Origin of the sequence: Pseudarthrobacter sp. AB1 (genome assembly GCF_014926485.1) — a bacterium.
GTDB lineage: Bacteria > Actinomycetota > Actinomycetes > Actinomycetales > Micrococcaceae > Arthrobacter.
Map to the genome: position 1 here is coordinate 1 of NZ_PZKO01000070.1, position 56361 is coordinate 56361.

The following is a 56361-nucleotide window of genomic DNA, read 5'->3' on the forward strand; positions in this document are numbered from 1 at the left end:
TGCCCGGCGGACACGGCTGCTGATCCCTGACAAAGCACCGGAAACCGAAACGATCACCACGCTCCTGGCCGCTATAACCGAGCTGAAAAACAGCCTCCGACAACAGGACCGGCTTCTGGCCTGAGAACCACTCGGCCAGCCCTTCAACCACCAGCACGACCCATCGGAGACGTGGAACCCGACGCCCAACCAGCGACACCAGGCCCTGCCAGCACACCCAAAACCAGAAAATCAGCCCGAACCAGAATCAAACCGGAACCCGACGGCCAACCCGAGCATCATGAAAAATCCGGGCTAGTGGACGACACAGCCATCGTCTCCGCCCGCTCCCAGTTGTGGAGCGACTATCGGATCCCCGCCGAGTACGGTGCAGCGGCGGCATTCGCTGCGGTCACCTCCGGAGCCTACGTCCCCCGCGACGGCGAACGCATAGCGGTGATCGTCTGCGGAGCGAACACCGACGCCTCCACGCTGGAAAGCCCTCCGGAAGGAGTCACCAACAAAGAACCGCGATGACCAAGCTGCCCCAATGGGTGACCGTGAATGGCCTGAGACGGCGCAGGGCTAGGGAGGAGAGCAGCGGCATCGCTGAACCCCGTGGCGCTGCCGGCCGGGCAGCTTTTCAGGGCCGAGTGTCAACGCCGAGTGAAAATTGACACCTCCGACTGCCATCGCCACCGCATCACGCAGGCGGAGCATACCCCGTCCCTTGTCGCGGTGCTCGGCGGTCCTGGGATGGAACGCCGCCTTCGGCATCGGAGGTCCGGAATTCATATCATGCACCCAATCTCTCCGGCAGTGTCGAGCGGCTGTAGTGCCTGCGCCGACCGTCGCACTTCCGATTCTGAACGGTGCGGGCACGTTGGGGCTAGGATGCACTTTGTGGCTAGGGAAAGGAAGACAAATGAGCAGTGACAGCGCGTTCACGATTGTGGTGGGGTTTGACGGTTCCGAACATTCTCAGACAGCGCTGAGCTGGGCGGTGGACGAGGCCCGGCAGCGCGACGGTCAGCTCCGCCTGGTCACGGCATGGAACAGGGCGCCGATGGCCTGGTATCCGGCTGTGCTGGAAACGGCGGCGGGTGGAATCGCCGATGAAGAGTCCCCGGAGCAGATCGCAGGGACGCTTCAGGCTGAGGCGCTGAAGTCTGCTGCAGATGAGGGGGTGACCGCCACCGGGCAGGTCGTTAACAGTGATTCACCGGCATCGGCAATACTCGACGCGGCCCAGGACGCGGATCTTGTGGTCGTTGGCTCCCGAGGGCATGGGGGATTTCCCGGGTTGCACCTGGGCTCGGTCAGCACCCAGGTCATCGACCACGCGCCATGTCCTGTCCTGGTCGTCCGGCCCAAGACCTCCTAAGGAAAGAACACGGGGCGGTCTTCCGGTGTACGAATAGACCGGTAGCCGGACGCCTTGTCCGAGGCTCCTCGAACGATAGGCGCCATGTTGCGGGCATCATCGGCTGGGTCGCCGATGGGCCGGAGCCCGTCCGGCCGGCCAATAGCCAGAACATTCACGCCCGGCAATCGTACGCCAGGGAAACACCGCCTCGGCCAGCCCGAGCTGGGCCGCCCGCTCACGCGCCTGGGGCAGGATCGAGTGCCGCCACCCCAGTGCGTCGCGCGCAGCCTGGGGTGCGGTGTAGGTGAGCGCCTGCAGCACGTGTACGCCTCTGTGTCCCAGAACGCGTGCCCATAATAGCTGGGGCCGGTCAAGCCCTTGGCCGGAATCGCCAGCCCCTCCCACCCGCTCTGCCCCGCTGCCGTGAGGGCGACGGTGATATGGTCAGCGACTGCCGGTTGCGAGCGGACCTCCGACCAGCCCTAAGCGACGAACGTGACGAGCCTCGGCCGCTGCCCAGGCTGCAGGGTCGCGGTGAGGGTCACCCGCGCCAGGTCCGGAGGCTGCCAGTGGGTGGGTTGTGGGGTAGGCGTGCGTTTGGTGTGGTGGCGTCCGCGGCAGCTGGCGCTTTTGAGAGCGATGACGTCTGGCGTGGTGGATGAGTCTGTCGATTGTTGCCGAAGCGATGACGTCATCTCCGAGGGGTTCTTCCCAGCGTGCACACTCCTAATTTGAAGCGACCTGCCAACGGGAAGCATCACCCGCGACGGTCGTTAGCGGCGCTTGAGGCACCCTTTCCGCACAACCCAGTGATCTCAGCGAACACGACCCCTGCCCGGCTGGCATGGCGCAGGAAGTCCGCCCACCGGCCCCGTGCCTGTCAGGCCCGGGAAACAAAACAACAGTCGGACGCTGCCGGCTGCGTGAACGTCTGACGCCCCGACCGGGCTTGGAAAAGGGCCTGCTGGTCTTTTGAACGGCGCCACGGCCAGAAGACGCCATGACGGTTCGCCCAGTCTTCCCGTTAGGCTGGCCGGAAGCCGGTCTGAGAATCGGAACGTTCAGTGCTCTGGCCGCGTCCGGTGGTGTTCGGCCGCCACCCGAGGGCGGCTTGTAGGAGGTGATGATGTCGGCATCGCTTGTCCTGGTCTTTGCCGTGCTCCTGATGATCGCTGTGCTGGTCTCCGAGCGCGCGCACCGGACGGTGCTGTCCACGGCTGTCCTTTTCCTGCTCGGTGGTTTTGTCCTGGGCGACGGCGTGCTGGGCGTTCTTCACATTGGACCCGGCGACCCTATCGTGGGTGGCCTGGCAGAGCTCGCACTGTTTTCAGTCCTTTTCACCGACGGCATGAGGGCGGGGGTCTCCGACCTTCGGCGTGCGTGGCGGCTGCCCGGCAGGGCGCTGCTGCTCGGTCTGCCCATTACTCTGGTGCTCACGGCCCTCCTGGCCCATTTCGTGGCCGGGCTTCCCTGGCTGGAGTCCTTCCTCATAGGTGCCGTCCTCGCCCCTACCGATCCCGTTTTTGCCGCTGCGATCGTGGGACGTGAAGAAGTTCCAGCCCGGCTCCGTCACCTGCTGAACGTCGAATCAGGCCTCAATGACGGCCTTGCCCTTCCCATCGTCCTGGTGCTCCTGGCATTCACCGGGGGCACGGACGCTCACGGGTGGCAACTGGCTGAGGAACTCGGCCTGGGCATCGTTGTCGGAATCGTGGTCCCTTATGGTGTCCTGCTGCTGGAGCGGCTTCCCTTCCTGCAGGCCGCCAGGTCGCTTCAGCCTCTGCTCGCGGTTTCCATCGGCCTGCTGGTGCTGGCCATCTGCTATGCCACCCATGCCAACCTCTTCCTCGCGGCCTTCACCGCCGGTGTCACTGTCGCTACTGCGGGCAGGGGGCTCCGGCACGAATTTGAACAGTTCGGAGAACTGATCACGGAATTGATCAAGCTCGCCGCGATCATGGTCTTCGGCGCCCTGATCACGCCGGCGTTCCTGTTCGGGGAGATCCCGCTGGCCGGATGGATCTTCGCCGTCCTGGCCATTGTTGCTGCCCGCCCAGCAGCTCTTTTTGTCTCCTTCCTCGGGTCCGCTCTGGGCAGGAGAGAACAGCTGGCGGCCATGTGGTTCGGGCCCAAAGGTTTCGCTTCTGTCGTATACGGCCTCATTGTCCTCGAATCCGGTATTGGCCTGGCCGACCAGGTCTTCCACCTGATCGCCCTGGTCATCGTCCTGTCGATCCTTGCCCATTCCAGCACCGATGTCCTGATTGCCCGCCAATTCGACGAACAGCGCGCGCCCACCAAACAATGACTTGATCCGTGAGCCACAGTCACGGACCGATCACACCCGGACCCGCACGGTGGACGTGGCGTATGAGCAGCAGGAGGACGCGGGGGTAAGCGTCAGTGGGGGTGGTCCTGGGGCGAGGCTTCCTGTGAGGGTGCGCCGTCCCGACGCCGGTGGCGCACCACGATCCACTGGGCAAGAGTGATCACTGCGGCCACGACAACGGTGATCACGATGGTGAGCGGATCCGACTGGGCCTTGATGAGCACGAACGGCACGAGAACGGCGGTGTCGAGCACGATGGCCGTCCATGGGATCCAGACCTTGGCCTCGATGTCCCTTCTGAGGTGGCGGATTACACCGACGTGGATGGCGATGTCCATGGCGAGGTACAGAATCGCTCCGAGAGAGGCAATCTGGGACAGGTCGAAGAACGCGGCCATCACCATGGCCAGTCCCGCGGTGATGTACAGCGACTGGTGACCCTCCTGCCCGGGCAGCCCGGGGGCCTGCCCCATGTCTCGAAGCATGTCATAGAGCTTCGAGACCGAGAACAGACTGGCCACCAGTCCGGAGAGCGTGGCGACCACGGCGATCGCCACAGTCAGCGTCACGCCCCAGGAGCCGAAGGTCGGCAAAGCGGCCTCGGCCAGGGCATAGTCCCGGGCCCCGAGGATCTGCTCGACCGTGAGGCTGCCGGTGACCGCTACGGTGATCAGCAGGTAGAGCGCGGTGCACAGGCCGATGGCAATCATGATGGACCGGCCGATGTTGCGCTCAGGATTGCGCAGGTCAGCGCCCTGGTTGGTGATCGTTGTAAAGCCCTTGTACGCCAGGATGCACAGCGTGACCCCGGCCAGGAAGCCCAGCCACCCCTGATCCGGTGGCGTGCGGTCCGCCACGGTAAACAGCCGGCCCAGGGACGACACGCCGGCCGCGAGGATACCCGCGATGGCCAGCACGGCGATACCGATAATCTTGATCGCCGCCGTTACCGTGGCCGATCCCTCAACCCACCGGTTGCCCACCAGGTTCACCAAGGCAGCGACCGCGATCGCGGCCACCGCCAGGACCGGCACCCACAGGACCGAGCCCTGCAAACCAAAGGGCCGCAGCAGATAGGTGGCGAAGGTGCGGCCCAGCAAAGACTCAGCCAGGATCATGGACACATACATGAACAGCGAAAAAGACCCAGCGACCACTCCTGGCCCGTAGGCGGCCTTAAGCAGCATCGCAATCCCGCCCGAGGACGGGTTCGCTGCAGAATACCGGATGTACGAATAAGAGCTGAAAGCCACGACCACGGCCCCGGCGAAGAACGCCCAAGGCACCCAGCCCCCGGCCAGCTCGGCGACCTGCCCCACAAGAGCGAAAATCCCCGCGCCGATCATCACCCCCGTCCCAAGGGCCACGGATCCGGTCAGAGACAGCTTCTGTGGCGTGGAGCCCTTACCCATGAGAGGTTCCTTTCGCAGTCGTTGCGCAGTACCACTGTAACCGCCTATCTCAGGCGCCGTCCGCCGTCACCAAGGCTAGGTAGAGTGTCACCGATGGTATGCCGCGGGCTGCTCACCGGCCTTGTAGTGCGGTCAGCAGCCCGCAATGCAGAGTTTAAAGGGTGTTCAACAGCCGCTGCATTTCCTTAATCTCGGTTTCCTGGGCGTTCACGATGTCTTTAGTGTCCCCGGCTGGGATCCTGCCGGGTGATTTGCGGAGCCTTTAACGGCGGCCCGCTGGGCCAGGGTGGATGAGTCAACGCGATTCGGCAGCACGCGGAGCTAACCCGAGACTGGGCTATGAGCAGACGGGCCTCAACTGTCGACGCTCGAAACTAGACCACCGATACGCTCCCAGCCGAACACATCGTCATGCGGTAACCAACCCGCGAATATCAGCCTGACACTGCAGTCGAGAAAAAGACTCGCCAACACCGAAACCACAACCGGCCGGCACATAATGAGCGGCCCCTGGAACCAAAAAGCCAGGAGCCGCTCACCTCTGCCTCTTGACAACGGGGCCTACATATCAGCCCAACGCTGACAGGAGTTCCGTGCAGGCCGCCTCGCAGCAGCGGCACGCCTCTGCGCAGATCCTGCAATGCTCATGCATGCCGGCGTGCTGTTCGCATTCGCCGGCGCAGGCCTTGCACGCGGCCGCGCAGGCTGCCAGGACTGTCCGGGTCATACCCGGTGCGCCGGGACAGGATCTTGCCGGTCGCGGCGCAAATGTCAGCGCAGTCCAGGTTGGTCCGGATGCACTTGGTCAGTTCAGCGGCCATGTCCTCGCCGAGACAGGCATCCGCGCACGCCGTACAGGTCTGGGCGCATTCAAAGCACGCCCCGATGCACTCGGCAAGCTTCTCCAGGTCCACTCCTGGCAGATCCTTCGGGTAGGCCTCGAGCATGGACTTCACATGGTGGGTCATCAAATTTCTCCTCATCACAATTGGTGGCTGACCATCGTCAGCCACTGATACAAGATTGCTTTGTCAGCGCACCCCAGGCAGCGGGACCGCGGCGCCGCAGAAAGTCTCCACGCCAGCGGCCAGGGCCAGGGCCTCAGGCGAGGACAAAGAACGGCCGAAAGCGGTCACCGCAGGTGGACTATCCTCTTGATAACAGCAGGCTATCGGCGGGGCCTGCACAGCAGACGCCGTGACGACCAGGTCTGATGCGCCGTCCCGTCCGGGGCCCATCAGGGTGCTTCTGGAATGACTGGCGCTTGCCGGCCCCTGCTGGTGGGGCTGCAGACACAACGCAACATCGGCGACACCCGCCTCTACACCCCCACCAACGATCCAGGACTCCCGGCCCTGGCGCCGCTGATCGGCGGGACCATCAACACAAGAACAATTGCTCTGCATTGGGATGAAATCCTCCGCCTCGCGGCGTCCATCAAAACCGGCACCGTGACCGTGTCCCTGATGATGCGCAAACTCGGCGCCTACCGCCGCCAAAACGGGCTCGCCCTCGCACTACGGGAACTGGGCAGAATGGAGCGGACCCTCTTCCTGCTCGACTGGCTCCAAGACCCCGGCCTGCGCCGCAAAGTCACCGCCGGCCTGAACAAGGGCGAAGCCCGGACACCCTCGCCCGCGCCGTCTTCTTCAACCGGCTCGGCGAAATCCGCGACCGCTCCTTCGAACGGCAGCGCTACCGCGCCAGCGGACTGAACCTTCTCACCGCCGCCATCGTCCTCTGGAACACCGTCTACCTCGACCGCACCATCACCACCCTGACCGGCAACGGCGGCCACGTCGATCCTGACCTCCTGCGGTTCCTCTCACCCCTGGGCTGGGAACACATCAACCTCACCGGCGACTACACCTGGCCCCGCGCCAACCACATCAAACCCGGCAAATACAGGCCACTACGACGCCCGAAAAAACCTTAGCGTCGGATATTTCACTTTTTCACAAGCCTGTGAGTCTTGGCGGGACGGTGACCACTTCGAAGTCCCGGGCCCGGGGCGCTTACAGATCCTTGAACTGTTTCTTGACGTCGTACTTGTCCATCGTGCCCCGTCCAGTTCGTTTCCAGCCGTCCCGTCCCAGCAGCCCGTTCCTAGTGGCCGGCGTCGTACCAGCTGGGGCCCACGCCGATCTGGACATCCAGCGGGACGGTGAGGTCCGCGGCAGAGCCCATCTGCTCTGTGACGAGCTTCTCCACCGCTTCCCGCTCACCGGCGGCGACTTCCAGCACCAGTTCGTCGTGGACCTGCAGCAGCATGCGCGACTTCAGTCCCTGGGCCGCCAGCTCAGCGTGCACGCCCAGCATGGCGCGCTTGATGATGTCCGCGGCCGATCCCTGGATGGGTGAGTTCAGGGCGATGCGCTCCGCGTTTTCGCGCAGCTGCCGGTCCGTGCTGGTGAGGTCCGGCAGGTAACGGCGACGACCCTCGATGGTGGCCGTGTATCCGTCCACCCGGGCCTGGTCCACCACGCCGCGAAGGTAGTCGCGGACGGCGCCGAACCGGTCGAAGTAGTCCTTCATCAGGGTGCGGGCCTCGTCCACGGAAATTTCCAACTGCTTGGACAGGCCGAACGAGGTCAGGCCATAGGCGAGTCCGTACGACATGGCCTTGACCTTGGAACGCATGGCGCTGGTGACTTCCTCCGTCGGCACGTGGAAGATGTTCGAGCCCACAAACCGGTGGAGGTCTTCGCCGTCCTGGTAAGCCTGGATCAGGCCTGCATCTCCCGAAAGGTGCGCCATGATCCGCATTTCGATCTGCGAGTAGTCCGCGGACAGCAGGCATTCGTAGCCGTCACTGACGACAAAGATGCCACGGACGCGCCGGCCTTCCTCGCTGCGGATGGGGATGTTCTGCAGGTTCGGGTTGTTCGAGGAGATGCGGCCAGTCGCTGCCACATTCTGCGCATAGGTGGTGTGGATCCGGCCGTCTTCGGTCACGGACTTCTTGAGTGACTCCAGCATCTGGCGCAGCTTCGAGGACTCCCGGTGCGCCATCAGCTGGACCAGGAATTCATGCCCGGTCTTTTCAAGGAGGTTCTTCAACGACGCGGCATCGGTGGTGTAGCCGGACTTGATCTTCTTGGTTTTCGGCAGCTCGAGTTCGTCAAAGAGTACGGTCTGCAGCTGCTTTGGCGATCCGAGATTAACCTCGTGGCCGATCGCGGCGAAGGCAAGTTCCTGCGCGTTGTCGATCACCTTGGCCAGATCGGCGATCTGCTCGTCCATGCGCGGCAGGTCGATGGCGATGCCTGCGGTTTCCATGTCGGCCAGCACGCGGCTGACGGGCAGCTCGAGGGTGGTCAGCAGGTCCCCGGCCTTGCGTTCGGTGAGTTCTGATTCGAAGTGCCGGCTCAAGGCCTGGACCACGGCCGCCACCTGGACCAGGGCACCGGCAGCGGCGGCATCGTCGCCGTCGAACGCCAGCTCCAGCTGGCCCGCCTTGGAGGTCTCCGACGGCACACTGACGTTGAGGTGGTGCTGGGCCAGCTCCGCGAGTTCATAGGTGCGGCGGTCCGGCTGGATGAGGTAGCCGGAGATTGAGGTGTCATCCACCACTCCCTCCAGGCCCAGGCCACGGGTGGACAGGGCCTTCAGCGCGGCCTTGTAGCCGTGCATGACCTTCGGGGAGTTTTCATCGCGCAGCCAGTCCGCGAGGACATTTTCGGCGGCGGCGTCCTGGCTGGCGAGGTCGATGTAGACGGCGGCGTCGTCACGGACGATGGCCAGTGCGGAGGCGTCCTCACCGATTCTCCCTGGCACCAGGTCGACGGCGACTGCCGATGACTTGCCAGCGCCGGCCGCCAGGAAAGCGCCCAGCTCGGCTGCCCCGGCCGGAGTCACGAAGTCCGGAGTGGCGATGCTTTCGCGCTCCGCGGATTCCACTTGCTCGCTGCCGTACAGGGCAAAGAGGCGGTTACGGATGGTCTTGAATTCGAGCTCGTCGAACAGCGTCTCCAGGGCGGCCTCGTCCGGGCGCGGTTCGGCGAGGTCGTCCAGCGTGAGCGGGAGGTCGAGGTCGGTGTGGAGCCTGTTCAGCCGCCGGTTACGCCTGACGTCCTCGACATTGGCGCGCAGGGAGTCCCCTACTTTTCCACCGATGGCGTCCAGGTGCTCAAGGACGCCCTCGAGACCGCCGTAAAGGTTGATCCACTTTGCCGCAGTCTTGGGGCCGACGCCCGGAACACCCGGGAGGTTGTCCGCGGTCTCCCCCACCAACGCGGCAAGGTCCGAATACTGGGCGGGCGTCACAAAATACTTCTCCTGGATGGCGGCCGCGTCCATCCGGGGGATGTCGCTGACGCCCTTCCTCGGGTAGAGCACAAAAACGTTGTCCGTGATCAGCTGGAAGGCGTCGCGGTCGCCCGAGACGAGCAGGACTTCAAAGCCTGCCTTTTCCCCCATGGCCGCGAGGGTGGCCAGGATGTCATCCGCCTCATAGCCGGGCAGTTTGATGGTCTTGATGCCCCAGGCTTCCATAACCTTGTCGATAAGGTCGATCTGGCCGCTCATCTCACGGGGCGTTTCGTTGCGGCCACCCTTGTACTCGCTGTACTCCGCCTTGCGGTGCGTGGTGTCATCCGAGACGTCGAAGGCGACGCAAATGTGCGTGGGCTTCTGTTCCTTGATCAGGTTGATCAGCATGGAGGTGAAGCCGTGGATGGCGTTGGTGTGCTGTCCGTTGGCGGTGGAGAATTTATCCGCCGGCAGGGCGAAGAAGGCGCGGAACGCCATCGAGTGGCCGTCCAGCACCAGAAGCCGCGGCTGGCCGGTGATGGGAACCACGGGTGCCTCCGTAGCGGAAACCTGGCCTCCGACCGGCAGGACGCTGATGTCCTGTAAGGCATCAGCAGCGTCAAGCGCAGTAGTTTCGGTCGGGAAGGGGGCCGGTTTGGTAGTTTCACTCACAGGTGCCAGCCTAGTTCCCATGATGGACAATTTCACGCCCGAGCCCTTCACTGAGGAATTGGTCACAGCAGGCATACCGGCGGACCTCCACGACTGGCTCGGCCACATGGGCATCGGTGCCCTGGTCGTGAAGATGGGGATCCACTTCCTGGAGATGAGCCCGGAACGGACGGTGGCCAGCATGCCGGTGGAAGGAAACACCCAGGTGGCGGGCATCCTGCACGGCGGCGCCCATGTGGTGCTGGCCGAGACCCTGGGGTCCTTCGCTGCCGGGATGCACGCCGGCGCCGGCCGCCACGCCCTGGGCATCGAAGTGAGCGCCACGCACCACCGTGCGATCGCCGCGGGCACCGTGACAGGGACCTGCACCGCGATCCACCTGGGCCGGACCCTGACAACGCACGAAATCGTCATGACCGACGAAAAAGGCCGCCGCCTCTCCACCGCCCGCATCACCAACATGCTGCGGGACAACGACTCGGGGGAGGCCTGACAGCCTCAGGCGGAGTTGGCTAACGGGGCCGTTCCGGGGCCGTGAGGGTGTAGCGCAACTCCACGATTCCCCGCCCCAAGGTGCGGGACGCCGTCAACTCAAGTGGCGTCGTCGGGCCTTCCAGCGGGAGCAGCCGCTTGCCCTCGCCCAGCACCACGGGGATGACCGACAGGATGAGTTCATCCAGCAGCCCGGCGTCGGCGAATTGTGCAGCGAGGTTGCCGCCACCGACCACCCAGACGTTCATGCCGCCGGCGTGGTCCTTGAAGTCCTGGATGAACTCCTCGACGGGACCGCGGACGAAGGTGATGTCGATGCCGGCCGGGGCAACGTGCTCGTGCCGGGTAAACACGTAACAGGGTGTGGAAGGGTACGGCCAGTTGCCGGGTTCGTGCTCCATCAGCCAGGCGTACGTCTCGCCGCCCATCACGATGCAGCCAACGCCGGCCATGAAGGTTTCGTAACTTTCCTTGCCGCCCTCGAAGCCGTCGAATTCGAGAAGCCAGGCGAGGTCATCCTTGTTGGTGGCGATGAACCCGTCGATGGAGGCCGCGACAAAATACTGGATCCTGGACATGGAACCAGAGTAGCGCTGCGGTGTGGACGGGCTAAAGGACTACTTGCTGAAGTAAGGAATGATCAGATACAGCCCGAACAGCACAGCTACGCCGCAGAGGCCAAAGCAGGTGTAGGCGAAGTAGCGTTTGGCGCGGGGTGAGGCCTGCTGGGCGTCGCCGGCGATGGCCGTCAGCCGCACGCCCAGCGAATACAGGACCACAACCGTTACTGCGGACACCAGGGTGGTGCCGGCCACGGTCAAGAGTTCCAACCACTTCATAGCTGAGCGTCCTTCTGCTGGTCCGCCTTGGCGGCATCCTTGTGCTGGCTCGCCTTGGCGCGGGCCCGGACGAGGGCATTCTTCTTGGCGAAGCGGACGGTCTGGCCCGCTTCTTCGACTTCAACGGCATTGTGGTGGCCCACCGACGACTTGCGGGAATAGAAGAACATAAACAGCACCGCGGCGGTGCCGGCAACGGCGGCAATCACCACACCCACCACACCCGTCTTCACGAGCAGCGCGGTCAACGCGCCCACAATGCCGGCGGCGGGAAGCGTGAACAGCCAGCCCAGTGCGATCTTGCCCACCATGTTCCAGCGCACAGTGGTGCCCTTACGGCCCATGCCGGACCCGATCACCGAGCCGGACGCCACCTGCGTCGTGGAGAGGGCGAAACCCAAGTGAGAGGACGCAAGGATGGCCGAGGCGGTGCTGGTCTCGGCCGCGAAGCCCTGGGCGGGCTTGACCTCGGTGAGCCCGGAGCCCATGGTCCGGATGATGCGCCAGCCACCGGCGTATGTACCGACGGCGATGGCCACCGCGCACGCCGTGATGACCCAGAACTGCGGGCCCGAGCCCGGGGCCTGGGTGCCGGCGGAAATCAGCACCAGGGTGATGATGCCCATGGTCTTCTGGGCGTCGTTCGTTCCGTGCGCCAGTGCCACAAGGCTGGATGTGAAAATCTGGCCGGTGCGGAACCCGCCGCGTTTCTGCGTCAGCTTGCTGCCTGTGTCAGGATCGTGCCGGGATGTCAGCGCATAAGCGAGCCGGGTGCAGAGGTACGCCACAAGGCCGGCAATAAGCGGGGCGAAGATGGCGGGCAGGATGACCTTCTGGAGCAGGGTTTCCAGGTTCACGGAATTGAAACCGATGCCGGCGATTGCTGCGCCGATCAGCCCGCCGAAGAGGGCATGGGATGAACTGGACGGCAGCCCTTTGAGCCAGGTGATCATGTTCCAGAGGATGGCGCCCATCAGCCCGGCGAAGATGATGTCCGGAGTGATCTGGACACCATCGGAGCCTTCCCGGATGATGCCGCCGGAGACTGTTTTGGCCACTTCCGTTGAGAGGAAGGCACCGACCAGGTTCAGGATTGCGGCGAGCGTCACAGCGGTCTTCGGTTTGATGGCACCGGTGGCGATAGGGGTAGCCATCGCATTTGCGGTGTCATGGAAACCGTTAGTGAAGTCGAAAAATAGTGCCAGTCCGATGACCAGCGCCACCATGAAGGTGATATCCACCTGTTGCCCAATCTGCAGAGACGACGTTCAGCAGTTCCGTTACCCCCGCCTTCCCTGCAGCATAATTCACCTGCAGTTCACGTGGAATGACCTGCGGTGTTAACAGAACCGGCTTGAAACCTTATCGATCGTACGCGTCCATGGCATTAGGTCAAAACAGCTGCCTGGTGGCAAACGCCCTGACGGCGGCCAGTTCGGCGGGAGAAATTCCCCGCCGGGGATCGGGCGACACCGTGAGGATGCGCTCGCCCAGGAACCCGGCCCAGGCAAGTGCTTCCTGTTCATACCGGAGCTGGTCGTCAATCCACACGACGCCGTCAGGGGTGTTGGCCGCCAGGTCCTCCTGGAGGGCGGCGAGCTTCCACCAGCCCTCCCCCGTTCCGCCGCCCTCCGCCGTCAGGCAGGGCCAGCGGCCGCCGGCCAGGCCGATAGCCGGGCACAGGTACTCCGCGGCCATGTCCTCCCAGCTGGTGAGCCACACAAAGCGGACTCCCGGCGCACGGGAAAGTTGGTTCAGCCCGTCAACCAGCTGGCCAGCATAAGCCACTTCGAGAACCCCGGCGTTCGCGAGGCGCCAGCCGGAACCCCACGGCGTCCAACCCGTTGCTCCGAACGGGCACACCACGCCGTCGACGTCCAGATACAGGGTGACGTTCCGCATAGCGCTCTCCGTTACGCCGGCAGACCGGGACTGGTCGGTATGCAAATGAGGGGCTGCACGCATCAATGGTTGCATTGCGTGCAGCCCCTTCTCAAGGACTTCTGACCCGTGTAGCAGGCTCAGCCAGTCAGGGACTCAGACAGGGAGCGCTTCCGGCTGGGCTGCTGCCCGGAGTTCCGGGGTTCCGGGCTGATCCTGGCCGTAAAGCCAGTCGTTGTACTGGAAGTCCCCGTCCTTTCGGCTTTTGAACAAAAGGTTCCGGAGCGTGCGCGCCAGTCCTGAGACGTGCCAGGATTCACCCCAGACGCGGGCGGTGCGCTGGACGCGGGCGGTACGGCCTGCGCGGACGCTGGTGAATTCCTTGATCGCATCGTCCCAGGCTTCGGGGTTGATGCCTTCTGCCGTGAAGACGGTGCCGTTGCTGACGTCCTGCAGCACGGCCGCATCTTCAAGGGCCTGACAGGCGCCCTGAGCCAGGTACTGAAGCATGGGGTGTGCGGCGTCGCCCATCAGCACCATACGGCCGGCAACCCAGTTCTCGACAGGGTCGCGGTCATACATGGGCCAGCGGATTCCCGTCGCCAGGTTCTTCAGCGCTTCCTGAACGGCCGGGACGCAGTTCCTGTAGGCGTCCTCGAGCTCATCGACGCCGCCGTATTGTTCTTCGCCGCGTTCGAAGGAGGGCGATTTGAAGACGGCTACGGTGTTCAACAGCTCACCCTTGCGCAGTGGGTACTGCACGAGGTGGCAGTCCGGTCCGAGGTAAACAATGACGTCTTCAAGGTCGGCCCTGGGCGTGTTTTCGGTGATCGGCACGGTGCCCCGGTATGCGACATAGGCCGAGGAAACCGGCTCGTCGTTGGCCACGAGCGGACGGAGACTGGACTTCAGTCCGTCGGCACCGATGATGACATCGGCGTGGTACTCGACGCCCGTGGCAGTGTGGGCCACGCCCCGGCCGTTGACGGTTTCAACGCTTTCAACCATGACATCGTTGACGAGCTTGACGCCAGCGGCCTCACAGCCCTCGAGCAGAACGCGGTGCAGGTCGCTGCGGTGGATGACGACGTACGGTGCGCCGTAGCGCTCCGCGAATTCCCCGCCGAGCGTCTGGCGCGTGAGTTCCTCGCCGGTGATGGCGTCGCGGAAGACCAGGTGCTTGGGTTGGACACCGATTTCCAGGGCCTTTTCCAGGAGGCCCCAGCGCTGGAGGACGCGGGAAGCGTTCGGGGCCATCTGCAGGCCTGCGCCCACTTCGCCGAATTCCGGAGCCCGTTCCACCAGGGTGACGTCCGCGCCGTTCTCACGCAGCGCCAGGGCGCCGGCGAGGCCTGCCATTCCGCCACCAATAACGAGGACTTCAGTGGACGTTTTCAGGTCAGACATTTCTGGCTCCTTCTGGGATGGGGGTAGAGGTAGAAGATTTGATCTTGACGGCGATGGCTCCGAGGAGCACGGCAGCGACCGCGGCGGCGCCGGCGAAGGCCAGGAAGTTGGAGTTGACGCCGAGTCCGGCGGCCAGCAGCAGCCCGCCGACCTGCGGGGCCGCAACGGCACCGATCCGGCCAACGCCGAGGACCCATCCCAAAGCCGTCCCGCGCAGATGCGCCGGATAGTGGCTGGCGACGGCGGCAATGATGAGGCACTGGGTGCCGTGGGTCCCCACACCGGCCAGGACCAACATGATGTAGACGACGGTGACCGCTGGGCCGGTCACCAGCACCAGCAGTGCGGCGGCAGCCACGGCCGCAGCGGCGATCGCCGTGGGGATCGGGCCGAACCGGGTTCCCGCCCACGCGGTGATGACCGACCCCGCTACGGCTCCCATGTTCAGGGCGAGGGCAAACGTGAGTGCAGAGCCGAGGTTGTAGCCAGCCAGCTGCATCAGGTTGGGCAGCCAGGTACCCAAGCCATACCAGGCGAAGAGGGTCACGAGGGTGGCGATGGCGTACAGCACGCTCATACCGAAGAACGGTGCCCGGAGCAGGGAGCCGAAGCCGCCCGGTTCCTTCTCCGCTGTCCCGGCCGCACCAGAGGGCAGCGTCTCCGGCAGGTAGCGGATACCCAGCGGAATCACAACCACCAATGCCAGCACGGCTATCAGGAACATCGTGGGCCAGCCGAAGGCCGGAATGAGCGGGATGCCGACCAGCGCCGCAATGGAGCCACCGATCGGCACCCCTGACATCATCAGGGTGGCAATGGTTGACCGCCACTTGGTAGGCACCAGCTCAGCTACCAAGGCATTCGCGGAAGGCACCAGGCCGCCCAGTCCAATGCCGGCAAGCAGCCTCAATCCCCCGAACACCGGGGCGTTCGGGGCGAAGGCGCACAGGATGGTGAACACCGAAAAGACGACAGCGCAGCCAATGATGGTTCGGCGGCGGCCCCACGCATCGGACATGCGGCCGGCGAAAATCGCACCGATCATCATGCCGATGAAGGCCATGGAGCCGATGGTGCCCGCCGTGGCCTTGGTCAGGCCCCAGCCCGTGTCGTTGATCAGGGATGCCTGGACAGTACCGTAGACAATCAGGTCATAGCCGTCGAAGACGACCAACAGCCAGCAGACCAGGACGGCAAGGACCGAACGCCTGGGATATCCGGAGAGTCCTGACCGCTCCGGTCCGGCGGCGGGGCCCGGCTGCGCTGCAGGGGAAAGTGTGTGATTCATGCCACTACTGTGGTGGTCACCCCGAATGAACACCAATACAATTCTGATATGCAGAATCTTCCCGTCCGCCGGGTGCCCACCTATCCCATCGAAGCCGTGGACAACGCGCTGCAGCTTCTTCAGCTGTTGCGGGATGTCGGTAGCCTGCGGCTCAAGGATGCGGCGCAGGAACTTGAAGTGGCCCCCTCCACCGCGCACCGACTGCTTGCGATGCTGGTTTACCGCGGTTTTGCGGTCCAGGATGAGACGCGCCGCTATGTTCCGGGACCGGCCATGGGGGCAGGTCCGGCCGGCGTGAGCTGGACGCGGCAGCTGCGGGAAATTTCGAGGCCGCATATGGAACTGCTGTGCTTCCGCACCAGCGAGACGGTAAATCTGATGATTCGCGTGGGCACAAAGGTCCGTTTTCTGGACACTGTGGAAGGGACCAACGCCCTGCGGGTAGGAGACCGCCAAGGTACGGTCATGCCCGCTAACAAGGCTTCAGGTGGCAAAGCGATGTTGGCCGAGCTGGAATCCGCCATGATCGAGCAGCTGTTCCGGAGCCACAACGCCGAGATCGGCGGAGACAGCATCCCGGACGTCGAGTATCCGGGGTTCCTCCGCGAGCTGGAAGCAGTCCGCAGCAACGGCTTTGCGGCAAATTTCGAGGGCACCGAAGAAGGAATCAGCGCCTTCGGGATGGCCATCCACAATGGGCGGGGCGCGGTGGTGGGGGCGCTCAGCGTTGCCACCCCGGTGGGAAGGTTCCGGAAACTCTTCGACGCCGGACTGGTCCAGGTAATGCTGGAAACGCGCCGCCAGCTGGAAATCGATATTGCAGCCAATCCAGCCGAATCGGGTCCGTCGAGCTGACACCCCTCCCGCCCTGATAATTCTGCCTGTCAGAAGATGCTGGGCGTCACAGGGCGCCCTCCCTAGTGTTGAACCACGCCCAAGCCTTATCCGTTACTCATCGAGGAGCCCATCGTGTCCGTCAGCGCAGAGAACATCACCCATGAGTCTGTTGCAGCCAGCCATGCGTTGCCGGAGCCGACGCCGAAGGAGGCTGCGGCGTTGGCGGAGTTGTACCGGGATTTCGGCAAGGAAAACCTGATTCCGTTGTGGACGGAAATCGGTGACCTGATGCCGATGGTGCCCACCCCGAAGGCGGTGCCGCATGTGTGGCGGTGGGATGATTTGTATCCGCTGGCCGCGCGTGCCGGTGACCTGGTGCCCGTGGGCCGTGGCGGGGAACGCCGCGCCATCGCCCTGGCGAACCCGGGCCTGGCCGGAACCCCGTACGCGACTCCGACGCTGTGGGCCGCGATCCAGTACCTGGGCGGGAGGGAAACCGCGCCGGAGCACCGGCATTCGCAGAACGCGTTCCGGTTCGTGGTCGAGGGCGAAGGCGTGTGGACCGTGGTGAACGGCGACCCCGTCCGTATGTCCCGCGGCGACTTCCTGCTGACGCCGGGTTGGAACTTCCACGGCCACCACAACGACACCGACGAGCCCATGGCCTGGATCGACGGGCTGGATATCCCGTTTGTGCATTACGCCGACGCCGGCTTCTTCGAGTTCGGCACCGAACGCGTCACCGACGAGGCCACCCCGGATATTTCCCGGTCCGAGCGGCTGTGGGCCCACCCCGGCCTTCGCCCGCTCTCCGGCCTGCAGGACACCGTCAACTCCCCCATCGCCGCCTACCGCTGGAAGTACACGGACGCCGCCCTGCGCGAACAGCTGCTCCTGGAGGACGAGGGCCACCCCGCCACCGTGTCCCAGGGACACGCCGCCGTCCGTTACACCAACCCGACCACCGGCGGGGACGTGATGCCCACCATCCGTGCCGAGTTCCACCGCCTCCGCCCCGGCGCCGCCACCGAGACGGTCCGCGAGGTCGGCTCCAGTGTCTGGCAGGTCTTCGAAGGCTCCGGGACCGTGGTCCTGAACGGCGAGACCCGGAACCTGGAAAAGGGCGACCTGTTCGTGGTCCCGTCCTGGACCCAATGGTCCCTGCAGGCGGACACCCAGTTTGACCTGTTCCGCTTCAGCGACGCCCCCATTTTTGAACGCCTGAACTTCACCCGCACCTACACCGAAGGACGCAAGAACGCATGAGACTCCTCACCCTCCGCACTTCTGAAGGCACGACGGCGGTCCGCCAGGACGGCGACACCCTCACCGAGATTCCCGGGTTCACCGACGTCGGAGCACTCCTGAAGGACCCCGCCTGGGAGTCCATCGCCAAGGCAGCCACCGGCACCACCCACCCGGCCAAGGGCGCCGACCTCGCCCCGGTCGTCCCCGTCCCGGGCAAGATCATCTGCGTGGGCCATAACTACCGCAACCACATCAAGGAAATGGGGAGGGACGTCCCCGAGTACCCCACCCTGTTCGCCAAGTACGCCGAATCCCTCATCGGACCCAACGATGACCTGGCCCTCCCGCAGGAATCCGACACCGTGGACTGGGAAGCCGAACTCGCCGTGATCATCGGCAAGACCGGCCGCCGCATCAGCGAAGCCGACGCCAAGGACCACATCGCCGGCTACGCCGTCCTCAACGACGTGTCCATGCGCGACTACCAGTTCCGCACCATCCAGTGGCTCCAAGGCAAGACCTGGGAAAAATCCACACCCTTTGGCCCCGCCCTGGTCACGCAGGACGAATTCAGCGCCGGACCGCTGATGACCAGCGCCGTGGACGGGGACATCCAGCAGAGCACCCCCACCGGCGACGTGGTGTTCACCCCCGAGTTCCTGGTCTCCTACATCTCCACCATCATCACCCTGAACCCGGGCGACGTCATCGCCACCGGTACTCCCGGCGGTGTGGGCCACGCCCAGGACCCCAAGCGCTACCTGCAGGAAGGCCAGCTCCTGGTCACCACGATCGAAGGCCTGGGCCAGCTGAAGAACCGCGTCATCAAGGAAGCCTGATGGGTGCCCGCACCGACCAAACCACCGACCCGGCGCTCCTGCAGTCCTTGCTGCAGGCGCGCCGGGGCACCGCGTTCTTCGCCCGCAAACTCAACGAGCTCACGGATACCGAACTCGACGGCGCCGCCCTCCTTCACGGCTGGACCCGCCGACACCTGGTGGCACACATCGGTTACAACGCCCGCGCCATCTCCCGGCTCATCGAATGGGCCGCGACAGGGATCGAAACACCCATGTACGCCTCCCCCGAGGCCCGGGACGACGAAATCAACTTCGGCGCGACCCTGTCCCCGATCGCGCTGCGGAACCTCTTTGACCACTCCGCAGTGCACCTGAACGTCGAATGGCGCGACCTCCCCGAACAGGCCTGGCACGAGCGGGTCAAAACCGCCCAAGGACGGACCGTCCCCGCCAGCGAAACCGTCTGGATGCGCACCCGCGAAGTCTGGACCCACGCCGTGGACCTGAACAACGGCGCCAGCTTTAGTGACATCCCGGCACCCGTCCTGACACGGCTCCTGCAAGACATCACCAGCGCCTGGAAAACCCGCGCCACCGACACCGGACTCCTCATCAGGGTAGACAGAACCGTCACCGGCACGGACCTCACCTACGGCGACACCACCGCCCAGAACCCGACCCTCGTCACCGGGACCCTGCCCGGCATCACCCAATGGGCCACCGGCCGCGGCACCCCCGGGGTCACCGCCACCCAGAATGGCGTCCCGCTGGAAAACGTGCCATCAGCCCCCCACTGGATCTGAACCGGCGATGTCTGAGTAGCCGTCACAGCACGAACAAACAGGAAACGGAACAGCGGCGGGCTAAACCGCCGCTGTTCCGTTCTTGTAGGTTTGGCTTGAAGCAGCACCTATGACGCGGGAGCCGCCTGCGGGTTGGTGACGTTGACCAACCAGGCAGTACCGAACCGGTCGGTGCACATGCCGAAGATGTCGCCCCAGGGCGCCGGTTCGAGCGGAACGGTGACAGTGCCGCCGTCGGCGGACAGCTTGTCCCAGTAGCCGCGCAGTTCAGCTTCGTCGTCGCCGCTGAGGGAAACCGAAATGGAGCTGCCGGTCGGGAGGTCCATGCCGTTGGGCGTGTCAGCCCCCATTAGAACCAGGCCGTTGCTGGCCGTCAGCATGCCGTGCATGATCTTGTCTGATTCCGCCGGATCTTCGCTGGCGTGGAACTCCCCGAAAGTGCTGAGGGCCAGGTCGCCGCCGAACACGGACTGATAGAAGGTCATCGCCTCCCGGGCGTTCTCGCGGAAGCCAAGGTAGGGGTTGAGCGTCATTGGCATGGCCGGTTCTCCTTGTGGTGCGGACGTGAAACGGTTTCGGAAACAGTCAACATCCTGCCGCACATACATCCGCGTTCATAGGGTTGTGGGACCCCGATTTCCTGTCGGGTTCAGGGCAAAAACCGGTACCCCACGCCGGGTTCGGTCAGCAGGTGGCGGGGCTTCGCGGGGTCGGCCTCCAGCTTCCGCCGCAACTGCGCCATGTACACGCGCAGGTAGTTGGCTTCCGTCTCGTAAGCCGGTCCCCAGACGTCCAGAAGGAGCTGCTGCTGGGTCACCAACCGCGAAGGGTTCCGGACCAGGAGTTCCAGGATGTTCCATTCGGTCGGCGTCAGCCGGACAACGTTCCCCTTCCTCGTGACCTGCCGCCGGGCCAAGTCCACGGTGAAGGAGGATGCGGCCACCGTGGGCACCGATACAGGTTCCGGAACGCGGCGGAGGAGCGCACGCAGGCGGGCCAACAGCTCGTCCAGTCCGAACGGCTTCGTGATGTAATCGTCCGCACCGGCGTCCAGGGCGTCGACCTTGTCCGACGAGCCGTGGCGTGCGGACAGCACCAGCACCGGCACGGTGCTCCACCGGCGGAGTTCCCGCAGGACTTCCGCTCCGTCCAGGTCCGGCAATCCCAGGTCCAGGATCAACACGTCCGGCGGACGGTGGGATGCGGCACGCAAGGCGGTGCCGCCGTCGGACGCTGTGTCCACGGCGTAGCCGTGGGCCTGGAGCGTGATCCGGAGCGCTTTCAGCAGGTGCGGATCGTCGTCGACCACGAGGACACCGATGCGGCGGCCGCCCTGCGTGCCGGAAGACCCCCTGTGTTCCGTGTTCATGTGGCCTCCGCGCCACGCGGCTGCCCCGCCGCGTGGCGCGCGCCCGGTGAGCCGGTCGACAGGGCCAGCCCGATCACCATGGTGAGTCCACCGCCGGGCGTCTCCTGTGCGGTCAGCGTGCCGCCCATGGCTTTGACGAAACCGTCAGCTACGGACAAGCCCAGACCCACCCCGGTAGTCTGGGGCCGGTCGTGGAGCCGTTGGAACGGCCGGAACATCTCCAGCACCTTCCCGGCGGGCACACCTGCGCCGTGATCGATGATCCGCAGTTCGCCGGACGGATCGCCGTCCAGGGTGGCGGCGCCCATGCCATCGGAAGCGCCGGTGATGGTGATCCCCGAACCCGGCGCGTATTTGGCGGCGTTTTCCACAATGTTCGCGATACTGCGCTCCAGCAGCACCGGATCGGCCTCGACTGTGGGCATGTTGGCCGGCAACTCCACCCGGACCGTACCGTCCGGGAGCCCGCGCAGGGCCGGGGCAACAACCTCGCTCCACCGTACGGGTCCGAGCAGCGGCCGGACGGAATCGGCGGTGATCCTTGACATGTCCAGGAGATTTCCCACCAGCTGGTCCAGCCGGTCCGTGCATTCGTCAATGGTTTCCAGCAGCTCCCTTTCCTCTGCCGGGGTGTAGGTGACGGTCCGCTGCAGCAGGCCGCCGGCGGCGAGTTTGATCCCGGCCAGCGGGGTCCGCAGGTCATGGGACACCGCACGCAGGATTGCCGTACGCATGGTGTTCCCTTCGGCCAGCCGCAGCACCTCGCGCCGGCTGACGGCCAGCTGGCGGCGTTCCAGCTGGGCTTTCACGTGGACCGCAAACGCGCCCACGAGCCTTCTTTCCGCCGCCGGCACCTTCCGGCCGAACAGCAGCAGCAGGGTGTCGTCGTCGACCGGTTCTGCAGTGCTGCCCGGCAGGCCGGTGACGCCACGCTCCCACCCGGTGGTGTCCCCCGTCCCTGCCACCAGTCGCCAGGCCCGGCCGTCCCCGCCGCGGACTCCGTAGGTCTCCACCGCCGGGCCGGAACCTTCCACCGCGCCGTTCCGGCAGCTGAACACGCCGGCACCGGCGGCCCCAAAAACGTCCAGGGCCTCCGCCAGGATCCCGTCCAGGGTGTCCTCCGAGCGGGAGGCGCCCAGCGCCAGGTCGCCCAGCGTAGCCGCCTCCGCCTGGGCGCGGGTAGCCTCCTTGGACCGGCGGGCAGACCGGTCCACGACGCCGGCGACAGCCACTGAGACCCCCACGAAAACGCCCAGGGAGAGGAAATCCTGCGGATCACTGATTGCCAGGTCCCCCAAGGGCGGCGTGGAAAAGTAGTTCACCAGCACGCTGCTCCACAGCGCGCCGACGACCGCCGGCCACAACCCGCCCATCAGCGCCACTGCAACGGCGCCCGCAAGCTGGATCAGGACGGCGGTGGCAACGCTGTGGTCGAAGGTTGCGAGCAGCAGCTGCAGCAGTACCGGCAGGGCTGCTGCGAGCGCAAAGCCAATACCAACTCTCGTCCGGCCCAGGTCAGGCCGCGGGCGCGGTGCGTTCTGTTGGGAGGGGACGCGGGGAACCACCTGGACATCTACGTCCCCCGCACCGCGGACCACCCGGGCTTCCACGGTGCCGCCGGCGAGCAACCCCGCCAGCGCAACGGCCAGCGGCCCGCGGCGGGACTGCCCCACGACAATATGGGTGGCGCCGGACTTGCGGGCGTAGTCCAGAAGGGCGCGGGCCGGGTCCGTCGCGGAGACAGTGTGGTACGTTCCGCCCAGGTCATTGACGAGCCGCCGTTGTGCCTCCAGCTCCTGAGGCGATTCGCCCCCGGCACCGCCGGCGGTGCGGACGTGGACGGCAACCAGCTCGCCGCCGTCGCTCCTTTCGAGAATCCTGGCGGCGCGGCGGATGAGCTGTTCTGTGTCGTCGCTGCCGGTGAGGCCAATGACTATCCGTTCCCATGCCATGCCGCAATTCTCCCACCGGGATCCGACCCACTTCTGCCGTCCGCTAGGGAGCGCTGTGCTGTCTGTCACAGCGGCATTAAGGATGCGTCAAGATCCACGGGAATCCTGCTCCGACGCACCTGGTGGTACTAGATTCGGCTGTGCCCGCGGTGCTGTGCCGCTGATTGAAAGGCTTGTATGACCACCATGAGCAGACCCCCCGCCGATCCTTCGGCCCTCCGTGCGACGCGGAAGGCGGCCCTTGGCAGCTGGCTGATGTTCGGCCTGGAGGACGCCAAGGGCACCCATCAGGGTCCGGGCGGTCTCACCGACCAGGAAAGGAAGCACCACTGGTGGCAAGTGATGTGCCTGACCGGCGTGGACTACTTCTCCACGCTCGGCTACCAGCCGGCCATCGCGGCCCTCGCGGCCGGCGCCATTTCTCCCCTGGCCACGCTGGTCCTGGTGGCCGTGACTCTGTTCGGCGCGCTGCCGGTCTACCGCCGGGTTGCCGGCGAGAGCCACCGCGGCGAAGGTTCCATTGCCATGTTGGAGCGGCTGCTCCCCAAGTGGCGGGGCAAACTCCTCGTGCTGGTACTACTGGGGTTCGCGGCGACGGACTTCATGATCACCATGACGCTGTCCGCCGCGGATGCCACGGCGCACCTGATCGAGAATCCTTTTGCCCCGGACCTCCTGCATGGCCAGGAGGTGGCCGTGACGCTGGTGCTGCTTGCCCTGCTCGCTGCGGTCTTCCTGCGCGGGTTCAAGGAGGCCATCGGCGTCGCCGTTGTACTGGTGGTCCTGTACCTGACGCTCAACGTGGTGGTCATCGCCAGGTCTCTGGTGGAGGCAGCCACCCATCCGGTCGCCGTCGGTGACTGGTGGCAGACTCTGAACACCTCGCACGGGAATCCGCTGATGGCGGTGGCGATCGCCCTGCTGGTCTTCCCCAAGCTGGCGCTGGGGCTGTCCGGCTTTGAAACGGGAGTCGCGGTGATGCCGCAGATCCGTGGCGGCGCGGGCGATACCGAGGAGGACCCCGCCGGGCGGATCCAGGGGACCCGCCGGATGCTGACCACCGCAGCCGTGGTCATGAGTTCCTTCCTGGTCACCAGCAGCTTCACTACGGTGGTCCTGATCCCCGAGCGTGAATTCCTGCCGGGCGGGGAGGCGAACGGACGGGCACTGGCGTTCCTGGCGCACGAGTACCTCGGGGCGGGCTTCGGAACCCTGTACGACGTGAGCACCATCGCCATCCTGTGGTTCGCCGGCGCGTCGGCGATGGCCGGCCTGCTGAACCTCGTCCCCCGCTACCTGCCGCGGTATGGCATGGCGCCGGCCTGGGCGAAGGCAGTCCGCCCGCTCGTTCTGGTCTTCACGCTGATCGGGTTCCTGATCACCTGGCTGTTTGAGGCCGACGTCGATGCCCAGGGCGGAGCGTACGCCACCGGCGTCCTGGTACTGATGACCTCTGCGGCCGTGGCCGTGACGCTCTCGGCGCGCCGGCTGCAGCAGCGTAAGCGCGCGGTCGGATTTGGCATCATCACGCTGCTTTTTCTCTACACCACGGTCACCAATATCTTTGAACGTCCCGAAGGAATCCGGATTGCCGGTTTCTTCATTTTGGGGATCATCAGCATCTCCCTGCTCTCCAGGGTGCTGCGCTCGTTCGAACTGCACGCCACGCACGTCCGTCTGGACACCCAAGCCCTGGAGTTCATGGCGGAGAACCTGGCCGGGCCCATCGGGATCATCGCCCATGAACCCCTGCGCCAGTCAGCGGACGCCTACCGGCAGAAACTGGCGTCCGCCACCGAAGCAAGCCACTTCCCCGCCGACTACCAGACGCTGTTCCTGGAAGTCATTGTGGATGATTCCTCCGACTTCGAGACGGCCCTGGAGGTCCGGGGCGTAGTGCGGCACGGGTTCGCCGTCCTGGAGGTGCACGGACCGGGCGTCCCCAACACCATCGCTTCGGTGCTCCTGCACATCCGTGATGTGACCGGGCTGATGCCGCACGTCTACTTCCGCTGGACCGAAGGAAATCCTGCCGTGAACCTCCTGCGTTTCCTGGTGCTGGGCGAAGGCGAGATCGCTCCAGTGACGCGCGAGATCCTGCGCGAAGCCGAACCGGATGTCACCAAGCGGCCGTGGGTGCACGTGGGATGACCGTCCGACGGCGGTAGGTCACCCCCCGAGCTGGTGGACTGTGAAGGCCGTCAGGAACCCGACGGAAGCGGTCAGTCCCGTGAGGTTGTGATGCTCCTCGAACGCCTCGGGGATCATGGTGTCGGCGAGCATCGCCAGGATCCCGCCCGCCGCGATCGCGGTAATGAAGGCGACGACGGCGTCCGGCGCGTTCTCCAGCGCCACGAACCCGATCAGCGAGGCGAGCCCGGACAACACAGCAATGCCTCCCCACACCCCAAAAATGTATCCGGTACTGCGGCCTGCCTTTTTCATCCCCGCAGTACCGGACAGACCCTCGGGAACGTTGGAGATGAACACAGCCGCAAGCATGGCCGGACTGACCGATCCTGCGGTGATGAGTCCGACACCGAGCACTATGGACTCCGGGACCCCGTCGAGGAGTGCGCCGAACGCGATGGCCGTGCCGCTGCCGGGGCTCTCCTGCTCCGACGGTTGCTGGCCGCCTGAGCGTTTGCGGTGTTTCGCGCCGGCCCGGGCCAGGAGCATGTTCGCCCCTACGTAGGCCACGGAACCGGACAGGAATCCGGTCACCGTGGGCCACAGGCCTCCTCCCTCAACCGCCTCAGCGACGAGCTCGAACGCCATGGCCGAAATCAGCACGCCCGCCCCGAAGGACATGATCGTGGAGACAAGTTTGGACGGGATAGCCCATTTCCACGACGCGGCCGCCCCCAACACCAGCGCGGCACCGGCCGCGGTTCCCCACAATAACGCCTGAAGCCACACCGGCATGCCGCCACCTTTCCTTCGCCTGCCCAGCACTTAGCGCCCTGACTGAACCTTTACGCCCTGAACCTATACGGCATCGGCGTCGTGCGCACAGAGCCGTGCCGGTCTACTGGCCGGGGCGGCAATTGTCGTAGGCTCAGGAGCATGGCCAGATACTTTGATGTTCACCCCCAGGATCCTCAGCCCCGCGCCATCACCCAGGCCGTGAAATTCGTGCTCGACGGCGGGCTGATCGCCTACCCCACAGACTCCTGCTACGCCCTCGGGGCCCAACTGGGCAACAAGGACGCGCTGGACCGGATCCGGAATATCCGCAAACTCGATGACAAGCACCACTTCACGCTGGTGTGCAAGGACTTCGCCCAGCTGGGCCAGTTCGTAAACATCGGCAACGATGTTTTCCGCGCCATCAAGGCCGTCACTCCCGGCAGCTACACGTTTATCCTGCCTGCCACCAAGGAAGTTCCGCGCCGTCTGCTGCATCCGAAGAAAAAGACGGTGGGCGTTCGGATCCCGGACAACCGGGTGGTCCAGGCACTGCTGGCTGAGCTTGGTGAGCCGCTGCTCTCCAGCACCCTGCTGCTCCCGGATGAGGAAGACCCGCTGACCCAGGGCTGGGAAATCAAGGAACGGCTCGAACACGAGGTGGACGCTGTCATAGATTCCGGCGACTGCGGGGCCGAGCCCACCACCGTGATCGACTATTCCAGCGGCGTGGCCGAGGTGGTGCGCCGGGGCACCGGGGACCCGTCCCGGTTCGAGTAAAGCCCTTCCTGCACGCGTGGACCGGCTCCAACGGTCTCAGCCCAGCTTGCGGGCCCGGCTCGGCTGCACCCGCGGGGGCTCACCGGGCATCTTCGGGTAGTCGGGCGGGAAGGGCAGTTCGCCGAGGCCGGCTTTCAGGTCCCGCTCCCACCACTCCAACAGCACGTCGATGGTGCCCGGATGTGCCTTCATGTCTGCCCAGGGATCGCCCACGGTCCTCACCCGTTCCGGGACCGTCAGGATGGTGTAGTTCTTGGGATCCGCGTTGCCCAGTTCGTCCCAGCTGATGGGGCAGGAGACCGGTGCATGGGCCAGCGCGCGGGGGCTGTACGCGCCGGCGATGGTCCGGTCCCGGTTCGCCTGGTTGAAGTCCAGGAACACCTTCACGCCCCGTTCCTCCTTCCACCAGGCCGTGGTCACCTTGTCCGGCATCCGCCGCTCCAGCTCGCGGGCCGCGGCGATCACGGCGTGGCGGACGTCCAGGAATTCGTGGGTGGGCTCGATGGGCGCGTAGACGTGCAGGCCGCGGTTCCCCGATGTCTTGATGAACGTTTCCAACCCGGCCTCGGCCAGCACGTCCTTCAGCGCCAGAGCGGCCGGGACGGCGTCGTTGAAGTCCGTGCCCGGCTGGGGGTCAAGATCGATGCGCAGCTGGTCAGGATTGTCGGTGTTGTCGGTATGCGAGGGCCATGGGTGGAACACCACCGTATTCATCTGGACCGCCCATACGGCAGCGGCGGGTTCGTCCAGGACCAGCATGGGGTGCGAGCGTGCGCTCGGAAACGTCACCTTCACCGACCTGATGAAGTCCGGGGTTCCCTTGGGCGGGTTCTTGGAAAAGAACTGGTCCCCCTCGACGTTGTCCGAGTACCTCTGCAGCGCCACCGGCCGGTCACCGTTCGCGGCAATGAATGCCTCCCCTACATCCACCATGTACCGTGCCAGGTCCAGCTTGGTCAGACCGAGCTCCGGCCAGAGCACCCTGCTGGGGCTGGAAACACGCATCTCGCGCTCGCCGTGCGGTCCCGGGACAGTGAGGGTGGTCTGTTCGCTCGCCATGGGGACAACCTACCCTGCGCCGCGCGCGGCGTCAGTACCTCGGCGCGTGGCCGCCCGCGATCCGGCATCATGGACCTATGGCCGTTGCTGAATTCCCTGTCACCTTCCCCGTCGGCGACGTTGAGGTCTCCGGCGTTCACGCCCGCCCGGACAGCCCCTTTGGGACCCTGGTGGTGGCGCACGGGGCCGGGGCGGGCATGGAGCACCCTTTCCTGAGCGGGTTCACCCGGGCATTGAACGACGACGGCGTTGCCACCTTGCGCTTCAACTTCCCCTACCGCGAGGCCGGCCGGAAATTCCCGGACCGGCCGCCCGCAGCCATCGCCGCCTGGCGCGCTGCCATGCATGAAGCAACGCGGCGAGGAACCGAGGACGGTGATACCGGACCGGTGTGGGCTGCCGGTAAGTCGTTCGGCGGCCGGATGGCGTCCATGGCCGTTGCCGAGGGAATGGATACTGCCGGACTCGTTTATCTTGGCTATCCCCTCCATCCGCCCGGCAAGCCGGAAAAGCTCCGCGACGAGCACCTCTACGGGCTAACGCTCCCCATGTTGTTCCTGCAGGGCACGCGCGACACCTTCGCGACGCCGGATCTGCTGGAGGGTGTGGTCTCCCGGATCGGCCCAGCCGCTGTCCTTGGCTGGATCGACGGCGGTGACCACTCCTTCGCCGTCGCAGGAAAGAAGCGCGATGCTGCAGAGATCGGAGCGTCTCTGGCGCCGACGGTGGCCGAGTTCATGCGCAGCCGCGGGTGATGCGTCCATGCTGGACCTCCGGGTCCGGCGAGGTGCCCCGGCCCGGCTACGTAGCGTCCTCGTGCCACCAGCCTTCCCAGGCGGTGGAAGTCAGCCGGCCGGTGGGGAAATCGGTCTTCCCCATTCCGCCATTGTGCGGATGGCGGCCCTCTCCGCGGCCGGCGTCAAGGAGGAAGTTCAGGCTACTCAAAAGCAACATTATTGTGTCCTTTCGTATGGTGGTCCGGACCACGCTGGCCAAGTAGGAACGAGCCTAACTGCGCCATGTTTCAGCGCGTCGACGCAACGTTTCGGCTACATATCTGACATCTCACCTCAGCAACCAGCGAAAGGAAGGCGCTGGCCGGGCCGGCGTCACATGCGGGCTTTGGTGCGGGCAGTCGGCTGTGCCGTCCAGGGATCCTCGGGCCAGGGGTGCCTGGGATAGCGGCCGCGCATCTCGGACCGCACCTGCGCGTAGGGCCCGGACCAGAACGACGCCAGGTCATCCGTCACAGCGAGCGGCCGCCGCGCGGGTGACAGCAGGTGGAAGAGGACCGGTACCCTGCCGTCCACCAGCCGCGGCGTCTCGGCCCAGCCGAAGCACTCCTGCAGCTTGACCGCGACAACCGGCCGGCCGGCGTCGTCCGCGCCTGCCTGCCCGGGTGCCGCTTGCCCGGGTCCTGCCATGTCCGGCGCGGCACTGCCTGACGCCGCGTTGTCCGAAACATCGGGGTAGTCGATCCGCACCATCGATCCGCTCGGCACTTTCAGTGACTCAGGTGCCAGCTCCGCCAGGCGGACCGCCTCGGGCCAGGGCAGCAGCCGCCGCAAGGGGACTGTGAGGTCGATGCTACTGGTGGCCGCCCCGCCAGCCAGTTTCTCGAGCTCCGGTCCCAGCCAGGAGTCCAGGCGCGCCAGGAGGGCCGGTTCCGAAACATCGGGCCACGGCTCACCCAGTTCGCGGCGCAGCATGGCGAGGCGGCGGCGTAAGGCGTCAGCCGCCGTCGACCATCCGATGGTTGCCAGTCCCTCCCTGGCGAGAGCGCGGGCCACGGCGGCACGGCCGTCCTCGGCGGACGGGCGGACGGGGGTGGAGGACAGACTGATGGCACCCAACCGGCGTTCCCGCCTTGCCTTCACGCGGCCCTGGCTGAACTGCGCTTCCACTGTGTCGGTCAGGAGCTGCCCGGCGGCCGCCTCGGCGATATCGGCGCTCAGCGGCGCGGCGGACCGGATCACCGCGCCGGTGCCGGCGGCGTCCCGGCCGACGGCACGGGAAACTTCCGCCACGGCCAGCCACTCCTGCCCGGTCATCGGACTGCCTGCCGGCAACCCCGCCCGCGTGCCGGACGACAGCAGGTACCGCGGCGGGCCATGGCCCGGGACGCGCCGGGCCACGCGGTCCGGGAACGCCAGTGCGACGACGACGCCCACCGCTTCCGCCGCAGTCACCGGCGCGGTACTCACCAGGGAGGCGACGGCTGACGGGCCGACGGCGGCGGCCTCCTTCCGCGCAATGGCCTCCAGCCGGCGGGCGTCCTCCGCCCAGCGCCGGGCGGCAGGATCCTTCCCGGCGCGAACTACTGTCAGCAGCCGGGTGAGATCGGCCCCCGGGGCCCGCTGGTCCCCCGCCACCAGTGCCACTGCTTCCGCTGCGGCGCGCTGGCCTACGGCCGCTGAGCCGTCGAGCAGTGCCCGGGCCAGCCGGGGATCGGCGGGAACCCTGGCCAGCGTCCGCCCCAGCCGTGTGGCATGCCCGTCGCGGGCCACGGCTCCGAGTTCGCGGAGCACCTCTCCAGCCTCGCCCATGACCGCGGCGGGAGGCGCATCCGGAAGCGCCAGCCCGGCGCCGCCCGGTGATCCCCAGCAGGCCAGAACCAGTGCGGCACCGGTCAGATCCGCGACGGCGATCTCGGGCGTCACATGCGCCGGCGCGGCACCATAAGCCCTCTGGTCGTAACACCGCACCACCCGGCCCGGACCCTGCCGCGCGGCGCGTCCGGCCCGTTGTTCCGCTGACGCCCGGGAGCAGGAAACAGTCACCAGCCCGGACATGCCGCGGTTGGCGTCGCGGCGGGGTTCGCGGGTCAGCCCGGAGTCGATCACCAGACGCACTCCGGGGACGGTCAGGGAAGACTCGGCCAGGTCCGTGGACACGATGATCCGTGCAGGGCCGCCCGGCCGGCGCCCCGACACTGCCTGGTCCTGCTCGGCTGGGCTGACCTGGCCATGGAGTTCCAGCACCTCTGTTCCGGGGGAAGACCGGCCGCGGAGGCGGGCCGCCACATAGGACACCTCCCAGGCGCCCGGGACAAACACCAGCGCATCGGTGCCCGCGTCCTGCAGCACCGCGGCAGTTTGGGCCTGCACGGCCGTGTCGGCAATGTGGTCCAGGAAGCCGCGCGTAACCCCACGATCGTCAAGCCGCGGCACGGCGGCGGGCACCCACTCCACCTCCAGGGGGTACATGGCTGAGGGGCAGTCGACCACGGGAGCCGGCCCGCCGCCGTCGTCCGCGGTCCCGGCGTCTCCTGTCCCCGCATTCGCGGCTGCGCCCCCTATCAGGTCGGCGAAGCGGGGCGCGTCCAGTGTGGCGGACATGGCCACCAGGGTGAGGTCGCCGCGTAGCTGCCGCACTTCGGTGAGCATGCCCAGCAGCAGGTCGGTTTCGAGGCCGCGTTCATGGACCTCATCCAGGATGACCGCGCCTATGCTCTCCAGACCGGGATCATCGAGCAGGCGCCGCAGCAGGATCCCCGGCGTGACAAATTCCACCAGGGTGGCGGGCCCGGCCTGGCGTTCACCGCGGACGGTGTACCCCACGCGGTCTCCGATCCGGCTGCCGTCCAGGGCTGCCAGGCGGCGGGCAGCTGCGCGGGCGGCCACCCGCCGGGGCTGGGTGACCACCACGCGCCTGGGCTTTCCTGCGGGCGCGGCAAGGTTCGCCAGCAGCGGCGGGACCAGCGTTGTCTTACCGGTACCGGGCGGGGCCTGCACCACAGCCGTGCCCGCCGCACCGCCGGCGCGCAGCACGGAGGACAACTCCCCGAGCGATTCAGAAAAGGCCAGACCGGTACCGATGGCCGCCAGGTCAAAGGTCCCCACGGCAGAGGTGCAGGCGTCAGAGGTCTCCGCAGGGACGGCGGCGGAGTTGGTTGGCAATGTCACCCGTCCATTGTCGCCGCAATCCCGCACGGGCGTCAGCGCAGGTGCGCCTGGATAGGTCAGACTGGAGGTCGTCGACCTTGAAAGCAGGATTTCCCTTGATCAATCTCCAGCAGGACTCCGAAGGCTTCATCCGTATGAAGCGGCACTTTCCCGCCAGTGCCACCGTGACTGTCACGTTCAGTGACGGCTCCCAGGAGGAGGTCTCCGGCCGCCGCCTCAACGAGCTCTACGACGACGCCCTGGCCTTGTACCGCGCCCAAAACCAGCTTGATGCCAAGGGTTTTTCCCGTGGTCCGCAGAAAAAGGTCCAAACCACCATCGAGTTTGTCCCAGTCCAGCCCGGCATGGGGCAGTAACCCGGGTCACTGCCCCCTCGAAGCTGGCGGTGGCAAGCTGGTCACCGCGCGGGTTTGACCACCATCGCCGAGCCGCCACCGCGCCGCACGGGCTCGGCAACGGCGGTTACGCTCTTGCCGGGCCCGAACTCGATGGCGGTCGCCGCACCAATCTCGGCCGCTGAGGTCAAGGCGTCACCTGCGGGGACCAGCTTATGACCGTATGCTGCCAAGGCGTCTCCGTACTGCGTGATGAAGTCCGGTTCGGCGGTGACATTGGGGGTGTTGCGCTGGGACGCACGCGGGGCCGCCAGCGAGTCCAAAATACTCATATCCAGGTCCACCCTGTTCAGGATGGTCTGCAGCACCGTGGTGATGATGGTCGATCCGCCGGGCGAACCGAGCGCCAGGAACGGCTTTTCGTCCTTGAGGATGATGGTGGGCGACATCGAGGACCGTGGGCGCTTGCCGGGTTCGAGCCGGTTCGGGTCGGTGGGGACATAAACGGTAGAGAAGTCGGTGAGCTCGTTGTTGAGCAGGAACCCGCGGCCGGGAACCACAATGCCCGAACCGCCGGTCTGCTCGATGGTGAGCGTGTACTCCACCACGTTCCCCCACTTGTCAGCCACAGTCAGGTTGGTCGTTGAGATGTTTTCGGTGTCTTTCTCGTCCGCCGCTACGTCAGGTGCCAGCGTGCACACGCCGCTGTAGTCTGACGCGTTCCCGGCCGGTACCGGCTTTGTTGCCGCCGTCGTTGGGTCAATGGCGCACGCCCGTTCCTTCCCAAACAGCGGGTCGGTGAGGGCCTCGGTGGGGACGTCGACGAACGCCGGGTCGCCCAGGTACCTGGCACGGTCCGCGAAAGCGAGTGCGCTCGCCTCAAGGTAGTGATGCAATTCGTCCGGCAAGGTCATCTCACGGAGGTTGAATGGCGCCAGGATATTCAGGGCTTCGCCGACTGTGGTGCCACCGCTGCTGGACGGCGCCATGCCGTAAACGTCGTAGCCGCGGTACTCAACATGCGTGGGCTCCCGGTCCAGAGTCCTGTATGCGGCGAGATCCGCCGTCGTCAGATAGCCGGGAAGTGCCGGGATGCTGGTGGGCGGGTCCGTCACAGGAGGCACCCAGGCGGGGTCCTTCCGCGGGTCTTGCACGGTGGCCGCGATCTCGGCCGCGAGCTTTCCGCCGTAGAAGGCAGCCGTTCCCTCCTTCGCGAGGAGCCGGTACGTCTTGGCGAGGTCCTGGTTGTGGAGAATACTGCCGACGACGGGAGCGTCACCGCCGGGAAGGAACAGACTCGCCGTGGCGGGGAAGGCCGAGAACCGGACCTTATTGTCGAGTGTCTGCTGGCGGAAGGTTTCGTCAACTACGAAGCCGCGGTTGGCCACCTTGATGGCGGGCTTGAGGGCCTCGGCAAGGTCCAGCGTTCCCCACCGTTCCAAGGCCCGTTCCCACGTGGCCGGCGTGCCCGGCGTGCCGACGGAGACGCCGCTGGAGACGAGCTCGGGAAATGTATAGGCCAGGCTGGACGCCGGGTTGATGAACGCGTCCGTCGGCATCGTTGCCGGAGCCGTTTCGCGGCCGTCGATGGTTCCTACTTTGCCGGTTTTCGCGTCGTAGAACACGAAGTATCCGCCGCCCCCGATGCCCGCACTGTAGGGCTCAGTCACACCCAGGGTCGCGGCCGCGGCGACCGCCGCATCCGCCGCATTGCCGCCGTTCCGGAGGATCTCGATTGCGGCAGCGGACGCGTCGGGGTCAACGGTGCTCACCGCCCCGCCGTACCCGGTGGCCGTCGGGGTCTTGTCCGTCGCACGGGGGTCTGCAAACGCGGGACTGGTCACCGCCCCACCCGTTACGCTCAAGGCCAGGACAGCCGTCACGGCCGCCAATCGACGTCGCACACTAGGCATGATCTCTCCCGGGTCAGGGTGTTGCGCAAGGTGGGTTTGCGCCACGATACTCCGCCGGGTAGGGACTCTCAAGGCTCAGTTTTTTGTGCCAGTGCCATGGGCAAGGGTCATGGCTTCAGGCCGGTGTGCCGGTTGCGGTGGTTGCTGTGTCGGCCGGCGAGCGCCGCCGGCGGCTCGCCAGCAGGAACGGCACGGCGAACAGTTCGATCACACCGCTGATGGCCAGCGAGAGAGGGTAGCCGTACACGTCCGCTGCCCGGCCCATGAGCGGCTGCACCACAATGCCACCGCTGGATCCCATGAGGGAATCGAAGCTGAGCACCGTTGCCCTCTGCTTTGATGCGATCATGTCGTTCAAATAGGCCTGCCGCACCGGGGTGCCCGCCGCGGAGACGAGGGCCCACAGCACCAGCAGCAGCACGGCCACCCAAAACACGCGCGTGATGCCGAGCGCCACCAGGATCAGCGCGCCCACGCTGCTGCTCACCACCAGCACAGTGGTGCGTCTGCGCACCCGGCGCCGAATAGTTGGTGCCAACCAGCCGCCCAGGATCTGCGCTCCTGCCATAACGGCCGCCGCGAGTCCGGCGACGGAGTAGGCCCGCGGGTCCCCGAAGAGCTCCAGCAGGTATGGTTGCAACGCGTAGAACACATAGAACCCGACGCCGGCACTGAACGGCGCTGCAAGCACGACGTACCGCACGGGCGGGTTCTTGAGGCCACTCTCAATGGAGGCGGTCAGCATTGCCCGGGTCGCTTGGAGCGGATGCGGGGAGCGTTCCGGAGTGAATCCAACATCGCGCATCAGCAAGAACGCCACACTAAACATCGCCACGAGCACTCCGACGCGCACCAGGAACGGCACGCCCAGGTCAGTGACCTGGGCGATCACGCCGCCAGCCGCCGAGCCAACCAGCATCGCGAAGCCCGACACCATCTGTCCCCGTCCGAAGACGGTCTCCAGGTCCCCGTAATAACCCGAAAAATGCAGCGCGTCGACGAGCCACGCCTCCACTGCCCCGGAGAAGAACGTGAAGCCAAGGCCCAGCAGGACCGACACCACTGCCCACAACCAGAACGCCGCGGATATTTGCCAGAGCAGGTAGTAGAGGTAGGTTGAGGCGGCCAGGGTCACGGTGCCGAGCAGGAATGAAACGCGGCGCCCCCAACTGTCCGCGATGACCCCGGTGGGTACTTCGAAGAGCACCATGCCGGCCGTGAAGAAGGCGTTGGCGGCGAATGCTTCAAGGTTGGTGAGCCCGGCATCCAACAGAAAGAGTGTATTGATTCCCCAGATGAACGAGGCCGCAAGGGTATTGCCCAGCGTCAGGGTGAGGTAGATGCGTTCGATCTTCCGCGCGGCGGAGTTCATGACCTGGCGTTCGTCAGCTGCTGGGAACCGGGTCATGCCGGAGGTACCGGCGCCGGAACCGGCCGGTCCCGGCAGTCAGCGCCCGCAGCTCCACGGCGTACTTCAGCAGTTCCTGGTCAGGGACTTCCGCGCTGATTTCGGTCAGCTCACTACCGGAGGTGGCCGTACCGGTGAGCCTGCCGCGGCGTGCTGAGAGGTCACTCATCACGGCACCCACGTGCGCCTCGGACACGGTGATGCTGACCGAGGAAACCGGCTCGAGCAGCTGGATGCGACCGGCCGCGGCGGCCTCCCGGAGCGCCAGCGCGCCGGCGGCCTGGAAGGCGGCGTCGGATGAGTCAACGCTGTGGGCCTTGCCGCCCACCAGCGTTACGCGCAGGTCCACCACGGGGAACCCGGCAGCCAACCCTTTCTGCATCTGGGCCCGCACCCCCTTCTCGACGGAAGAGATGAATGTTCCAGGGATCACCCCGCCCACTGTTTTGTCGACGAATTCGAACCCGCCGCCACGGTCCAGCGGCTCCACGTCGATGTCGCAGACGGCATACTGCCCGTGGCCGCCCGACTGTTTGACGTGCCGGCCGTGGCCCGTGGCCGGCGCTGCGAACGTTTCCCGCAGCGGCGTCACCACGCCAATGGTGTGCAGCTTCACGCCCTGGTCGCGCAGCCTGTCCAGCACCACCTCGGCGTGGGCTTCCCCCATGCACCAGAGGATCAGCTGGTGTGTTTCCGCGTTCCGCTCCACACGCAGCGTTGGATCGCCGGCGGCAACCTTCGCCAGGCTTCGGGCCAGCGCATCCTCGTCACTGCGCGAGTCCGCCTCGACTGCCACCGGCATCAGCGGCTCCGGCATCTCCCAGGTGGCCAGCAGCAGCGGCTGGTCCTTGGCCGAAATGGTGTCCCCGGTTTCAGCGCTCCCCAGTTTCGCCACCGCGCAGATGTCACCGGCCACACACTGCGCCACAGGACGCAGGTTGGGGCCCAGCGGCGAATACAGGTGGGTGAGGCGCTCGTCGGTGTCATGGTCCTGATGGCCCCGGTCCCCGAGCCCGTGCCCGCCAACGTGCACGGGAGTGTCAGCACGCAACGTGCCGGAAAAGACCCGTGTCAGGCAGACCCTGCCCAGGAACGGATCAATGGTGGTGCGGACCACTTCAGCCGCCAGCGGCCCGTCCGGGTCACAGGCCAGAGCCGCCGCGGGAGCGCCGGCCAGGTCAGTCACCGCCGGGAGGCCGCCTTCCACCGGCGATGGGAAACCCGTGGTCAGGATTTCCAGGAGTTCCGCCGTGCCGAGCCCGGTGACAGCCGAGGTGGGCAGGACCGGAAAGAAGGAACCACGGGCGACGGCGGTTTCCAGGTCGGCGGTGAGGACATCAGTATCGACGTCCTCACCACCCAGATACCGGTCCATCAGGGTCTCGTCCTCGCTTTCGGCGATGATCCCCTCGATAAGGCGGCCGCGGGCGCCGCCCTCGGAACCGACGCGCTCGCCGGGGTCAGCGTCCCGGGAACCGGCGTCCGCCTCGCCGGCGGAGTAGTCCGAGACCGTGCCAGTCAGCAATCCCAGCAGCCCGGTGGTTTCGCCACCGGACCTGACCGGGACGTACAGCGGGAGCACCGATTCGCCGAACGCCTGCTGGCAGGCGGCCAGGACGCCGTCGTAATCTGCCCGGGGGTGGTCAAGGCGGGAGATGACCACGGCCCGCGGCGTGCCGAGGCGTTCGCATTCGCCCCAGAGCGCCGTAGTGGTGGCGTCGATACCGTCCACGCCGGAGACAACAAAGAGGGCGGAGTCCGCAGCACGCAGCCCCGCCCGAAGTTCGCCGATAAAGTCCGGATACCCCGGCGTATCCAGGAGGTTCACCTTAACGCCGTTGATGAGCAGCGGAACCAGGGACAGCGTGACCGACCGCTGCTGCCGCACCGCTGACGGGTCGGAGTCGCTCACGGTGGTGCCCTCCGCGATGGAGCCTTTGCGCGTAATCATGCCGTGGGCGGCCAGCAACGCCTCGACCAGCAGGGTTTTGCCGGCGCCCGAATGCCCCACCAGCGCCACGTTGCGTACCTGCTTGGAATCCGTTGCCGCGATGCCGTTGGCAGCATCAGCCCGGCGCACTTCCGGCCCTCCACGCCCCGGCGTCCGCGCCGTTTCCTTTGCGCCTTTCACTGACATGGGAACCTCCTGGCATCTTTGCCATGCACCGGGCCTAATCGTGTTCTTTGATTCGACACCCTGGCGGGCGCAAGGGCAAGAGCAAGCACCGGACGCGACGGCCACTGGGTGGACAATTGCAGCCAGAGCCCAAAGTGCCACTGTGAGGAGGTCCTCGTGCAGCCGCTGCCGCGCATCACCGTGGAGGTTCCGGTCCTGGCCGTGGGATCAGCACCCTCTGACTATGAGGGCCTGGGCACGTATGTCAACGCCCTGCGCAGTCCGCAGGGGCTGCACCTGACGCTGCTGCATATAGGCATCCTGGCTGATTTTGCACAGGACGTCGCGGACTGGACCAAGGGGACCACCACTGCCGGTGACGCCGTCCGGCACACCGCGGGCTGGTTGCAAGAGTTGCCCGTGCTGGACGGGTTTACGGGGACCTCGGAACAACTGATCGTGCTGGGCGGCGGAGGAATCTCCGGACTGGAAGTGGACGTACCCGGTCGGGTGCACGACTTCCGGGAGTCCCTGGTGCAGGGCCTGCATGATCTGCTGGATCGGCTGCTCGTGGACAATGTGGACGACTTCATCCTCAGCTCACCGGCGTTGGGCTACCGCTACCCGCACTGGGTCCCCCATGTCGCCGTCGGCCGGCCTCTGTCGCGGGAACGCGGACCGCGGACCATTGCCCCGCTCACTGTCGCCTTTGGCCCGTCGCGCATCAGGAACGGCCGGTTCCTCCCGGCCCCTGACTGAGCAGCAAGCGCGTCGGAGCATGGCGGCGCCGTTCCAGGACCGCCACAGCATGGCGTATCGGCCCCCAGCCAGCGGGTAGCCGAAGTTCTTTCGCCGGGTTCCTCGGGACAGGTCCGCGGGGACCCTTAAATGTCAGTGCCTCGCAAGATGATGTAAATATGAAAAGGACAACGGCGGTGGAGGCTTTGGAGGCCATCAAGGCGTCTGTCTCTGCGCTTGCTGAGATGATCCCTGGCGCAGGCTTCACCGGTCCAGGGGATCAGGATCCGCTGCGGCAGCAGTCTGACGGCTGGCTGGACACCCTCGCGGAGGCTGCACGGCTGCAAGCTGCGACGGCTGCCCTGGTGGTCCAGGCCGCCGCGGGATTCACAGACACCACACGGGCGATGGCCTCCCCGAAAGCGCTGCGGCAGGACCGCCTGGCGCAGGACATGTCCGTGGTCGCAGAAGTAGCGTGTGTGCTGACGGTCAGCGAGCGGACGGCCGGTGTGCTCCTATCCGAGGCCCACGAACTGACCACCACCCTGCCGCTGACGCTGGCTGCCCTGCAGGCCGGAGACATCTCGTGGCAGCATGCCCGGATCGTTGTCGACGAAACGGTCAATCTGGATCCCACCGGCGCGGCGGCGTTGGAGGCGCACTTCCTGGATCCCGACGCACCGAACAGCGCGGGCCCTCCAAGGCCCCGATGAGGACCGGACGCTGAGCCAACTCCGCGCCGACACCGCCGCTGCCTGGCTGGGCGGCAGAACCGACGACGCCCCGTCACCGTCAGCGCAGGTCCTTATGACCGTGCCGGTGTTCGCCCTTATGGGCCTCACCGATGAACCCGCCATGCTGGACGGATACGGGCCAATCCCGGCCTCCATGGCGAGCCGGCTGATGGCCGAAAGTTCCACGTCGTTCCACCGTGTTCTGACCGATCCCCGCGACGGGGCACCGCTGGAGATCGGGCGTACCAGCTACCGCATCCCCGTGAGCATGCGGCAGTGGCTCCGTCTGCGGGACGGGAAATGCCCGTTCCCCGGCTGCACCCACTAATCCCTGGACAATGAAGCCGATCACCTTCTCTCATGGGCAGACGGCGGCACCACAGGCGTCAGCAACCTCGGCCAGCCATTCCACAAACACCACAGGCTGAAACACACCACCGCATGGAAACCCACCGAGGCCAGCGCCGGCAAGCCTCCCGGCTGGATCTCCCCCTCCGGCCGCCAGTACGCCAGCGAACAACAGGATTGGGAACAACCCCACTGGCCACCCCACATCATGAGCCAACTGAGCCACCCGGAACTTGGCCCGCCCATGTCCGATGACATCTTGCCCGGCGAACCGCCCAAGGAGCTGCGCCCGGCAGATCCCTTGCCGGAGTGGAGCTGGCTACAGGCACCGGTCGACGAGCCGTGGCCGGAGTGGAGCATCCCCCAGCCGGTCTAGCAGGGCGAATGCGCAGTGACCGCTATTGTCGGTCAAACGCGACAAGCAGCCGTTTGACCGAGCCTCCCAGGTTCCATTCGAGGGCGAGACGCTCCAGTTCGGCGCGCGATTCGCCGTCGACCGGGTGCAGCTGTGCTCCCGCTTCCTCGAGGGTGGGAAGCTTGAGGTCGCGCACGATTTTCACCACTGTTGGCGCGACTGTCAGGTAGTCCGCGGCCGCGGCGAGCTTGGACCGCACGGGCGCGGAAACCCCGCCTCCCCCGTCCGAGGCGGCGGCGAGCAAATTCTCCAGGGTGCCGTACTCGCCCAGGAGCGACGCAGCGGTCTTCTCACCGATGCCGGCAACACCTGGCAGCCCGTCGGAGGCATCCCCGCGGAGGGTCGCGTAATCGGCATATTGTTCGGGCAGCACGCGGTACTTCCCGACGACGACGGCGTCCGTCACGACTTCGAGGTTCCTCATGCCGCGCGCTGTGTAGATCACCCGCACCTGGCGGTCATCATCGACTGTCTGGAAAAGATCGCGGTCGCCCGTGACCACATCGACGGGAAGGTCCGCGTGGCTGGCGTAGGTGCCGACGACGTCGTCAGCTTCGTGTTCCGCGGCCCCCACGATTGCGATGCCGGCGAGTTCAAGGACGCGGCGGATCATCGGAAGCTGCGCCTCAAGCGCGTCCGGGACCACTTCAACGTCGGGGGCATCCGTTACACGTTCGGCGACCCGGTGCGACTTGTAGGTCGGGATCAGGTCCACGCGCCACTGTGGACGCCAGTCGTCGTCCCAGCAAGCAATCAGGTGCGTTGCCCCGTAATCCGTGGTGAGGCGGGCGATCATGTCCAGGAGGCCGCGAACCGCGTTCACCGGCGTTCCGTCAGCGCGTCGGATCGTGTCCGGCAAGCCATAAAACGCGCGAAAGTACAAGGACGCAGTATCAAGCAGCATCAGGCGGTGTGGCATACCTGATCCTGACACGGAAGCAGCTGCCCGGCTATCAGCAGGGCCCCGTGCCGCATCGCCGTGCAGCCAGGACACGGCATGGAACGCGCAACTTCCTCACCGCCGCAGGGTCATTGCATAGTCTGGTCCCGAGTGGGCACCTCATTGATCCCGCCCCTCCGGCTGCCCGGTCCGTGCCCGCCGTCAGGGAGAATAGACATCATGACCCTTACGACTTTCGCCCTGATCCGTCATGGCCAGACAGACTGGAATGCGCAGCGTCGGCTCCAGGGGGCCACCGACATTCCGCTGAACGACGTCGGCCGTGGCCAGGCGCGCGACGCCGTTGGCGTCCTGTCTGACTATGAGTGGGACGCGATCGTGTCCTCGCCGCTTAGCCGGGCCGCGGAAACGGCCAAGGTGATAGCAGACGGGTTGGGGCTGAGCGTTACCCGGCATATTCCGTCGCTCGCCGAACGCAGCTTCGGACAGGCCGAGGGCCTGCAGGCCGGCCTCGAGCTGGAGGCCGTGCGCATCCCCGGCGGTTACCGCGGCGCCGAAACCGAGGATGACGCGGCCACTCGCGGGTTGGGGGCACTGGAAGCACTGGCCCATGAATTCCCCGGCCGCCGCGTCCTGGTGGTCGCCCACGGCACGCTCCTACGGGTCAGCCTCAACCGCGCTATCGGCCGCACCCTGCACAGGATCGACAACGCGGTGTTGAATCTGGCCCACCACCATGCCACCGAGGGCTGGCACCTCGAATACTTCAACGGTGAACGCGTAGTGGCTACAGCTCAGGGCTGAGAACCCAGGCGTCCGCCGTAACCTCGAGGGTTTGGATGGTCCTGCGCTCCAGGATCACGATCTGCGCTGGGTCCTCCACACCCTGGAAATTCGTTGTGGGAGATTCCGTCCACCCTCAGGACACCGGCACACGCCGGGGCGGCCGCTTGAGCGCGTGTCAACGCCACAACCACGAGGCATCAGACATCAGGCGGCGAAGATGCTCCAGCCGGCCTGGTGGCTGCTGCCCGGCCCCAGCTGCACGAGGTCCTGGCCGCTGTTGAAGGCATCCGGTGGACAGGTCATCGGCTCAACCGCCAGGCCCAGCCGGTTTGCCGCGGGAGCAGGCTTGTCTGCGGTATGTACCTGCAGCCAAGGGCAGGCCCGGTCCCAGGCCATGCCTACTCCGGTTCCGCCAGGGTCCCTGGCAATCAGCTGCGTGCGGCCGCCGTCGTCGAACTCAAGATCGGTGAAGGAGTGGTCGATCTGTGTGGCGCCGATTGCCCTCGGCGCACGGAAATCAAACTGATGGCCCTGCACCGTCTGCGTGGTGACCGGCAGCAGCCGGTCCGGCGTTACCTCGAGGAACGACCCCGCGGGGATCTGGACTTCCCACTCATCCAAGGGCGCAGGTCCGGCCAGCAGATAGGGGTGCGGGCACACGCCGTAAGGGGCCGCCTCGTAGCCGATGTTGCTTGCCGTGACCGTGGTGTGCAGCCCGGCCTCGTCCAGCTCGTAATCGAGAAGGAGCCGAAGGTGGAACGGATATCCTGCGGCCCCCGCGATCTCACAGGACAGGCTCAGTGCGTCGGCATCACTGCGTTCAACGGTCCACAAACGGTCGAAGGCGAGCCCGTGCAGTGAGGTGCCCCGCTCGGGTTCGTTGATCGGCAAATGGTGCTCGACGCCGGCAAAGCGGTAGATGCCATCGGCGATCCGGTTGGGCCACGGCCCGGCGATGATCCCCCGGTAGTCAGGGATGGGCGCACCGGCGTCGAACGGCACCACCAAATCCCGGCCTTGGTAGACCAGCCGCCGCAGGGCGCCTCCGCGCTGGACAACGGCGGCGGCGTAGTCCCCCGAGACGAGCTGAATTTCGAGGCCGTTCACAGGCCGCCGGCCAGCTTGTAGTAGGCGGCGTTCCACGCCAGTTCCTTCTTGAACAGCTTGATGGTGGTCCCCTCGTCGATGGCCAGCAGCTCACGCACCCGGACCACAACAGCCCGCTCCGAAAGCGTCCGGTACCCCACACCAATAACGTAGTTGTCTGTACCTTCTGTACCGTCCACTGTGACGTCCATAAAAGTCCTCCGATAGGGAGCCGGCTACTTAGCGGCCTTCATCAATTGTGAGCGCTAACAAATGGAACGTCAAGTGCCGGATGGTGGCTGGGAGGATCAGGAAGGGATCAGCCGGGGGCGGACGTGCTGCTGCGGACCACGAGCGCCGGCTCCACCACGATGGTGCCTGCGCCCCCGCCGCCCTCAAGGGCGCCCAGCATGACATTCATGCAGCGCCGGCCGAGTTCCTCGAAGTCCTGGCGCACGGTGGTCAGCGGCGGCGTGAAGTAGCCCGATTCAGGCTGGTCGTCGAAGCCCACCACGGAGACGTCGTCGGGCACGCGGACCCCCGCTTCGCTAAAAGCGCGCAGCAGGCCCAGGGCCATCTGGTCGTTGCCCACAAACAGGGCCGTCACTGTGCGCTCAGCGGCAAGCTGCCGGCCGATCCGGTACCCGCTGCCGGCGCTCCAGTCGCCTTCGATCAAAAGGTCGTCAGGCAGGCCGGCTTCGCGGAGCCGATCACCCCATCCCTCGGCACGTGACCTGCCGTCCACCCAGTCCTGGGGCCCGGAAATATGGCCGATCCGGCGGTGGCCCAAGTCGATCAAGTGCGAGACCGCCAGGCGCGCGCCAAGCTTCTGGTCCACCAACGCTCCACTGAAGAGCCCCCCACCCGGCGCACCCACAAGGATCACGGGAACGTCCAGGGTCAAGCCCTCCAGCGCCTGAACGGTACCGCCGTGGGGCACAATGACGATTATCCCGTCCGCGCCCTGGTCCGTGAGATGGCGGACGGCGTCCGAGATGGCACCCGCCCCGGCCTCCTTGATGGCCTCGATGCTCACAAAGTAGCCAGCTTCCCGGGCAGCCTGCTGGACTCCCAGAAGAGTATTGGCAGGACCGTACTGCCCCATTTCGGCCGCGAGCACACCTATGGTTTGCGACCGCCGGGTGACCAGGCTTCTGGCGGCGGTATTGCGCCGGTAGCCGAGTTCCGCAATGGCAGCCTGCACCCTTTCCCTGGTGGCACTGCTGACATTGGGGTGGTTGTTGATGACACGCGAGACCGTCTGGTGGGACACCTTGGCCCGCGCTGCCACGTCTTCCAGGCGTGGCAGGCGTCGGTCAATGGTGTTGCCCATGCGGGGGACCCTTCGGTGGAAGACAAGGTGGTGTCCAACATTCTATGGCCGCGGTCGATACCGACAGCAGCGCCGTTAGCACTAACCCGGGGCACGCTCGCCCACGGGGAGGCGCCGCCCAAAGGCGCGCTCAGCGCTCCGTCGCGGCAAGGTAGATCTTTGCCGGGCCCGCCACCTCGTCCAGGGCCTGGGTGCGGAGCATGCCGTCCAGCGTCTCAGTCGACAGTGCGTGCAGAATGCCCAGGAACCCATCGAGGAGAATGGCGTCCGGGTTGACCGTATTGACTGCGTTACGCAGGTTGATGCCCAGACAGCTCAGTTGGCGGGCCACTTCCCGGCCAGCTCAATGAGCCGGGACTGGGGCCCCTCGGTTTTGAGGCAGCCGGAGGCGCCGTTGGCCGTCACCAGCTTCAAACCGCTGACGGCGGTGGCCAGATTGTGCAGGCGAACCCCTGCCGCAGCGACTCCGCGGCGAGCGTGCCTTACCGCGCGCCTCCACTGACCGGCAAGGCCATGCAAAGGACACGCCCATTGACGCCGCCCGAGTTATCTGGAATATTGCTTCGTATACGATTTCGTACTCGATGAGGAGTAGTTTTTGGAACAGGTCACCGACCACACCCTGGCCGCGGCCCGCAAGGTCATCGCGGTGCACGTCAATTACCCCAGCCGGGCAGCGCAGCGCGGCCGCACGCCGGGGCAGCCTTCCTACTTCCTGAAGCCGCCGTCCTCCCTGGCGTTCGGTTCGGCAGATGCCCCTTCCGTTGTGGAGCGTCCGGCCGGCTGTGAACTGCTAGGTTTTGAGGGCGAGATCGCGCTGGTCATCGGCAAACCCGCCCGGCGGGTCGGGCTGGAGGATGCCTGGAGCCACGTCGAGTGGGTGACCGCGAGCAATGACCTTGGCGTCTACGATCTCCGCTACGCAGACAAGGGTTCCAACCTCCGGTCCAAAGGCGGCGATGGCTTCACCCCGATCGGCCCCGGGCTGATCCCTGCAGACGCCGTGGACCCCGCCAAACTGCGGATCCGTACCTGGCACAACGGCGAACTGGTCCAGGATGACAATACGGAGGACCTGCTTTTCCCGTTCGCGCGGCTGGTGGCGGATCTGTCCCAACTGCTCACCCTCGAGGAGGGCGACATCATCCTGACCGGCACCCCGGCCGGCGCCTCCGTGGCCAAGCCGGGCGATGTCGTCGAGGTTGAAGTGAGTACGACGACGGACGCCGCCGGCAGCGCTGCACTCACTACCGGCCGCCTGTCCACCCGGGTGGAGGAAGGTATGACGCCGTTTGCTGACTTCGGCGCCCGGCCCAAGGCTGATGATTTGCAGCGGGAGGAAGCGTATGGTTCGCGGAAAGCGGCGGGCCTTTCACCTGACGAAAGCGCCGCCGTCGGGCATGTCCTGACTGCGGAGCTGAAAGCGAAGCTGGAAAGCGTCTGCACCGCCACGCTGTCCTCCCAGCTGCGCAAGCGCGGCCTGAACAACGTCAGCATCGACGGCCTGACCTCCACCCACCCGGAAAAGCGGATCGTGGGCCTGGCCCGGACACTGCGGTATGTGCCCAACCGCGAGGACCTGTTCAAAACCCACGGCGGCGGCTTCAATGCCCAGAAGAAGGCTATCGATTCCGTGAACGAGGGCGAGATCCTGGTCATGGAAGCGCGCGGCGAGAAAGGCACGGGCACCATCGGTGACATCCTGGCCCTGCGCGCCCAGGTCCGGGGTGCTGCGGCGATCATCACCGACGGCGGCGTCCGGGACTTCTCCGCCGTGGCCGCCATGGACATGCCGACCTATTACGCCAATCCGCACCCCGCCGTGCTGGGCCGCCGGCACATCCCCTGGGACACGGACATCACCATCGCCTGCGGCGGCACCACCGTCCAGCCGGGGGACATCATCGTGGCTGACGCCGACGGCATCCTGGTGATCCCGCCGGCCCTCGCCGGGGAGCTCGCGGACGACTCCATCAGCCAGGAGCGCGAGGAGACGTTCATCGCGGAAATGGTGGCACAGGGCAACAGCGTGGACGGCCTGTACCCGATGAACGAGGTATGGCAGGCCCGGTACAAGGCCTGGGAAGCCATGGAAAGCAGGCACAGCCAATGACTGAAACGGCCACCGCAGCGGGAATCGCGTCCGAAACCGGGGCGACGGCCAGCAAGTCCGAACAGGCCTACGCGGCCGTGAAGGCCCGGATCGTGGACGGGACGTACTCCCCCGGCTACCGGCTGGTCCTGGCCGCCATCGCCAAAGACCTGGGCGTCAGCGTGGTCCCGGTCCGTGAAGCAATCCGGCGCCTCGAAGCCGAAGGGCTGGTGACGTTCGAGCGGAACGTCGGCGCCACCGTGGCCGGCATCGATCCCACCGAGTACCTCTACACCATGCAGACTCTGAGCATCGTCGAAGGCGCTGCCACCGCGTTGTCCGCGCCGCTGATCGATTCCGTGGCGATCGCCCGCGCCCGGGCCGTGAACGGGGACATGCGCGAATGCCTGGAGCACTTCGATCCCGTCCGCTTCACGCGGCTGAATCAGGACTTCCACAGCATCCTCTTTGAGCAGTGCCCCAACCCGCACATCCTGGACCTGGTCCACCGGGGCTGGAACCGGCTCGCCTCACTGCGGTCTTCGACGTTCCGGTTCGTTCCCGGCCGTGCCCACGAATCGGTGGACGAGCACGAAGCGCTGCTGCGGCTCCTCGAAGCCGGCGCAGACGCGGACGTGATCGAGAAGTCCGCCCGCCGGCACCGATCCGCCACCCTGGATGCTTACCTCGCCCAGGCTCAGCCCCTCCCACAAAGCAACGCGGGGTCACTTAGCGCCCGTTAGCGGCCCCCGCATGGGCCGTAAGTGACCCCGCGTTGCAAGATCAGTTAGGAAGACAACAATGACGTTCACTGCTCCTGTTACCACCACCCACTACGTTCCGCAGGACCTTCCCACGCACATCCAGCACTACATCAACGGCCGGTTCGTTGACTCCGTGGGTGGCAGGACCTTCGATGTCCTGGACCCAGTCTCCAACCGGAATTACGCCACTGCCGCGGCCGGCCAGAAAGAGGACATCGACCTCGCTGTCGCCGCCGCCCGTAAAGCGTTCGTCAGCGGCCCGTGGCCGAAGATGAAGCCGCGGCAGCGTGCCCGCGTCCTGAACAAAATTGCCGACGCCGTCGAGGCCCAGGAAGCACGCCTCGCCGAACTGGAAACCTTCGACACCGGCCTGCCCATCACCCAGGCCAAGGGCCAGGCGCTGCGGGCGGCGGAGAACTTCCGGTTCTTCGCGGACCTGATCGTGGCCCAGTTCGATGACGCCATGAAGGTCCCGGGCGCCCAGATCAACTACGTCAACCGGAAGCCGATCGGCGTCGCCGGGCTCATCACGCCGTGGAACACCCCGTTTATGCTCGAGTCCTGGAAGCTCGCCCCGGCCCTGGCCACGGGCAACACCGTGGTCCTCAAGCCGGCCGAGTTCACCCCGCTCTCGGCCTCGCTGTGGGCGCAGATCTTCAAGGACGCCGGCCTGCCGGACGGTGTCTTCAACCTGGTCAACGGCCTGGGCGAGGAAGCCGGCGACGCCCTGGTCAAGCACCCGGACGTCCCGCTGATCTCCTTCACCGGCGAAACCACCACCGGCCAGACGATCTTCCGCAACGCTGCAACAAACCTTAAGGGCCTGTCCATGGAGCTCGGCGGCAAATCCCCCTGCGTGGTGTTTGCCGACGCGGACCTCGACGCCGCGATCGACTCCGCCCTGTTCGGTGTCTTCTCCCTCAACGGCGAACGCTGCACCGCGGGCTCCCGGGTCCTCGTCGAACGCGCCATTTACGAGGAGTTCTGCGAAAAGTACGCCGCCCGGGCCAAGAACATCGTGGTCGGGGACCCGCACGATCCCAAGACCGAAGTGGGTGCCCTGGTCCACCCTGAGCACTATGCGAAGGTGGCCTCCTACGTGGAGATCGGCAAGTCCGAAGGCCGGCTCCTGGCTGGCGGCGGCCGCCCCGGCCACCTCCCGGAAGGCAACTACATCGCACCCACCGTGTTCGCCGACGTCGCCCCGGACGCGCGGATCTTCCAGGAGGAGATCTTCGGTCCCGTCGTCGCGATCACCCCGTTCGAGAACGATGAGGAGGCCCTCGCCTTGGCGAACAACACCCGTTACGGGCTCGCGGCCTACATCTGGACCCAGAACCTAACCCGCGCCCACAACTTCTCCCAGAACGTCGAGGCCGGCATGGTGTGGCTGAACAGCCACAACGTCCGAGACCTCCGCACCCCGTTCGGCGGGGTGAAAGCCTCCGGCCTGGGCCACGAAGGCGGCTACCGCTCCATCGACTTCTACACCGACCAGCAAGCCGTGCACATCAGCCTCGGTACGGTCCACACACCAAAATTCGGCAGCATTGACGATGCCGCGGCAGCCGGCGACAGCTAACCCTTCCCCTAAAACCCTTTCAAAGAAGAGAGAACCCGATGACCAACTTCGTTCCCACCCCCACGGTCCCGGCCCCGGACATTGTCCGCTGCGCCTACATGGAAATTGTGGTCACCGACCTCGCCACGTCCCGCGCGTTCTACGTCGATCTCCTGGGCCTGCACGTCACCGAAGAAGACGAGACCACCATCTACCTCCGCTCCCTGGAGGAGTTCATCCACCACAACCTGGTGCTCCGCAAGGGACCCATCGCCGCCGTCGCCGCCTTCGCCTACCGGGTGAAGTCCCCCGCCGAAGTGGACGCCGCCGAGGCCTACTACAAGGAACTGGGCTGCCGGGTGGAGCGCCGCAAGGAAGGCTTCACCAAGGGCATCGGCGATTCCGTCCGCGTCGAGGACCCGCTGGGATTCCCCTACGAATTCTTCTACGAGACCGAGCACGTCGAGCGCCTCACCCAGCGCTACGACCTCTACTCCGCCGGTGAACTGGTCCGCCTGGACCACTTCAACCAGGTCACCCCGGACGTCCCCAAGGGCCGCAAATACCTCGAAGACCTCGGCTTCCGCGTCTCCGAGGACATCCAGGACTCCGACGGCGTCACGTACGCTGCGTGGATGCACCGCAAACAGACCGTCCACGACACCGCCCTGACCGGCGGCAACGGCCCTCGCATGCACCACGTCGCATTCGCCACGCACGAGAAGCACAACATCATCCAGATCTGCGACAAGATGGGCGCCCTGCGCATCAGCGATCGGATCGAACGCGGGCCCGGCCGGCACGGCGTCTCCAACGCCTTCTACCTCTATATCCTGGACCCCGACGGGCACCGCATCGAGATCTACACCCAGGACTACTACACCGGCGACCCGGACAACCCCACCATCACCTGGGACGTCCACGACAACCAGCGCCGCGACTGGTGGGGCAACCCGGTCGTCCCGTCCTGGTACACCGAGGCCTCCCTGGTCCTGGACCTGGACGGCAACCCCCAGCCCGTCATCGAACGCACCGACGCCTCCGAAATGGCCGTCACTGTCGGCGCCGACGGCTTCTCCTACACGCGAACAACAGAAGGAGAAGGCGCCGGCGCCGTTGAACAGAAAAAGGGCTTCAAGCTAGGGGCGCAGTTGTAGCCATGCTGGACGCGAAGACGATTGAGGCCATCGCCGATGAACTCCTGCAGGCCGCCCGGACCCGCACCCCCGTCCCCCGCCTCACCGCCCGCTACCCGGAAATGACCGTGGAGGACTCCTACGCTGTCCAGCAGCTGTGGCGTCGCCGGAACGAGGACGCCGGACGCAAACTCGTGGGCCGCAAGATCGGCCTCACGTCCAAGGCCATGCAGGCCGCCACCGGCATCACCGAACCGGACTACGGCGCCATCTTCGATGACATGGTGCTGGACACCGGCTGCTCGGTGGAATGGGACCAGTACACCCATCCACGGGTGGAAGTGGAGCTCGCGTTCGTGCTGAAGAAGGACCTGGCCGGACCCGGCTGCACCATCTTCGACGTCCTGGACGCGACCGACTACGTGGTCCCGGCCCTGGAGATCCTGGACTCCCGCATCGAAATGGAGGGCCGGACCATCGTGGACACCATCGCGGACAACGCCGCGATGGGCGCCATGGTGATCGGCGGCAACCCGGTCAAGCCCGACGCCGTCGACCTCCGCTGGGTCTCGGCAATCCTCTACAAAAACCAGACCGTCGAAGAGACCGGCGTGGCCGCCGGCGTCCTGGACCACCCCGCCAACGGGGTGCACTGGCTCGCCAACAAGATAGCCGCCCACGGGGACAGTATGAAAGCCGGGGACATCATCCTCGCCGGGTCCTTCACCCGCCCACTGTGGGTGTCCAAGGGCGACACCGTCCACGCCGACTACGGACCCCTGGGAGCCATCACATGCCGCTTCGAATAGAACCGGACAACACCTTCCGCGATGCGCTGGCAGCGGCCAATCGCCCCCTGGCGGGAATGTGGGTCTGCTCCGGCAGCCCGCTCATCGCCGAACTGTGCGCCGGATCCGGCCTGGACTGGCTCCTGGTCGACGCCGAACACAGCCCCAACAGCCTCGAATCCATCCTGGCGCAGCTGCAGGCCGTTAGCGGCTACCCGGTCCAGGTGCTGGTCCGGCCGCCGGTCAACGACACCGTGCTGATCAAGCAGTACCTCGACATTGGAGTGCAGAACCTGCTGATTCCCATGGTCAACTCTGTTGCCGAAGCCCAAGCCGCAGTCGACGCCACCTGCTACCCACCCCACGGCGTCCGCGGCGTAGGGTCCGCCCTCGCCCGGGCCTCACGCTGGAACCGTATCCCGGACTATCTCGCCCGCGCGTCAGAAAACATCAGCCTCACCGTCCAGATCGAATCCGCTGCCGCCGTCGAAGCCGTCGCGGAAATCCTGGCCGTGGACGGTGTGGACGCCATCTTCCTCGGACCATCCGACCTCGCCGCCTCCATGGGCCTACTGGGACAGCAGGAACACCCCAAAGTACGCGCCGCCGTCGAACACTGCCTTACCGCCGCTACAGCCGCCGGGAAACCCGCCGGCGTCAACGCCTTCAACCCCGACACCGCCCGCCACTACCTGGCGGCAGGGGCCGCCTTCATCCTCGTGGGCGCCGACGTCGCCCTCCTGGCCCGCGGCTCCGAAGCACTCGCCGCCGAATACATCCCGACTGGTGCCGGCGAAACTCCCGCCAGCTACTGAACATGGCCAGGATCTCGACCAACTCGATCGCCGGGACCCGCCGTCGACCTCAGGCCGGGCCAGTACCGGGCGGACGTCGAATCAGGTCCAGACAGGCCGGGACGTATCATTCGGAGTCGCCCACGGGCGAACGACGGCGGGAGGGACCGCCGTCGTTCACACGCTGTTGCGCCTCCTACAGTCCGCGGGCGGGCGCGCTCAGCACGTCGTCGATCCTGCCCATGACACTGTCTGTGACTTCCTCGATCCCGCCCATCCCGTCCACCTCGGCAAGGATCCCGCGGCCGGCATACCTGGCCACCACGGCCTCCGTCTGCTGGTGGTAAAGGTCCAGCCGGTGACGGATGACGCTCTCGTTGTCATCGCTCCGGCCCGTTTCCCTGGCCCGGCCCAAAAGGCGCGAGACAAGTTCCTCGTCGACCGCGGTCAACTGCAGGACCACGCCGAGTTTCTGTTCGCCGGCAGCGAGGATTCCGTCGAGGTAGTCCACCTGCGCGACCGTGCGAGGGTAGCCGTCCAGCAGAAATCCCTCCTTGGCGTCGTCCTGGCTGAGCCGGTTGCGCACCATCTCATTCGTGACGCTGTCCGGCACGAAGTCTCCGTTATCCATGTACTTCCGGGCCTCCAAACCCAGTGGCGTTCCGCCTTTGACGTTGGCGCGGAAGATATCGCCGGTTGAAATGGCCACAACGCCGAGGCGTTCCGAAATCCGTTCCGCCTGCGTCCCCTTGCCGGAGCCGGGCGGACCCATAATCAGCATTCTCGTCATTCAATACTCCTTGCTGCCTATGTGGACGTCTTCGTCCTGGCCCGATGCTACTGATCCGGAGGTTGCGGCCGGGCTGCATCGGCGCCCGACAGCAGAGTACGACGGCGGAGGATCCCCGCCGTCATACTCTGCGTCTATTTGCTTTTACCGGTAGCAGTGGTGCAGCGAGCGGGCGCCGGCCCGCCACCGGGAGCCCCATTTGATAGCGCGGTCATCACCGTCAGCCCGGGCGCAAATGGCCCAGGGGCGTGCCGCAGGCGCTGGGGGGTGAGATCAAAAAATGCTCCATCATATTCTTTCCTTTCACAGCCGATACGTCCATCGAAGAGGCCTCCCCCCGCCGACGGTCGGTGAGACCATACAGGCATGGCATCCATACAGCGCATCCGCCCCCAAGGCCTCGTCTCGAGCCCGGCCTTCAGCCACGTCGCCATCGTGCCACCCGGCGCCACCACCATCTACGTCGGCGGCCAGAACGCCGTCGACCCCAACGGTGCACTCGTTGGAGAGGGCGACGTGGCCGTCCAGTCTGTCCGCGCCCTCGAGAACGCGCGGACCGCTCTCGCCGCGGCCGGCGCGACCCTCGCCGACGTCGTGCAGTGGACTGTGCTCTTCGTCGATGGCATCGACCTCGCAGCAGGGTACGGCGCGGTCGCATCCGAACTCGCGTCCGACGAACCGGCTTTGGTGACCGCGGCACTTGTCGCCGGGCTGGGCGTGCCCGGCGCACTCGTCGAGATCGGCGCGGTGGCCGCCGTTATGCGATGAAGGAGAGCAGGGCTTGTCCAGCAGGAATTCCCATAGGAGACCCACGAAGCGGTCCGCGCGGCTCAGAGCGCGCCCGGCCAGCCGGTGTAGGACTCTGCCAGGTATGCTCTGGCGTGCCGGGAGGAGACCACGGAGTGCAGCTCGCCGAGTTGGCGGGCGCGGTCGAAGTCGCCGGCGCCAGGAACCGTATGAAGCATGGACGTCATCCAGTAAGAGAAATGCTGGGCCTTCCACACCCGTTCCAGGGCACGGTCGCTGTAGGAGTCAAGCAGCGCGGTGGAGCCGGTGGAGTAGAACGAGTCGAGGCCTTCGAACAGCACCTTGACGTCGTGGATGGCGAGGTTGAGGCCCTTGGCACCGGTGGGCGGAACGGTGTGGGCGGCGTCGCCGGCCAGGAAAAGGTTGCCGTGACGCATGGGCGTGTGCACAAAGCTGCGGAACGGCAGGACCATCTTTTCCAGGACCGGGCCCTCCTTTAGTTCGAAGCCGTTCCCGTTGACACGCTTGCCGAACTCGGACCAGATGCGCCCGTCCTCCCACTCGGCCACGTTTTCCTTGGGGTCGCACTGGAAGTACATCCGCTGGACCTTCTCGGTGCGCTGGCTGATCAGGGCGAAGCCGTGCGCGGAGTTGGCGTAGATCAGCTCATCCGAGCTCCGCGGAGCCTCAGCCAGAATGCCGAACCAGGCGAACGGGTACTCATGGAAATACTGGATCCGCAAGGCCTCCGGTACCTGGCGCCGGCAGTAACTTCGGGAACCGTCGGCACCCACAAGGAAGTCCGCCTGAATCTCGAATTCCTGGCCGTCGGCATCAGCGAACCAGACCTTCGGCTTGCCCTCGAGGTCCTGAACGGAGGTGTCCGTGACGCTGTAGCGGACGTCGCCGCCGTCGGCGGCCCGACGCGCGGCGAGATCTGCGAACACGTCCGTCTGCGGATAGAGCCAGACGGACTCGCCCACGAGGTCCTTGAAGTCGATCCGGTGGCTCTCCCCGTTGAAGCGCAGCTCGATGCCATCGTGGCGGTCGCCTTCGCGCAGCACACGGTCCGAAACGCCGGAGTCCACCAGCAGGTTCACCGTGCCGTGTTCCAGGATGCCTGCGCGGACGGTTTTCTGGATTTCGTGGCGACTGCGGATCTCCACGACAATCGATTCAAGGCCCTGCGTGGCGAGCAGGTGAGAGAGCATGAGGCCGGCAGGGCCTGCGCCCATGATGGCGACTTGGGTGGTGATGGTGGTGCGTGCCATGGTGTTCCTCGCTTCGTTGCGGGCCCGGCGGCGTCGGCGCCGCGGGTGCGGTGGGCTTCTGCCACCAGTGTCACCCAAGCCGAACGAAAGGCGTTACAAGAATCCCGTTGAATGGAAGACGGGTTCAGTCGTTCGGCATGGCGCCGAGTTGGCGCCCGATCCCCCGCGCCGCCGTCTGAAGGGCGGGCACCAGGGCCTGAAGCCGCATCTCTGCCAAGGGGACCACAACCCCCAGTGCAGCCACCGTGCGGCGCTTGCCGTCCATGACAGGCACCGCGATGCCCCAGGTATCAGGGTCCACCACGCCGGCCAGTTGCGCGTAGCCCTGCTTCACGGTCTCAGCAAGCAGTTGGCGTACGACGCCGACGCTCACCTCGCCGCGCTGGTCGCTGAACTGCCCGAGGTACTCGGCCTGCAGCTCACGCGATTGATGGGACATCAACGCCAGACCGGCGGAGGAGATATGGACCGGCATGCGCCCGGCAACCCGGGCCCGGTTGGCCACAGAACCACGACGCGAAAGCCGCTCCACAAAGAGCGCTTCCCAGCCATCCAGCACGGCCAGATTCACGTTCTGCTTCAGGACCTGCTGGATGTCCTCCATAAACGGCAGGGCAGCATAACGGAGCGCCAGTGTGGGCGCATTACGGTTGACGAGCTCCCACAGCCGCAGCCCCATGCGCACGTTCCCGCCGGCACCGAGGTCCAGGAATCCGTGGTCCGCGAGCTGCCGGACCAGCCGATGCGCACTGCTCAGGGGCAGCTCCGCCCGCTCCGCGAGTTCGGACAGCTGCAGACCGGTGACCCCCTCCGGGAAGGCCGCGATGACCCGGACCACACGGTCCACCACAGAATCGCCGGATCCAGAATTGGCCACGATCGACTCCCCCGTACTGTCGCCTTCTCTTCCATTCAATGATAGTCGTTAGAGGCTTGCCAGCCCGGCAGCGGTGTCCTAGTACTACAGTCGCGTAAATGGGGTGCACCCTGGCCGGCCTAGCTTCCGCGCGTGCGCGTGGCCGGAAGGGTGGACGCCCGTTCAAGATGACCCCCGCAAAGCTCCGGCTCGCTATGGCCTCCATGGGGAAGGCCGATACAAAAGTGAGCGATCTCTGCGCCGAACTCGGCGTCACCCGCCAGACCCTGTACCGGCACGTAACACCCAACGGGGAACTACGCCCTGACGGCGCAAAGCTGCTTAAAGCCTAGAAATGTCTGGTCAGCCGGACCGGTCGGAGTCGGAAGTATCCTCCGCTGTGAGAGATCCTGCGTGGGCACGGGCTGTGGGGTCTCTGTGGACTTTGATCAGGCTTGCGATGGTGGTCACTGTCAGGGCGGCTGCGATGACGATGAGGCTGGTGTTGGTGCTGATTTCCGGTACCCGGCCGTCGAGGCCATGGCCCCAGTGCAGGACGAGTTTCACGCCGATGAATGCCAGGATGAGCGCCAGGCCGGTGGAGAGGTAGACCAGGCGGTCCAGGAGCCCCTTGACGAGGAAGAACAGTGCCCGCAGCCCGAGCAGGGCGAAGGCGTTCGCGGTGAAGACAATGTAGGGTTCGGCGGTGATGCCGAAAATGGCCGGGATTGAGTCGAGCGCGAACAGCAGGTCTGTGCTGCCGATTGCGAGCAGCACAATGAACAGGGGCGTCACTGCCCGGCGTCCGGCGCTGCGCGTGAACATCCTGCCGCCCTCGTAGTCCTTTGTGACGGTGAGCGCGCGGCGGGCCACACGGACCAGCACGTTGTCATGGACATCCGGGTCGGCGTTGCGGTGCCGGTAAAGCTGCACAGCCGTCACAATCAGGACCAGGCCGAAGATCAGGAACATGAAGGAGAACAGCTGGAGCAGTGCTGCACCCAGGGCGATGAAGATCGCCCGCAGGACCAGGGCCATTGCTATTCCGAAGATCAGGACCTTCTGCTGGTACTTCTCGGGCACGGCGAAGGTCGACATGATGATCACGAAGACGAAGAGGTTATCGATGGATAGGCTTTTTTCGACGATGTAGCCGGCGAAGTATTCCGCGCCGTAGTCCCAGCCCACCTGTACTGCGAAGACCAGTCCGAACGCAACGGCCACGGCAATGTACAGCAAAGATGAAATTGCGGCCTCGAGGAACTTGACAGCGTGCGGCCGAGCGGCAGCCAGTCCAAGATCCAGGGCGAGCAGCCCGAGAATAAGTCCGATGGTGAGCATCCAGCGAAGTGCACTGACTTCGAGCATTGGTGGCCTTTCTTGTCATCATCTGAAACTGACTGATTGCTTTCCCTGCGCTCCCTGCCGCCGACCGGGCGTCTGCAGGCCCGATCGACTATTGTCCTTGAAATGGCAACCAAAGATTTTGACTCAGGGACACCCGCCGTGCCCGCCGTGCCCGCCGGCGAGACGCGGTGGACGTTCCTCACCAACCACGCCCACGTCCTTCTTACCATCGCCCGTGACCCGCAGATCCGCATGCGCGACGTCGCCGCCCGGGTGGGTGTGACGGAGCGCGCGGCGCAGAAGATCGCAGCTGAGCTTGTCGAGGCCGGCTATATCACCAGGACGCGTACCGGGCGGCGCAACAGCTACACCGTCGCCACCGGCCGCCCCTTCCGCCATCCCGTCGATGCCGGTCACGAACTGGACGAGCTCCTCGCGGTCCTCGTCCCTGAACCCACCTCCCGCATCATAGACACCTGAACTGAAATTCGCTAATCTAATTTCATTGGTTGAATCATACGCTACC

The 56361-nt window shown here is 65.9% G+C and carries 49 protein-coding genes and 6 pseudogenes; 25 read left to right on the top strand and 30 right to left on the bottom strand.

The window, feature by feature from the left end:
* Nucleotides 1-285: 285 nt before the first annotated feature.
* Together DAD99_RS19815 and DAD99_RS19820 are read left to right on the top strand one after the other, a co-directional pair.
* Nucleotides 286-516: pseudogene (locus tag DAD99_RS19815) on the top strand (hypothetical protein); the annotation flags it as partial.
* Nucleotides 517-904: 388 nt separating this feature from the next.
* Nucleotides 905-1363 carry a universal stress protein gene (locus DAD99_RS19820; RefSeq protein WP_193342915.1) on the top strand — a complete coding sequence of 153 codons (459 nt, stop codon included), beginning with the start codon at nt 905-907 and terminating at the stop codon, nt 1361-1363.
* Nucleotides 1364-1459: 96 nt separating this feature from the next.
* On the opposite strand, the gene DAD99_RS22210 is transcribed toward DAD99_RS19820, so the two are convergent.
* Both DAD99_RS22210 and DAD99_RS22365 read right to left on the bottom strand, forming a co-directional pair.
* Nucleotides 1460-1666 (bottom strand): hypothetical protein, encoded by a 207-nt coding sequence (locus DAD99_RS22210; protein WP_375372280.1) that lies wholly within the window; start codon nt 1664-1666, stop codon nt 1460-1462.
* An 11-nt stretch (nt 1667-1677) separates the two neighbouring features.
* Nucleotides 1678-1785 (bottom strand): annotated as a pseudogene (locus DAD99_RS22365) (hypothetical protein); the annotation flags it as partial.
* 683 nt (nt 1786-2468) lie between these two features.
* On the opposite strand from DAD99_RS22365, the gene DAD99_RS19830 reads away from it, so the two are divergent.
* On the top strand, nt 2469-3653 hold the full coding sequence (locus DAD99_RS19830; protein ID WP_227008306.1) for a sodium:proton antiporter: 1185 nt from the start codon (nt 2469-2471) through the stop codon (nt 3651-3653).
* A 92-nt stretch (nt 3654-3745) separates the two neighbouring features.
* Here DAD99_RS19830 and DAD99_RS19835 read toward each other — a convergent pair whose 3' ends face one another.
* Both DAD99_RS19835 and DAD99_RS19840 read right to left on the bottom strand, forming a co-directional pair.
* Nucleotides 3746-5086 carry an APC family permease gene (locus DAD99_RS19835; RefSeq protein WP_193342916.1) on the bottom strand — a complete coding sequence of 447 codons (1341 nt, stop codon included), beginning with the start codon at nt 5084-5086 and terminating at the stop codon, nt 3746-3748.
* A gap of 568 nt (nt 5087-5654) precedes the next feature.
* A pseudogene (locus DAD99_RS19840) lies at nt 5655-6054 on the bottom strand (four-helix bundle copper-binding protein).
* A gap of 330 nt (nt 6055-6384) precedes the next feature.
* Between DAD99_RS19840 and DAD99_RS19845 the strand changes: the two are divergent.
* Nucleotides 6385-7022, top strand: a pseudogene (locus DAD99_RS19845) (Tn3 family transposase); the annotation flags it as partial.
* A gap of 170 nt (nt 7023-7192) precedes the next feature.
* Here DAD99_RS19845 and polA read toward each other — a convergent pair.
* The gene (gene polA, locus DAD99_RS19850) at nt 7193-9835 is read right to left on the bottom strand and encodes a DNA polymerase I (protein ID WP_375372282.1); all 2643 of its coding nucleotides are present in this window, start codon (nt 9833-9835) and stop codon (nt 7193-7195) included.
* Between the two features lie 193 nt (nt 9836-10028).
* On the opposite strand from polA, the gene DAD99_RS19855 reads away from it, so the two are divergent.
* Entirely contained in the window at nt 10029-10502 is a 474-nt protein-coding gene (locus DAD99_RS19855; protein WP_193342917.1) for a hotdog fold thioesterase, read from the top strand.
* Between the two features lie 19 nt (nt 10503-10521).
* Here the strand turns inward: DAD99_RS19855 and DAD99_RS19860 are convergent, their stop codons facing one another.
* The 6 genes from DAD99_RS19860 to DAD99_RS19885 form a co-directional block, all read right to left on the bottom strand.
* Nucleotides 10522-11079, bottom strand: a complete 558-nt coding sequence (locus DAD99_RS19860) for a dihydrofolate reductase family protein (protein WP_193342918.1) — start codon at nt 11077-11079, stop codon at nt 10522-10524.
* A gap of 39 nt (nt 11080-11118) precedes the next feature.
* The gene (locus tag DAD99_RS19865) at nt 11119-11340 is read right to left on the bottom strand and encodes a hypothetical protein (protein ID WP_193342919.1); all 222 of its coding nucleotides are present in this window, start codon (nt 11338-11340) and stop codon (nt 11119-11121) included.
* Nucleotides 11337-12581 carry an inorganic phosphate transporter gene (locus tag DAD99_RS19870; RefSeq protein ID WP_193342920.1) on the bottom strand — a complete coding sequence of 415 codons (1245 nt, stop codon included), beginning with the start codon at nt 12579-12581 and terminating at the stop codon, nt 11337-11339. The genes DAD99_RS19865 and DAD99_RS19870 overlap by 4 nt, the downstream gene beginning before the upstream one ends.
* A 151-nt stretch (nt 12582-12732) precedes the next feature.
* Nucleotides 12733-13242: an HAD domain-containing protein gene (locus DAD99_RS19875; RefSeq protein ID WP_193342921.1), complete on the bottom strand. Its 510-nt coding sequence runs from the start codon at nt 13240-13242 to the stop codon at nt 12733-12735.
* A gap of 135 nt (nt 13243-13377) precedes the next feature.
* On the bottom strand, nt 13378-14628 hold the full coding sequence (locus DAD99_RS19880) for an FAD-dependent oxidoreductase (protein ID WP_193342922.1): 1251 nt from the start codon (nt 14626-14628) through the stop codon (nt 13378-13380).
* Nucleotides 14621-15916 carry an aromatic acid/H+ symport family MFS transporter gene (locus DAD99_RS19885; RefSeq protein ID WP_193342923.1) on the bottom strand — a complete coding sequence of 432 codons (1296 nt, stop codon included), beginning with the start codon at nt 15914-15916 and terminating at the stop codon, nt 14621-14623. Before DAD99_RS19885 ends, DAD99_RS19880 begins: the two co-directional genes overlap by 8 nt.
* 48 nt (nt 15917-15964) lie before the next feature.
* Between DAD99_RS19885 and DAD99_RS19890 the strand changes: the two genes are divergently transcribed.
* The 4 genes from DAD99_RS19890 to DAD99_RS19905 all read left to right on the top strand — a co-directional run bounded on the left by DAD99_RS19890 (nt 15965) and on the right by DAD99_RS19905 (nt 19604).
* A complete protein-coding gene (locus DAD99_RS19890) occupies nt 15965-16771 on the top strand; it encodes an IclR family transcriptional regulator (RefSeq protein WP_193342924.1) in 807 nt (268 codons plus the stop codon).
* A 114-nt stretch (nt 16772-16885) separates the two neighbouring features.
* Nucleotides 16886-18019, top strand: coding sequence for a cupin domain-containing protein (locus DAD99_RS19895; protein ID WP_193342925.1), 1134 nt, complete (start codon nt 16886-16888; stop codon nt 18017-18019).
* On the top strand, nt 18016-18840 hold the full coding sequence (locus tag DAD99_RS19900) for a fumarylacetoacetate hydrolase family protein (RefSeq protein WP_193342926.1): 825 nt from the start codon (nt 18016-18018) through the stop codon (nt 18838-18840). The genes DAD99_RS19895 and DAD99_RS19900 overlap by 4 nt, the downstream gene beginning before the upstream one ends.
* Entirely contained in the window at nt 18840-19604 is a 765-nt protein-coding gene (locus tag DAD99_RS19905; protein WP_193342927.1) for a maleylpyruvate isomerase family mycothiol-dependent enzyme, read from the top strand. Before DAD99_RS19900 ends, DAD99_RS19905 begins: the two co-directional genes overlap by 1 nt.
* A 107-nt stretch (nt 19605-19711) precedes the next feature.
* On the opposite strand, the gene DAD99_RS19910 is transcribed toward DAD99_RS19905, so the two are convergent.
* The 3 genes from DAD99_RS19910 to DAD99_RS19920 form a co-directional block, all read right to left on the bottom strand.
* On the bottom strand, nt 19712-20143 hold the full coding sequence (locus DAD99_RS19910; protein ID WP_193342928.1) for a VOC family protein: 432 nt from the start codon (nt 20141-20143) through the stop codon (nt 19712-19714).
* Nucleotides 20144-20253: 110 nt separating this feature from the next.
* Nucleotides 20254-20973: a response regulator gene (locus DAD99_RS19915; RefSeq protein ID WP_193342929.1), complete on the bottom strand. Its 720-nt coding sequence runs from the start codon at nt 20971-20973 to the stop codon at nt 20254-20256.
* Nucleotides 20970-22925 carry a DUF4118 domain-containing protein gene (locus DAD99_RS19920; protein ID WP_193342930.1) on the bottom strand — a complete coding sequence of 652 codons (1956 nt, stop codon included), beginning with the start codon at nt 22923-22925 and terminating at the stop codon, nt 20970-20972. The genes DAD99_RS19915 and DAD99_RS19920 overlap by 4 nt, the downstream gene beginning before the upstream one ends.
* A 177-nt stretch (nt 22926-23102) precedes the next feature.
* On the opposite strand from DAD99_RS19920, the gene DAD99_RS19925 reads away from it, so the two are divergent.
* On the top strand, nt 23103-25076 hold the full coding sequence (locus DAD99_RS19925; protein ID WP_193342931.1) for an amino acid transporter: 1974 nt from the start codon (nt 23103-23105) through the stop codon (nt 25074-25076).
* Nucleotides 25077-25094: 18 nt separating this feature from the next.
* Here DAD99_RS19925 and DAD99_RS19930 read toward each other — a convergent pair whose 3' ends face one another.
* Entirely contained in the window at nt 25095-25850 is a 756-nt protein-coding gene (locus tag DAD99_RS19930) for a ZIP family metal transporter (RefSeq protein ID WP_193342932.1), read from the bottom strand.
* A 141-nt stretch (nt 25851-25991) separates the two neighbouring features.
* On the opposite strand from DAD99_RS19930, the gene DAD99_RS19935 reads away from it, so the two are divergent.
* The gene (locus DAD99_RS19935) at nt 25992-26612 is read left to right on the top strand and encodes an L-threonylcarbamoyladenylate synthase (RefSeq protein ID WP_193342933.1); all 621 of its coding nucleotides are present in this window, start codon (nt 25992-25994) and stop codon (nt 26610-26612) included.
* Nucleotides 26613-26648: 36 nt separating this feature from the next.
* On the opposite strand, the gene ligD is transcribed toward DAD99_RS19935, so the two are convergent.
* Complete coding sequence (ligD, locus tag DAD99_RS19940; RefSeq protein WP_193342934.1) at nt 26649-27671, bottom strand: non-homologous end-joining DNA ligase; 1023 nt, start codon at nt 27669-27671, stop codon at nt 26649-26651.
* 77 nt (nt 27672-27748) lie between these two features.
* Between ligD and DAD99_RS19945 the strand changes: the two genes are divergently transcribed.
* Entirely contained in the window at nt 27749-28426 is a 678-nt protein-coding gene (locus tag DAD99_RS19945; RefSeq protein WP_193342935.1) for an alpha/beta family hydrolase, read from the top strand.
* A gap of 46 nt (nt 28427-28472) precedes the next feature.
* On the opposite strand, the gene DAD99_RS19950 is transcribed toward DAD99_RS19945, so the two are convergent.
* Nucleotides 28473-28625: a hypothetical protein gene (locus DAD99_RS19950; protein WP_193342936.1), complete on the bottom strand. Its 153-nt coding sequence runs from the start codon at nt 28623-28625 to the stop codon at nt 28473-28475.
* Between the two features lie 155 nt (nt 28626-28780).
* Nucleotides 28781-31513: an ATP-dependent helicase HrpB gene (gene hrpB / locus DAD99_RS19955; protein WP_309233437.1), complete on the bottom strand. Its 2733-nt coding sequence runs from the start codon at nt 31511-31513 to the stop codon at nt 28781-28783.
* A 158-nt stretch (nt 31514-31671) separates the two neighbouring features.
* Between hrpB and DAD99_RS19960 the strand changes: the two genes are divergently transcribed.
* Nucleotides 31672-31932, top strand: a complete 261-nt coding sequence (locus DAD99_RS19960) for a hypothetical protein (protein ID WP_193342937.1) — start codon at nt 31672-31674, stop codon at nt 31930-31932.
* A 41-nt stretch (nt 31933-31973) separates the two neighbouring features.
* Here the strand turns inward: DAD99_RS19960 and DAD99_RS19965 are convergent, their stop codons facing one another.
* The 3 genes from DAD99_RS19965 to DAD99_RS19975 all read right to left on the bottom strand — a co-directional run bounded on the left by DAD99_RS19965 (nt 31974) and on the right by DAD99_RS19975 (nt 37369).
* A complete protein-coding gene (locus DAD99_RS19965) occupies nt 31974-33824 on the bottom strand; it encodes a gamma-glutamyltransferase family protein (RefSeq protein ID WP_193342938.1) in 1851 nt (616 codons plus the stop codon).
* 115 nt (nt 33825-33939) lie between these two features.
* Nucleotides 33940-35196: an MFS transporter gene (locus DAD99_RS19970; protein ID WP_193342974.1), complete on the bottom strand. Its 1257-nt coding sequence runs from the start codon at nt 35194-35196 to the stop codon at nt 33940-33942.
* Between the two features lie 13 nt (nt 35197-35209).
* Complete coding sequence (locus DAD99_RS19975; protein ID WP_193342939.1) at nt 35210-37369, bottom strand: elongation factor G-like protein EF-G2; 2160 nt, start codon at nt 37367-37369, stop codon at nt 35210-35212.
* A gap of 156 nt (nt 37370-37525) precedes the next feature.
* On the opposite strand from DAD99_RS19975, the gene DAD99_RS19980 reads away from it, so the two are divergent.
* Nucleotides 37526-38107, top strand: coding sequence for a hypothetical protein (locus DAD99_RS19980; RefSeq protein ID WP_193342940.1), 582 nt, complete (start codon nt 37526-37528; stop codon nt 38105-38107).
* A 224-nt stretch (nt 38108-38331) separates the two neighbouring features.
* Nucleotides 38332-39544 (top strand): annotated as a pseudogene (locus tag DAD99_RS19985) (HNH endonuclease signature motif containing protein).
* 22 nt (nt 39545-39566) lie between these two features.
* On the opposite strand, the gene DAD99_RS19990 reads toward DAD99_RS19985, so the two are convergent.
* Nucleotides 39567-40502, bottom strand: a complete 936-nt coding sequence (locus tag DAD99_RS19990; RefSeq protein ID WP_193342941.1) for a 5'-3' exonuclease — start codon at nt 40500-40502, stop codon at nt 39567-39569.
* A 201-nt stretch (nt 40503-40703) separates the two neighbouring features.
* Between DAD99_RS19990 and DAD99_RS19995 the strand changes: the two genes are divergently transcribed.
* Complete coding sequence (locus DAD99_RS19995) at nt 40704-41288, top strand: histidine phosphatase family protein (RefSeq protein WP_193342942.1); 585 nt, start codon at nt 40704-40706, stop codon at nt 41286-41288.
* A 186-nt stretch (nt 41289-41474) separates the two neighbouring features.
* Here DAD99_RS19995 and DAD99_RS20000 read toward each other — a convergent pair whose 3' ends face one another.
* From DAD99_RS20000 to DAD99_RS20015, 4 genes are all read right to left on the bottom strand, one after another.
* On the bottom strand, nt 41475-42377 hold the full coding sequence (locus DAD99_RS20000) for an aldose 1-epimerase family protein (RefSeq protein WP_193342943.1): 903 nt from the start codon (nt 42375-42377) through the stop codon (nt 41475-41477).
* The gene (locus tag DAD99_RS20005; RefSeq protein WP_193342982.1) at nt 42374-42568 is read right to left on the bottom strand and encodes a hypothetical protein; all 195 of its coding nucleotides are present in this window, start codon (nt 42566-42568) and stop codon (nt 42374-42376) included. The genes DAD99_RS20000 and DAD99_RS20005 overlap by 4 nt, the downstream gene beginning before the upstream one ends.
* Before the next feature lie 107 nt (nt 42569-42675).
* Nucleotides 42676-43689, bottom strand: coding sequence for a LacI family DNA-binding transcriptional regulator (locus DAD99_RS20010; RefSeq protein WP_193342944.1), 1014 nt, complete (start codon nt 43687-43689; stop codon nt 42676-42678).
* Between the two features lie 130 nt (nt 43690-43819).
* A complete protein-coding gene (locus DAD99_RS20015; protein WP_193342945.1) occupies nt 43820-44020 on the bottom strand; it encodes a hypothetical protein in 201 nt (66 codons plus the stop codon).
* 267 nt (nt 44021-44287) lie between these two features.
* On the opposite strand from DAD99_RS20015, the gene DAD99_RS20020 reads away from it, so the two are divergent.
* From DAD99_RS20020 to DAD99_RS20045, 6 genes are read left to right on the top strand one after another with little or no spacing between them, the layout of a single operon-like run.
* Entirely contained in the window at nt 44288-45802 is a 1515-nt protein-coding gene (locus DAD99_RS20020) for a fumarylacetoacetate hydrolase family protein (protein WP_193342946.1), read from the top strand.
* On the top strand, nt 45799-46524 hold the full coding sequence (locus DAD99_RS20025; protein ID WP_193342947.1) for a GntR family transcriptional regulator: 726 nt from the start codon (nt 45799-45801) through the stop codon (nt 46522-46524). The genes DAD99_RS20020 and DAD99_RS20025 overlap by 4 nt, the downstream gene beginning before the upstream one ends.
* Nucleotides 46525-46582: 58 nt before the next feature.
* The gene (gene hpaE / locus DAD99_RS20030; RefSeq protein WP_193342948.1) at nt 46583-48127 is read left to right on the top strand and encodes a 5-carboxymethyl-2-hydroxymuconate semialdehyde dehydrogenase; all 1545 of its coding nucleotides are present in this window, start codon (nt 46583-46585) and stop codon (nt 48125-48127) included.
* Nucleotides 48128-48165: 38 nt separating this feature from the next.
* Nucleotides 48166-49263, top strand: coding sequence for a 3,4-dihydroxyphenylacetate 2,3-dioxygenase (gene hpaD / locus DAD99_RS20035; RefSeq protein ID WP_193342949.1), 1098 nt, complete (start codon nt 48166-48168; stop codon nt 49261-49263).
* A 2-nt stretch (nt 49264-49265) separates the two neighbouring features.
* A complete protein-coding gene (gene hpaH, locus DAD99_RS20040; protein WP_193342950.1) occupies nt 49266-50051 on the top strand; it encodes a 2-oxo-hept-4-ene-1,7-dioate hydratase in 786 nt (261 codons plus the stop codon).
* Nucleotides 50036-50845 carry an HpcH/HpaI aldolase/citrate lyase family protein gene (locus DAD99_RS20045; RefSeq protein ID WP_193342951.1) on the top strand — a complete coding sequence of 270 codons (810 nt, stop codon included), beginning with the start codon at nt 50036-50038 and terminating at the stop codon, nt 50843-50845. The genes hpaH and DAD99_RS20045 overlap by 16 nt, the downstream gene beginning before the upstream one ends.
* Nucleotides 50846-51020: 175 nt before the next feature.
* Here DAD99_RS20045 and DAD99_RS20050 read toward each other — a convergent pair whose 3' ends face one another.
* On the bottom strand, nt 51021-51614 hold the full coding sequence (locus DAD99_RS20050; protein WP_375372281.1) for an adenylate kinase: 594 nt from the start codon (nt 51612-51614) through the stop codon (nt 51021-51023).
* 366 nt (nt 51615-51980) lie between these two features.
* Between DAD99_RS20050 and DAD99_RS20055 the strand changes: the two genes are divergently transcribed.
* A complete protein-coding gene (locus tag DAD99_RS20055) occupies nt 51981-52382 on the top strand; it encodes a RidA family protein (RefSeq protein WP_193342952.1) in 402 nt (133 codons plus the stop codon).
* 62 nt (nt 52383-52444) lie between these two features.
* Here the strand turns inward: DAD99_RS20055 and DAD99_RS20060 are convergent, their stop codons facing one another.
* Together DAD99_RS20060 and DAD99_RS20065 are read right to left on the bottom strand one after the other, a co-directional pair.
* A complete protein-coding gene (locus DAD99_RS20060; RefSeq protein WP_193342953.1) occupies nt 52445-53632 on the bottom strand; it encodes a 4-hydroxybenzoate 3-monooxygenase in 1188 nt (395 codons plus the stop codon).
* Between the two features lie 124 nt (nt 53633-53756).
* Nucleotides 53757-54509 (bottom strand): IclR family transcriptional regulator, encoded by a 753-nt coding sequence (locus DAD99_RS20065; RefSeq protein ID WP_193342954.1) that lies wholly within the window; start codon nt 54507-54509, stop codon nt 53757-53759.
* A 107-nt stretch (nt 54510-54616) separates the two neighbouring features.
* Here DAD99_RS20065 and DAD99_RS20070 point away from each other — a divergent pair.
* A pseudogene (locus tag DAD99_RS20070) lies at nt 54617-54841 on the top strand (helix-turn-helix domain-containing protein); the annotation flags it as partial.
* Nucleotides 54842-54851: 10 nt separating this feature from the next.
* Here DAD99_RS20070 and DAD99_RS20075 read toward each other — a convergent pair.
* Nucleotides 54852-55856 carry a TerC/Alx family metal homeostasis membrane protein gene (locus tag DAD99_RS20075; protein ID WP_193342955.1) on the bottom strand — a complete coding sequence of 335 codons (1005 nt, stop codon included), beginning with the start codon at nt 55854-55856 and terminating at the stop codon, nt 54852-54854.
* 102 nt (nt 55857-55958) lie between these two features.
* Between DAD99_RS20075 and DAD99_RS20080 the strand changes: the two genes are divergently transcribed.
* Entirely contained in the window at nt 55959-56315 is a 357-nt protein-coding gene (locus DAD99_RS20080; RefSeq protein ID WP_193342956.1) for a helix-turn-helix domain-containing protein, read from the top strand.
* Nucleotides 56316-56361: the final 46 nt, after the last annotated feature.

Bases quoted from the DNA above. Each gene is read 5' to 3' on its own strand.
- DAD99_RS19820 (WP_193342915.1), top strand. From the start codon at position 905: ATGAGCAGTGACAGCGCGTTCACGATTGTGGTGGGGTTTGACGGTTCC.
- DAD99_RS19830 (WP_227008306.1), top strand. From the start codon at position 2,469: ATGATGTCGGCATCGCTTGTCCTGGTCTTTGCCGTGCTCCTGATGATC.
- DAD99_RS19835 (WP_193342916.1), bottom strand. From the start codon at position 5,086: ATGGGTAAGGGCTCCACGCCACAGAAGCTGTCTCTGACCGGATCCGTG.
- polA (WP_375372282.1), bottom strand. From the start codon at position 9,835: ATGGCGTTCCGCGCCTTCTTCGCCCTGCCGGCGGATAAATTCTCCACC.
- DAD99_RS19855 (WP_193342917.1), top strand. From the start codon at position 10,029: ATGATGGACAATTTCACGCCCGAGCCCTTCACTGAGGAATTGGTCACA.
- DAD99_RS19860 (WP_193342918.1), bottom strand. From the start codon at position 11,079: ATGTCCAGGATCCAGTATTTTGTCGCGGCCTCCATCGACGGGTTCATC.
- DAD99_RS19865 (WP_193342919.1), bottom strand. From the start codon at position 11,340: ATGAAGTGGTTGGAACTCTTGACCGTGGCCGGCACCACCCTGGTGTCC.
- DAD99_RS19875 (WP_193342921.1), bottom strand. From the start codon at position 13,242: ATGCGGAACGTCACCCTGTATCTGGACGTCGACGGCGTGGTGTGCCCG.
- DAD99_RS19880 (WP_193342922.1), bottom strand. From the start codon at position 14,628: ATGTCTGACCTGAAAACGTCCACTGAAGTCCTCGTTATTGGTGGCGGA.
- DAD99_RS19885 (WP_193342923.1), bottom strand. From the start codon at position 15,916: ATGAATCACACACTTTCCCCTGCAGCGCAGCCGGGCCCCGCCGCCGGA.
- DAD99_RS19890 (WP_193342924.1), top strand. From the start codon at position 15,965: ATGCAGAATCTTCCCGTCCGCCGGGTGCCCACCTATCCCATCGAAGCC.
- DAD99_RS19900 (WP_193342926.1), top strand. From the start codon at position 18,016: ATGAGACTCCTCACCCTCCGCACTTCTGAAGGCACGACGGCGGTCCGC.
- DAD99_RS19905 (WP_193342927.1), top strand. From the start codon at position 18,840: ATGGGTGCCCGCACCGACCAAACCACCGACCCGGCGCTCCTGCAGTCC.
- DAD99_RS19910 (WP_193342928.1), bottom strand. From the start codon at position 20,143: ATGCCAATGACGCTCAACCCCTACCTTGGCTTCCGCGAGAACGCCCGG.
- DAD99_RS19915 (WP_193342929.1), bottom strand. From the start codon at position 20,973: ATGAACACGGAACACAGGGGGTCTTCCGGCACGCAGGGCGGCCGCCGC.
- DAD99_RS19920 (WP_193342930.1), bottom strand. From the start codon at position 22,925: ATGGCATGGGAACGGATAGTCATTGGCCTCACCGGCAGCGACGACACA.
- DAD99_RS19925 (WP_193342931.1), top strand. From the start codon at position 23,103: ATGACCACCATGAGCAGACCCCCCGCCGATCCTTCGGCCCTCCGTGCG.
- DAD99_RS19930 (WP_193342932.1), bottom strand. From the start codon at position 25,850: ATGCCGGTGTGGCTTCAGGCGTTATTGTGGGGAACCGCGGCCGGTGCC.
- DAD99_RS19935 (WP_193342933.1), top strand. From the start codon at position 25,992: ATGGCCAGATACTTTGATGTTCACCCCCAGGATCCTCAGCCCCGCGCC.
- ligD (WP_193342934.1), bottom strand. From the start codon at position 27,671: ATGGCGAGCGAACAGACCACCCTCACTGTCCCGGGACCGCACGGCGAG.
- DAD99_RS19945 (WP_193342935.1), top strand. From the start codon at position 27,749: ATGGCCGTTGCTGAATTCCCTGTCACCTTCCCCGTCGGCGACGTTGAG.
- DAD99_RS19950 (WP_193342936.1), bottom strand. From the start codon at position 28,625: ATGTTGCTTTTGAGTAGCCTGAACTTCCTCCTTGACGCCGGCCGCGGA.
- DAD99_RS19965 (WP_193342938.1), bottom strand. From the start codon at position 33,824: ATGCCTAGTGTGCGACGTCGATTGGCGGCCGTGACGGCTGTCCTGGCC.
- DAD99_RS19970 (WP_193342974.1), bottom strand. From the start codon at position 35,196: ATGAACTCCGCCGCGCGGAAGATCGAACGCATCTACCTCACCCTGACG.
- DAD99_RS19975 (WP_193342939.1), bottom strand. From the start codon at position 37,369: ATGTCAGTGAAAGGCGCAAAGGAAACGGCGCGGACGCCGGGGCGTGGA.
- DAD99_RS19990 (WP_193342941.1), bottom strand. From the start codon at position 40,502: ATGCCACACCGCCTGATGCTGCTTGATACTGCGTCCTTGTACTTTCGC.
- DAD99_RS19995 (WP_193342942.1), top strand. From the start codon at position 40,704: ATGACCCTTACGACTTTCGCCCTGATCCGTCATGGCCAGACAGACTGG.
- DAD99_RS20005 (WP_193342982.1), bottom strand. From the start codon at position 42,568: ATGGACGTCACAGTGGACGGTACAGAAGGTACAGACAACTACGTTATT.
- DAD99_RS20010 (WP_193342944.1), bottom strand. From the start codon at position 43,689: ATGGGCAACACCATTGACCGACGCCTGCCACGCCTGGAAGACGTGGCA.
- DAD99_RS20025 (WP_193342947.1), top strand. From the start codon at position 45,799: ATGACTGAAACGGCCACCGCAGCGGGAATCGCGTCCGAAACCGGGGCG.
- hpaE (WP_193342948.1), top strand. From the start codon at position 46,583: ATGACGTTCACTGCTCCTGTTACCACCACCCACTACGTTCCGCAGGAC.
- hpaD (WP_193342949.1), top strand. From the start codon at position 48,166: ATGACCAACTTCGTTCCCACCCCCACGGTCCCGGCCCCGGACATTGTC.
- hpaH (WP_193342950.1), top strand. From the start codon at position 49,266: ATGCTGGACGCGAAGACGATTGAGGCCATCGCCGATGAACTCCTGCAG.
- DAD99_RS20045 (WP_193342951.1), top strand. From the start codon at position 50,036: ATGCCGCTTCGAATAGAACCGGACAACACCTTCCGCGATGCGCTGGCA.
- DAD99_RS20050 (WP_375372281.1), bottom strand. From the start codon at position 51,614: ATGACGAGAATGCTGATTATGGGTCCGCCCGGCTCCGGCAAGGGGACG.
- DAD99_RS20055 (WP_193342952.1), top strand. From the start codon at position 51,981: ATGGCATCCATACAGCGCATCCGCCCCCAAGGCCTCGTCTCGAGCCCG.
- DAD99_RS20060 (WP_193342953.1), bottom strand. From the start codon at position 53,632: ATGGCACGCACCACCATCACCACCCAAGTCGCCATCATGGGCGCAGGC.
- DAD99_RS20075 (WP_193342955.1), bottom strand. From the start codon at position 55,856: ATGCTCGAAGTCAGTGCACTTCGCTGGATGCTCACCATCGGACTTATT.
- DAD99_RS20080 (WP_193342956.1), top strand. From the start codon at position 55,959: ATGGCAACCAAAGATTTTGACTCAGGGACACCCGCCGTGCCCGCCGTG.